General features: G+C 72.9%; 50 protein-coding genes and 4 pseudogenes (1 of these 54 cut by a window edge). 31 read left to right on the top strand and 23 right to left on the bottom strand.

What is annotated here, in order from left to right; translation table 11 throughout:
* Together AB0F11_RS23845 and AB0F11_RS23840 are read right to left on the bottom strand one after the other, a co-directional pair.
* On the bottom strand, window positions 1-26 hold the beginning of the coding sequence (locus AB0F11_RS23845; RefSeq protein WP_362177193.1) for an AAA family ATPase. 1963 nt of this gene lie to the left of the window's left edge; the window shows 26 of its 1989 coding nt (coding positions 1-26); it begins with the start codon at window positions 24-26; its stop codon lies off the left edge, out of view.
* 384 nt (window positions 27-410) lie between these two features.
* On the bottom strand, window positions 411-1046 hold the full coding sequence (locus AB0F11_RS23840) for a hypothetical protein (protein ID WP_362177190.1): 636 nt from the start codon (window positions 1044-1046) through the stop codon (window positions 411-413).
* A 224-nt stretch (window positions 1047-1270) separates the two neighbouring features.
* Between AB0F11_RS23840 and AB0F11_RS23835 the strand changes: the two genes are divergently transcribed.
* The 7 genes from AB0F11_RS23835 to AB0F11_RS23805 all read left to right on the top strand — a co-directional run bounded on the left by AB0F11_RS23835 (window position 1271) and on the right by AB0F11_RS23805 (window position 8989).
* The gene (locus tag AB0F11_RS23835; protein ID WP_362177187.1) at window positions 1271-2797 is read left to right on the top strand and encodes a peptidase C39 family protein; all 1527 of its coding nucleotides are present in this window, start codon (window positions 1271-1273) and stop codon (window positions 2795-2797) included.
* Between the two features lie 98 nt (window positions 2798-2895).
* Window positions 2896-3321, top strand: a complete 426-nt coding sequence (locus tag AB0F11_RS23830; RefSeq protein ID WP_362177184.1) for an SPW repeat protein — start codon at window positions 2896-2898, stop codon at window positions 3319-3321.
* 189 nt (window positions 3322-3510) lie between these two features.
* Entirely contained in the window at window positions 3511-3666 is a 156-nt protein-coding gene (locus AB0F11_RS23825; RefSeq protein ID WP_361913723.1) for an SCO1431 family membrane protein, read from the top strand.
* 348 nt (window positions 3667-4014) lie between these two features.
* A complete protein-coding gene (locus AB0F11_RS23820; RefSeq protein ID WP_362177182.1) occupies window positions 4015-5187 on the top strand; it encodes an acyl-CoA dehydrogenase family protein in 1173 nt (390 codons plus the stop codon).
* A complete protein-coding gene (locus AB0F11_RS23815) occupies window positions 5187-5588 on the top strand; it encodes a GNAT family N-acetyltransferase (protein ID WP_362177179.1) in 402 nt (133 codons plus the stop codon). Before AB0F11_RS23820 ends, AB0F11_RS23815 begins: the two co-directional genes overlap by 1 nt.
* A gap of 138 nt (window positions 5589-5726) precedes the next feature.
* Entirely contained in the window at window positions 5727-6425 is a 699-nt protein-coding gene (locus tag AB0F11_RS23810) for a hypothetical protein (RefSeq protein WP_362177177.1), read from the top strand.
* 77 nt (window positions 6426-6502) lie between these two features.
* Window positions 6503-8989 carry a DUF6185 family protein gene (locus AB0F11_RS23805; RefSeq protein WP_362177174.1) on the top strand — a complete coding sequence of 829 codons (2487 nt, stop codon included), beginning with the start codon at window positions 6503-6505 and terminating at the stop codon, window positions 8987-8989.
* Between the two features lie 5 nt (window positions 8990-8994).
* Here AB0F11_RS23805 and AB0F11_RS23800 read toward each other — a convergent pair whose 3' ends face one another.
* Window positions 8995-9903 carry an MBL fold metallo-hydrolase gene (locus AB0F11_RS23800; protein WP_362177171.1) on the bottom strand — a complete coding sequence of 303 codons (909 nt, stop codon included), beginning with the start codon at window positions 9901-9903 and terminating at the stop codon, window positions 8995-8997.
* A 144-nt stretch (window positions 9904-10047) separates the two neighbouring features.
* On the opposite strand from AB0F11_RS23800, the gene AB0F11_RS23795 reads away from it, so the two are divergent.
* Window positions 10048-10476 carry a MarR family transcriptional regulator gene (locus tag AB0F11_RS23795; protein ID WP_362177168.1) on the top strand — a complete coding sequence of 143 codons (429 nt, stop codon included), beginning with the start codon at window positions 10048-10050 and terminating at the stop codon, window positions 10474-10476.
* 24 nt (window positions 10477-10500) lie between these two features.
* On the opposite strand, the gene AB0F11_RS23790 is transcribed toward AB0F11_RS23795, so the two are convergent.
* Window positions 10501-10752 (bottom strand): hypothetical protein, encoded by a 252-nt coding sequence (locus tag AB0F11_RS23790; RefSeq protein WP_362177165.1) that lies wholly within the window; start codon window positions 10750-10752, stop codon window positions 10501-10503.
* Between the two features lie 262 nt (window positions 10753-11014).
* Between AB0F11_RS23790 and AB0F11_RS23785 the strand changes: the two genes are divergently transcribed.
* Both AB0F11_RS23785 and AB0F11_RS23780 read left to right on the top strand, forming a co-directional pair.
* On the top strand, window positions 11015-12148 hold the full coding sequence (locus AB0F11_RS23785; protein ID WP_362177162.1) for a hypothetical protein: 1134 nt from the start codon (window positions 11015-11017) through the stop codon (window positions 12146-12148).
* Window positions 12149-12203: 55 nt separating this feature from the next.
* Window positions 12204-13298 (top strand): phosphotransferase family protein, encoded by a 1095-nt coding sequence (locus AB0F11_RS23780; protein WP_362177159.1) that lies wholly within the window; start codon window positions 12204-12206, stop codon window positions 13296-13298.
* 47 nt (window positions 13299-13345) lie between these two features.
* Here the strand turns inward: AB0F11_RS23780 and AB0F11_RS23775 are convergent, their stop codons facing one another.
* Entirely contained in the window at window positions 13346-13789 is a 444-nt protein-coding gene (locus AB0F11_RS23775) for a hypothetical protein (RefSeq protein ID WP_362177156.1), read from the bottom strand.
* Window positions 13790-14007: 218 nt separating this feature from the next.
* Between AB0F11_RS23775 and AB0F11_RS23770 the strand changes: the two genes are divergently transcribed.
* The 4 genes from AB0F11_RS23770 (at window position 14008) to fxsA (ending at window position 17975) form a co-directional block, all read left to right on the top strand.
* The gene (locus tag AB0F11_RS23770) at window positions 14008-14448 is read left to right on the top strand and encodes an Lrp/AsnC family transcriptional regulator (RefSeq protein WP_361913816.1); all 441 of its coding nucleotides are present in this window, start codon (window positions 14008-14010) and stop codon (window positions 14446-14448) included.
* Window positions 14449-14550: 102 nt separating this feature from the next.
* Window positions 14551-16197, top strand: coding sequence for an amidohydrolase (locus AB0F11_RS23765; RefSeq protein WP_362177153.1), 1647 nt, complete (start codon window positions 14551-14553; stop codon window positions 16195-16197).
* Window positions 16198-16493: 296 nt separating this feature from the next.
* Complete coding sequence (locus AB0F11_RS23760) at window positions 16494-17303, top strand: polyprenol monophosphomannose synthase (protein ID WP_362177151.1); 810 nt, start codon at window positions 16494-16496, stop codon at window positions 17301-17303.
* Between the two features lie 87 nt (window positions 17304-17390).
* Window positions 17391-17975 (top strand): FxsA family membrane protein, encoded by a 585-nt coding sequence (gene fxsA / locus AB0F11_RS23755; RefSeq protein WP_362177148.1) that lies wholly within the window; start codon window positions 17391-17393, stop codon window positions 17973-17975.
* Between the two features lie 106 nt (window positions 17976-18081).
* On the opposite strand, the gene AB0F11_RS23750 is transcribed toward fxsA, so the two are convergent.
* From AB0F11_RS23750 to AB0F11_RS23740, 3 genes are all read right to left on the bottom strand, one after another.
* Window positions 18082-18456 carry an RNA polymerase-binding protein RbpA gene (locus AB0F11_RS23750; protein WP_007262928.1) on the bottom strand — a complete coding sequence of 125 codons (375 nt, stop codon included), beginning with the start codon at window positions 18454-18456 and terminating at the stop codon, window positions 18082-18084.
* A gap of 350 nt (window positions 18457-18806) precedes the next feature.
* Window positions 18807-20189, bottom strand: coding sequence for an MFS transporter (locus tag AB0F11_RS23745; protein WP_362177146.1), 1383 nt, complete (start codon window positions 20187-20189; stop codon window positions 18807-18809).
* A gap of 67 nt (window positions 20190-20256) precedes the next feature.
* Entirely contained in the window at window positions 20257-21033 is a 777-nt protein-coding gene (locus AB0F11_RS23740) for a glycerophosphodiester phosphodiesterase (RefSeq protein ID WP_362177143.1), read from the bottom strand.
* Between the two features lie 312 nt (window positions 21034-21345).
* On the opposite strand from AB0F11_RS23740, the gene AB0F11_RS23735 reads away from it, so the two are divergent.
* Window positions 21346-22848 carry a PLP-dependent aminotransferase family protein gene (locus tag AB0F11_RS23735; protein ID WP_362177140.1) on the top strand — a complete coding sequence of 501 codons (1503 nt, stop codon included), beginning with the start codon at window positions 21346-21348 and terminating at the stop codon, window positions 22846-22848.
* A gap of 14 nt (window positions 22849-22862) precedes the next feature.
* On the opposite strand, the gene AB0F11_RS23730 is transcribed toward AB0F11_RS23735, so the two are convergent.
* Both AB0F11_RS23730 and AB0F11_RS23725 read right to left on the bottom strand, forming a co-directional pair.
* Window positions 22863-24494, bottom strand: a complete 1632-nt coding sequence (locus tag AB0F11_RS23730) for a hypothetical protein (protein ID WP_362177137.1) — start codon at window positions 24492-24494, stop codon at window positions 22863-22865.
* 42 nt (window positions 24495-24536) lie between these two features.
* Window positions 24537-24731, bottom strand: a complete 195-nt coding sequence (locus AB0F11_RS23725) for a hypothetical protein (protein ID WP_030162614.1) — start codon at window positions 24729-24731, stop codon at window positions 24537-24539.
* A gap of 346 nt (window positions 24732-25077) precedes the next feature.
* Between AB0F11_RS23725 and AB0F11_RS23720 the strand changes: the two genes are divergently transcribed.
* Window positions 25078-25554, top strand: coding sequence for an ankyrin repeat domain-containing protein (locus AB0F11_RS23720; protein ID WP_362177134.1), 477 nt, complete (start codon window positions 25078-25080; stop codon window positions 25552-25554).
* A gap of 364 nt (window positions 25555-25918) precedes the next feature.
* A complete protein-coding gene (locus AB0F11_RS23715) occupies window positions 25919-27316 on the top strand; it encodes a HEAT repeat domain-containing protein (RefSeq protein WP_362177131.1) in 1398 nt (465 codons plus the stop codon).
* Between the two features lie 88 nt (window positions 27317-27404).
* On the opposite strand, the gene AB0F11_RS23710 is transcribed toward AB0F11_RS23715, so the two are convergent.
* From AB0F11_RS23710 to AB0F11_RS23690, 5 genes are all read right to left on the bottom strand, one after another.
* Window positions 27405-28142 (bottom strand): hypothetical protein, encoded by a 738-nt coding sequence (locus AB0F11_RS23710; protein WP_362177128.1) that lies wholly within the window; start codon window positions 28140-28142, stop codon window positions 27405-27407.
* Complete coding sequence (locus tag AB0F11_RS23705; RefSeq protein WP_362177125.1) at window positions 28139-28720, bottom strand: RNA polymerase sigma factor; 582 nt, start codon at window positions 28718-28720, stop codon at window positions 28139-28141. Before AB0F11_RS23705 ends, AB0F11_RS23710 begins: the two co-directional genes overlap by 4 nt.
* A gap of 144 nt (window positions 28721-28864) precedes the next feature.
* A complete protein-coding gene (locus AB0F11_RS23700) occupies window positions 28865-29764 on the bottom strand; it encodes a biotin-dependent carboxyltransferase family protein (RefSeq protein WP_362177122.1) in 900 nt (299 codons plus the stop codon).
* Complete coding sequence (locus AB0F11_RS23695; RefSeq protein WP_362177235.1) at window positions 29761-30402, bottom strand: allophanate hydrolase subunit 1; 642 nt, start codon at window positions 30400-30402, stop codon at window positions 29761-29763. Before AB0F11_RS23695 ends, AB0F11_RS23700 begins: the two co-directional genes overlap by 4 nt.
* 5 nt (window positions 30403-30407) lie before the next feature.
* Window positions 30408-31172, bottom strand: coding sequence for a 5-oxoprolinase subunit PxpA (locus AB0F11_RS23690; RefSeq protein ID WP_362177232.1), 765 nt, complete (start codon window positions 31170-31172; stop codon window positions 30408-30410).
* Window positions 31173-31321: 149 nt separating this feature from the next.
* On the opposite strand from AB0F11_RS23690, the gene AB0F11_RS23685 reads away from it, so the two are divergent.
* From AB0F11_RS23685 to AB0F11_RS23675, 3 genes are all read left to right on the top strand, one after another.
* Entirely contained in the window at window positions 31322-32827 is a 1506-nt protein-coding gene (locus tag AB0F11_RS23685; RefSeq protein ID WP_362177119.1) for a hypothetical protein, read from the top strand.
* Window positions 32828-32972: 145 nt separating this feature from the next.
* On the top strand, window positions 32973-33869 hold the full coding sequence (locus AB0F11_RS23680) for a hypothetical protein (RefSeq protein WP_362177116.1): 897 nt from the start codon (window positions 32973-32975) through the stop codon (window positions 33867-33869).
* Window positions 33870-33976: 107 nt separating this feature from the next.
* The gene (locus AB0F11_RS23675) at window positions 33977-38680 is read left to right on the top strand and encodes a hypothetical protein (RefSeq protein WP_362177113.1); all 4704 of its coding nucleotides are present in this window, start codon (window positions 33977-33979) and stop codon (window positions 38678-38680) included.
* A 98-nt stretch (window positions 38681-38778) separates the two neighbouring features.
* Here AB0F11_RS23675 and AB0F11_RS23670 read toward each other — a convergent pair whose 3' ends face one another.
* Window positions 38779-39381, bottom strand: coding sequence for a hypothetical protein (locus AB0F11_RS23670; RefSeq protein WP_362177110.1), 603 nt, complete (start codon window positions 39379-39381; stop codon window positions 38779-38781).
* A 418-nt stretch (window positions 39382-39799) separates the two neighbouring features.
* Between AB0F11_RS23670 and AB0F11_RS23665 the strand changes: the two genes are divergently transcribed.
* The 4 genes from AB0F11_RS23665 to AB0F11_RS23650 are packed head-to-tail and all read left to right on the top strand — an operon-like array spanning window position 39800 to window position 44183.
* Window positions 39800-42661, top strand: a complete 2862-nt coding sequence (locus tag AB0F11_RS23665) for a nitrate- and nitrite sensing domain-containing protein (RefSeq protein WP_362177108.1) — start codon at window positions 39800-39802, stop codon at window positions 42659-42661.
* Window positions 42658-43092, top strand: a complete 435-nt coding sequence (locus AB0F11_RS23660) for a roadblock/LC7 domain-containing protein (RefSeq protein WP_362177105.1) — start codon at window positions 42658-42660, stop codon at window positions 43090-43092. The genes AB0F11_RS23665 and AB0F11_RS23660 overlap by 4 nt, the downstream gene beginning before the upstream one ends.
* Before the next feature lie 10 nt (window positions 43093-43102).
* On the top strand, window positions 43103-43576 hold the full coding sequence (locus AB0F11_RS23655) for a DUF742 domain-containing protein (protein WP_362177102.1): 474 nt from the start codon (window positions 43103-43105) through the stop codon (window positions 43574-43576).
* Entirely contained in the window at window positions 43557-44183 is a 627-nt protein-coding gene (locus AB0F11_RS23650; RefSeq protein WP_362177099.1) for an ATP/GTP-binding protein, read from the top strand. Before AB0F11_RS23655 ends, AB0F11_RS23650 begins: the two co-directional genes overlap by 20 nt.
* A gap of 259 nt (window positions 44184-44442) precedes the next feature.
* On the opposite strand, the gene AB0F11_RS23645 is transcribed toward AB0F11_RS23650, so the two are convergent.
* From AB0F11_RS23645 to AB0F11_RS23635, 3 genes are all read right to left on the bottom strand, one after another.
* Window positions 44443-45666, bottom strand: coding sequence for a lipid-transfer protein (locus AB0F11_RS23645; RefSeq protein ID WP_362177096.1), 1224 nt, complete (start codon window positions 45664-45666; stop codon window positions 44443-44445).
* Window positions 45663-46208, bottom strand: a complete 546-nt coding sequence (locus AB0F11_RS23640) for a zinc ribbon domain-containing protein (protein ID WP_362177093.1) — start codon at window positions 46206-46208, stop codon at window positions 45663-45665. The genes AB0F11_RS23645 and AB0F11_RS23640 overlap by 4 nt, the downstream gene beginning before the upstream one ends.
* Before the next feature lie 67 nt (window positions 46209-46275).
* Window positions 46276-46947 carry a M15 family metallopeptidase gene (locus AB0F11_RS23635; protein WP_362177090.1) on the bottom strand — a complete coding sequence of 224 codons (672 nt, stop codon included), beginning with the start codon at window positions 46945-46947 and terminating at the stop codon, window positions 46276-46278.
* 29 nt (window positions 46948-46976) lie between these two features.
* On the opposite strand from AB0F11_RS23635, the gene AB0F11_RS23630 reads away from it, so the two are divergent.
* On the top strand, window positions 46977-47486 hold the full coding sequence (locus tag AB0F11_RS23630; protein ID WP_362177087.1) for an NUDIX domain-containing protein: 510 nt from the start codon (window positions 46977-46979) through the stop codon (window positions 47484-47486).
* A gap of 271 nt (window positions 47487-47757) precedes the next feature.
* On the opposite strand, the pseudogene AB0F11_RS23625 reads toward AB0F11_RS23630, so the two are convergent.
* The 3 pseudogenes from AB0F11_RS23625 to AB0F11_RS23615 all read right to left on the bottom strand — a co-directional run.
* Window positions 47758-48310: pseudogene (locus AB0F11_RS23625) on the bottom strand (transposase family protein).
* Window positions 48311-48442: 132 nt separating this feature from the next.
* Window positions 48443-48556 (bottom strand): annotated as a pseudogene (locus AB0F11_RS23620) (IclR family transcriptional regulator); the annotation flags it as partial.
* A 123-nt stretch (window positions 48557-48679) separates the two neighbouring features.
* Window positions 48680-48937, bottom strand: a pseudogene (locus AB0F11_RS23615) (transposase); the annotation flags it as partial.
* Between the two features lie 549 nt (window positions 48938-49486).
* On the opposite strand from AB0F11_RS23615, the gene AB0F11_RS23610 reads away from it, so the two are divergent.
* The 4 genes from AB0F11_RS23610 (at window position 49487) to AB0F11_RS23595 (ending at window position 53397) form a co-directional block, all read left to right on the top strand.
* Complete coding sequence (locus AB0F11_RS23610; protein WP_362177084.1) at window positions 49487-50239, top strand: ATP-binding cassette domain-containing protein; 753 nt, start codon at window positions 49487-49489, stop codon at window positions 50237-50239.
* Between the two features lie 3 nt (window positions 50240-50242).
* Window positions 50243-51502 (top strand): hypothetical protein, encoded by a 1260-nt coding sequence (locus AB0F11_RS23605; RefSeq protein ID WP_362177081.1) that lies wholly within the window; start codon window positions 50243-50245, stop codon window positions 51500-51502.
* Window positions 51499-52089: a hypothetical protein gene (locus AB0F11_RS23600; RefSeq protein WP_362177078.1), complete on the top strand. Its 591-nt coding sequence runs from the start codon at window positions 51499-51501 to the stop codon at window positions 52087-52089. Before AB0F11_RS23605 ends, AB0F11_RS23600 begins: the two co-directional genes overlap by 4 nt.
* A gap of 819 nt (window positions 52090-52908) precedes the next feature.
* Window positions 52909-53397: an isochorismatase family protein gene (locus tag AB0F11_RS23595; protein ID WP_362177076.1), complete on the top strand. Its 489-nt coding sequence runs from the start codon at window positions 52909-52911 to the stop codon at window positions 53395-53397.
* Between the two features lie 8 nt (window positions 53398-53405).
* On the opposite strand, the gene AB0F11_RS23590 is transcribed toward AB0F11_RS23595, so the two are convergent.
* Complete coding sequence (locus AB0F11_RS23590) at window positions 53406-54383, bottom strand: DUF5937 family protein (protein ID WP_362177073.1); 978 nt, start codon at window positions 54381-54383, stop codon at window positions 53406-53408.
* A gap of 62 nt (window positions 54384-54445) precedes the next feature.
* On the opposite strand from AB0F11_RS23590, the gene AB0F11_RS23585 reads away from it, so the two are divergent.
* Together AB0F11_RS23585 and AB0F11_RS23580 are read left to right on the top strand one after the other, a co-directional pair.
* Window positions 54446-55717 carry an MFS transporter gene (locus tag AB0F11_RS23585; protein ID WP_362177070.1) on the top strand — a complete coding sequence of 424 codons (1272 nt, stop codon included), beginning with the start codon at window positions 54446-54448 and terminating at the stop codon, window positions 55715-55717.
* Window positions 55707-56167: pseudogene (locus AB0F11_RS23580) on the top strand (DUF6624 domain-containing protein); the annotation flags it as partial. The gene AB0F11_RS23585 and the pseudogene AB0F11_RS23580, both read left to right, overlap by 11 nt.
* Window positions 56168-56578 lie beyond the last annotated feature (411 nt).

Here is a 56578-nt window from a genome sequence, read left to right as displayed (position 1 = left end):
GCACTGCCCGGCGTGCCGAAATCCATCACGTCCCCCACAAGCCTGCCCCCGTGGTACGCAGCAACGGCAACCCTCGCGTCATGCCCGCGAGTTGCCTACTGCGCCGATGAAATCAGGGGTGCATCGTACCTGCGGTTACGCACCTTACGTAGGGTGCGGCGGGCGCGGGTCGGTGGCGCGTCGGCGGCACTCAAGGTGACTCAGGGTGAAGATCCGGTGGGCGTCCGACCGTCACGGAGGGGCTGGGGAAGCGGCTCCGGGCAGAACGAAGCCCCCGATCACGGGGGAACAATCGGGGGCTTCGCGTCCGCTGCGGCCTGGAAAGACCGCGCATTCAGAACGTAAGGCCGGTTCGGGGCCCAGGTCAAGCGGGTCGGTGAAGGCCTGCGCAAGCGGTTTTCCGGAGGGGCTCAGGCCTGGGGGAGTCCGTCACCTTCGGTGACGGAACCGGCCCGTCCAGGGGTCGCTCCCGCCCCGGAAGACCACTCGTATCCCGTACCCCTCTGGCGTACCAGAGTGTCCGCGAAGGGGCGCGAAGGGTCATCCGAGAAGTGCGCGAGCTCCGCGCGCTCCCATCCGTCCCAGAAATCGGAAAGTCCACGCCCGTCCCGATTTCGTCCGCACCCCCAGGACTGTGCGCGCGGCGTCTCCATCCACAGCAGCCGCGCCAGGTGCGGGCGCAGCGCCCGACGCCCGGCCCCGACGCCCTCGACGAGCAGCAGCGGCACCGGCTCCAGCACGCGCGCGGCGCCGAAGCGGCGCTCGACCCAGTCGTACGGGGCCCAGTGGGCCGGTCGCCCGGCGGCGAGCGGCTCCAGCACCTGGGTGCGCAGCCGCTCCGGCCAGGCGAAGAGCTCCTCGTGGGTGGCGACGTCGTCCAGGTGCAGAACCGGAACCCCGCCCAAGGCCTCGGAGAGCCGCCCGGCGAAGGTGCTCTTGCCGGACCCGGCGTGCCCGTCGATGCCGATCAGGCGTACGGGGCCGAGGGACGGGGGCAGGGCGGCGATCTCGAGGGCGAGTGGTGCGAGGGACCGGTGTGACTCCACCCGGCCAGCCTACGACCGGACCGCGGATCACCCCCGACACGGCCCGTGGAGTCGCCGTCCGGCCCCGGGGAACTGGAAGGGTGGGGGCGAGAAGCCGACCCGCATCCGCATCCGCATCCGCGCCCGCACCCGCACCCGCGCACCGTACTGAGCGCTCGCACCGCGCACCGTGCAGAGCGCATCGCACGGCGCGCAAGCGCACACCGACGTCTGGGGGAGTAGCCATGACCGCACCCACGCCCCGCAGGGCCCTGCTCGCCGTCGCCCTCGCGGCCGCCGCCGCGGCCACCGTGCCCGGCGGCCGCCGTGCCTGGGCAGCCGGACACCCGGGCGCAGGGCAGCCGGGCCCCGGAGAGCCGGGCCGGCCTCGCTCCGGCGCCCCGGCGGGTGAGGCCGACGCGTACGCGGGCGCTGTCACGGGCGAGGCGCGGGCCGCCGCCGGCGACGCGGCGGCCGCCCTCGCGGCCGCGGCCCGCCCGACGGTCGACAACCGGTTCTGGTACTCCGCCGCCCACTGGGGCGCCGGCACCCACCGGGGCACCGCCGTCCTCGCCGGCCCCCGCCCCGGACTGCACATCGCGACCCCGGCCGGCCGCTCCGAGTACGCCGATCCGCACACCGGGCGCAAGGCCACCTGGGAATACGCCGTCTGGACCTCCCCGGTGCACCGCTCCACCGTCCCCGGGACCGAGGTCATCGCCTCCTGGAACGCCCACACCCCGGCCGGCACCTGGATCCAGGCCGAGCTGCGGGCCACGTACGGCGACGGCGGCGTCTCCCCCTGGTACGTGATGGGCCGCTGGGCCTCCGGCGACGCCGACATCCGCCGCACCTCGGTGAACGGGCAGACCGACGGCCGCTCCACCGTGTGGACCGACACCCTCGCCGTCGACGCCCCCGCGCGGGCGGGCGGCCTGCGGATCAGGGACTGGCAGCTGCGGCTGACCCTGTACCGCAAGCCCGGCTCCGGCTCCGGCTCCGGTACCGGCACCGGCACCACCGCCGGCCACGGCCCGACCGTGTGGCTGGCCGGGGCCATGGCCTCCGACGTCCCCGACCGCTTCGAGGTCCCCGCCTCCGCCCCCTCCGGCCAGGCGCACGAGCTGCGGGTGCCCCGCTACTCCCAGGAGGTCCACGCCGGCCAGTACCCCGAGTACGACAACGGCGGCGAGGCCTGGTGCAGCCCCACCTCCTCCCAGATGATCATCGAGTACTGGGGCCGCAAGCCCGACCCGAAGGACCTGGCCTGGGTCAAGCCCGGCTACGCCGACCCGCAGGTCTGCCACGCCGCCCGCTCCACCTACGACAGCGCCTACAAGGGCTGCGGCAACTGGCCCTTCAACGCCGCCTACGCCGCGACGTACGAGGGGCTCGCCGGCGTCGTCACCCGCCTCGGCTCCCTCGGCCAGCTGGAGACCCTCGTCCGGGCCGGCATCCCCGTGATCACCTCCCAGTCCTTCCGCGCCGAGGAGCTCACCGGCGCGGGCTACGGGACCTCCGGCCACCTGATGACCGTCATCGGCTTCACCGCCTCCGGCGACGTGATCGCCAACGACCCGAACTCCCGGGACAACCCGTCCGTCCGCCGGGTCTACAAGCGCCGCGAATGGGAGAACGTGTGGCTGCGCACCAAGCGCCACAACGCCTCGGGCAAGGTCGTCTCCGGCTCCGGCGGCGTCTGCTACCTCTACGCCCCGGCCCGGCCGAGCCTCACCCAGATCGTCGCCCTCAAGACGGTGGGCGTGCTCTGAGGGGAGGCGGCGAAAACACCCGTTGACCGGCGAAAAGGATAAGCGCAACATAAAGCCATAAAGGGCACATAAATGTCTTCAGCAGGAGGCGGCCCACCATGACCACTCACAGCATCGAACACCACCCCGACCTCGCCGAGATGCGCTCGCGGTTCGAGCGGGTCACCAGCACGCCGGCCGCGCAGGCCGTGGAGGCAGCGGCCCTGATCACGGGCCTGTACCTGGCGGCGTCGCCGTGGATCGCCGGATTCAGCGGCCTCACCTCGCTGGCGGTCAACAACCTGATCGCCGGTCTCGCGTACTGCTTGTGCATGAGCGGACTCGGCTCCGCCTATGAGCGCACCCACGCCATGGCGTGGACGGCGGTGGTCATCGGAGCCTGGACGATCCTGGCCCCCTGGCTCATCGCCGGGAACGTGGACACCACCCGCACCATCGTCAGCAACGTCATCGCGGGCGCCGTCGCCCTGCTGTGCGCCCTGGCCATGGCGGGCATGGCGGGCCGCAACCGCCTGACCGCCTGACTGCCTGACCGCCTGACTGCCTGACCGTCTGGCATCCGGCACGCCGGGCCCCGACCGCAAGCCGGCCGGGGCCCGGTCACGTGGGCGGCGACGGGCTCCGGCCCCGCGAGCTGACACGCCACCGACGTGATACGCGCCACCCATGCCCTCTCTACCGCGAAAGCCGCAAACGCTGGCACATTGGACGGCATGACCGCACACAGTGCAGCCCTCATCGCCCGCGCCCGCAACAAGGCCCGTACCGGCGGCCCCCAGGACGATTCCCCTTCCTGGCTGGAGCACGTCCTCGGATGGACGCTGGTGGTCGTCGTCGCCATGTTCGTCACGCAGCTCGGCCTGGTCTGACCCTCCCGTATTCCTCAACTCCCCGCCTCCGGTTGGCGAGTTGCGAGCCGCGCCCCCCTGCCGGAGCCCCGCCGGTGCTCCCGCCCGGGCCGGCGCCGCCACCTCCCGGGGAGTTCGTCCCGGAGTGTCCCCACCCGCCCGTTCTCGCAGCTCAAGCCGCGAAATCCTGGTGATCTTGCCCCGGTGACGGGAAGCCCCTGATCGGGCATACTCAAGCCGCCGCAGCCGCTGAACAGCCCCTTCCGCAACCCGGGAGGGCAGTATCGGCTGTGAGAGCACCGATCCCCGGCGGCGCGTCCCACACCTCACGCGTCGCCGCCGTGCCCGACCAGGGAGGAGAGCGCCGCCATGAACGACCGCGCCCCGCAGCCGGTGGACCGACAGCTGCCCACCGAGGAGTCCCGGGACCTGCTGGCGCTCGTACGAGACATCGCCCAGCGCGAGATCCGCCCCCAGGCGGCCGAGCAGGAGGACGCCGGGCGCTTCCCCCGCGAGGTCTTCACCCTGCTCTCCGAGGCCGGCCTGCTGGGACTCCCGTACGACAGCGAGTTCGGCGGCGGTGACCAGCCGTACGAGGTCTACCTCCAGGTCCTGGAAGAGCTCGCCGCGGCCCGCCTGACCGTCGGCCTCGGCGTCAGCGTGCACTCCCTCTCCTGCCACGGCCTGGCCGGCTACGGCACCAAGCAGCAGCAGGCGGCCCACCTCCCCGAGATGCTCGGCGGCGGCCTGCTGGGCGCCTACTGCCTCTCCGAGCCGGCCTCCGGCTCCGACGCCGCCTCGCTGACCACCAAGGCCGTCCGCGACGGCGACGACTGGATCATCAACGGCACCAAGGCCTGGATCACCCACGGCGGCGTCGCCGACTTCTACACCGTCCTCGCCCGCACCGGCGGCGAGGGCCCCAAGGGCATCACCGCCTTCCTCGTCCCCGGCGACGCGGAGGGCCTCTCGGCCGCCGCCCCGGAGAAGAAGATGGGCATGAAGGGCTCGCCCACGGCCCAGCTGCACTTCGACGGCGTCCGCGTCCCCGACACGCGCCGCATCGGCGAGGAGGGCCAGGGCTTCACCATCGCCCTGGCCGCCCTCGACGCCGGCCGCCTCGGGATCGCCGCCTGCGCCATCGGCGTCGCCCAGGCCGCCCTGGACGAGGCCCTCTCGTACGCCCTCGGCCGCAAGCAGTTCGGGCACCCCATCGCCGACTTCCAGGGGCTGCGCTTCATGCTCGCCGACATGGCGACCAAGATCGAGGCGGGCCGGTCCCTGTACCTGGCGGCGGCCCGGCTGCGCGACGCGGGCAAGCCGTTCTCCCGGCAGGCCGCCATGGCCAAGCTGTTCTGCACGGACGCGGCCATGGCCGTCACCACGGACGCGGTCCAGGTCCTCGGCGGCTACGGCTACACCGCGGACTTCCCGGTCGAGCGCCTGATGCGCGAGGCCAAGGTGCTCCAGATCGTGGAGGGCACCAACCAGATCCAGCGCATGGTCATCGCCCGCCACCTGGCGGGACCCGAGTCGCGCTGATGCCGCCGCTGGTCCTCGCGGTGCGGCCGGCCCTGACCGACGCCGAGCTGAACGAGCTGTTCGCCGCCGCCTGGCCGGGGCACCGGACGGCCCGGTTCGGACCGGTCCTGGCCCGCAGCACCGCGTGGATCACCGCCCGGCGGGCCGGCCGCCTGGTCGGCTACGTCAACGTCGCGGGCGACGGCGGCGCCCACGCCTTCATCCTGGACACCACCGTCCACCCGGACGAACGCCGCCGCGGCCTCGGAGTCCGCCTGGTCCGCGCCGCCGCCGAGGAGGCGCGGACCGCCGGGGCCCACTGGCTCCACGTCGACTACGAGCCCCACCTGCGCCCCTTCTACACCCGCTGCGGCTTCCACCCGACAACGGCGGGCCTGCTCCGGCTCCAGCCCGATCCCTGAGGACGATATGACTGTTGCCCCCTCAGGACGATATGACTGTTGCCCCCTGGGGGTGATCAGGCGTGCGCAGCGGCAGGTCCATGATCGGTACGTCGCTATAAAGGGCCCGTCCAGTTGATCAACTGATGGGTCTTCACCGTGCTGAACGCAGCTCTGCGCGTCCTCGCCGTCACCACGCTCGCCGCAGCCTCCGTGACCTTGACCGTTCCCGCCGACGCGACCGACCACCGGGCCGCAGCGCCGAAGGCGCCGGCCCCGGACACCGGCCCCTGCGGACCGGTCGGCCGACTCCACGCGATCGACTGGTGGCGCACCACCACCTCCCCCGCCATCGCCCCGGCCGTGTGGCAGGCCGCAGCCGAGGAGAACTGGCAGTGGCGCGACGACACCAACACCCTGTGGCGCGGTGACACGCGGGAGACTGTGGAGCAGCTCTTCCAGGACGGCTTCACGTCGCGCGGGGAGACGCTGACCCCGCTCGCCGAGTACATCGTCAAGGGCGGCGGCCAGAACACCGCGCACGTCAGCACGAGTTGCGAGAAGTGGGTGGCGCAGAAGTTCGCCACGTACGGCACGGCGAAGACGGGGTGGGTGTACGAGATCGAGGCGCCAGGCGGCATCGACGTCAACGCCACCGCCCGCCTCAACGACTACCAGTCGCCCTACCTCTGGAACAAGGAGATCGACTTCCCGGGCGGCATCAGCGGCGACCACATCAAGAGCGCCTGCAAGTACAAGCTCGTGAGCACCGACCCGGCGACCAAGGTCAACAGCTACGAGAACCTGGGCTGCCTGACCAACGCCCACTTCAAGCCCACCCTGACCACCGCCCACTGACCCGGCAGGGTGGACCTGGCGGGCGGAGGCCGCGCCGCACGGCCCGGCCGCCGCCCGCCTGTGATCACCCTGGACCGGTGATCCCTCTCAGGCGCCCCGGGCTGCTCTTGCTGCACGCGCTGCTGCTCGGCCTCCTCTTCGTCATGCTGCCGGGCGCGGGGGAGGCCCGCGCGGCCGAGAACTGCCGCGCCGACCAGCTGCGCGGAGCGACGGTCAAGGCCTCGGCGAAGTTCGACCACCGCGGCCGCGACACCAGCATGCTTACGAGCGTCATGGACATCCGGATCCCGGCAGGCTGGGAGCCTGCGCCAGCCCTTCTTCTGGACGCCCACTCGCACGACTATCGCTTCGCATTGAGATGCCTGCTCGGAAAAGTAACGGAGAAATCATTTTTCGATCAAGATGAGTGGCGGCTAAAGCCGCTTACCGTGGCAGCTGATGGAAAAACGGTCACCGTTCACTATGAGGCTGTCGTATGGGTTCAGGGGCTCGACGAGTACCGGGTTGGCCCCTGGGTGCTGGCTGCTGGAAAGACAGAGTGGACGATTTGGTTGAAACCCTCCAGAAACTTGTCCGGAGCGTGGTGGGAAAACGTACGTGTCCATCTCGGTGGCCCGGGGGCAATGTCGGCCACTCCTCCAGCGACCTTCGGCGAAAAAGGGACGATGTTGAGGTGGCGAAACGGGAGGATAATTGAGCTCCATTCCATCGTTTTCCGACCTCCCTCGCCGCAGCAATGGAACGCCATTGCCTTGTCGAGTAGTCAACTCTGGGAAGTGCTGGGTGGCTACAGTGCGTCAGGTGCGTTCTGGTGCGTCGCAGCTGGTGTTCTCCTGCTCGTTTGCGCCAGGAGGATTCGCCGAAGCCTTGGAGGAGGTATTGAGGCGACAGAAAAAAAGGCCATCAGGGCGCTGGTTCTGTGGGCATTCCTGCAGACGTTTCTTGTTCTTGTCGGCTACCTGGGTGACAACATCTACCGTCTGCTTGAGCAGCAATTTTCGTGGAAGAATGGCTATGGGGCGACGGTAGAACTGTTTTCCTTGATTGTCTTCGGTGTGGCCCTGTGCTTTTTCGGGAGGGTGGAGAAGGGCCTCCTTGTTCTGGTGTGCACTCTCAGCCTCTGTGTTGCGGCCTTGGCTTTGACGTCCGAGCTGGCCGAGCTCCCTTTGATGCCGACCAGTGACATTGCGATTACCTTCCCTGGCACATGGGTGGTGGTGATCGTTTACCTGGCGCTGTCCTTCGTGTGCTGCATGGGGCTGATTTCGGCCGGGCAGCGTCTCCTATTCATGGGAGACAGGATGTTGCCCACGTGGGTTACGGTATCTCTTTCCATTGTGGCATCTGTCATGACTATCCTGTGGGCCCATTTCGCTCTGGAGCGTGACTGGCAACGCACGAGTTGGCTCGCCGACCCTGAATGGAGCAGTTATAGGGAGAATTGGCAGGCGGAAATCAACTGGTTTTGGTCATGGTTTCCCGAAGACATGCTGGACACGCTGCTTGCGTTGCTTTCGGTCCTCACCTCAGTGGCCCTGGTCGGGGTGCTCCGGGTCTGCAGGGTTGAGCGACACGAGGAGGACGCATTCACTCCAAACCGTGCCGAGAGGTTCCTCTTCGTGGTCTTCTTTGCGGTGGCAGTCGTGCCCGGGGACGCTTACTACTTCGGTTTCTCCGGTCAGATCCTAACCTTTACTCTCGCTCTCTTTTCGGCGTGGGGCATTCTTGTGCTAGGCGCCTCCAGATCCGTGCTGGAGCAGCCTTCCGCGAACAACACCCCTTTGGGCAAGGTCATCTCGCGAACATCTCCGTCGGACGTGTTGCGTCTGGCGCGCCGTTTTCGTGAACTTCAGTCCCATCTGCAGCGCCTCAGCGCGGCAAGCCAGTCGGATCGTTCCGTGGTGCAAGAATCGATCGAGCATGAAATTGATCGACTGGATCAGTGCCTACCGGAGGGTGTCAGGCCCATTGATCTGCCCTTCGCCTACGGCCCCATGCACTTGTGGTGGGACAACGCCTGTAGGTGTGCGCTCATCGCCTGCTTCATCGGCTTGCCCGCGACTGGGCTGATGTACTGGACCGCCATGGTCCAGAACGAGACCTGGGCCACCACCACAGAGATTCCCAGCGGATTCCTCTGGATTGTCCTCCAGATCGCGTTCTGGCACACCACGTGGGTGGCGGGAGGCTTCTTCCTGGGCGCGCTGTGGCGTGATCTCCCCGGTCGTCACGGGCCGACGAAGGCGTTCTGCGTCGCGGTCGCCTTCGCCGTCCCGGTTGCGGCCCACGAGATCATCACCCAGACCATCGGCCAAGCCACACCGAGCGCGGTCCGTTCCATCGCCGCCTTCGCGTCGGTGCTGACGTTCACTGGTCTGGCCATGGACATCCAGACGTTCCAGAGCGAGCGGCGCTACTGGCCGACCAACATGAGCCTGGTCGCCTACGTCTATCAAATGCGCATCGCATCGGTGGCGTTCTTCCTGGCTCAGATCCTCGCCCTCGCCACCATCTGGAAGACCATCCGGGAGGGCGGGCCGACTGCTCCCCCGCCCACTCGGTAGACAGCTCAGGCGTCCACGGGCCGCCAGGCAGGGCCCTCGGTGTTGCGGTCGACGCGGCCGAACACCACGTCGGCGAAGTGGACGCCGAAGCCGATCGTGTTCGGCTCCGACAGTTCGGCGACGAGGCTCGGGCGGTGGTCGGCGGTCGCGGTCTGGTCGTGGTCGAAGCCCGACGACCATTCGGGGTGGTCGGCCTGGATGGGGGAGTGCATGGCGTCGCCGAAGGCGATCAGGCGCCTGCCGCCCCCGGTGATGACGTACTCGGCATGTCCGACGGTGTGGCCCGGCGTGATCCGGACCTGGACGCCCGGGAAGATCTCCTGGCCGTCCGTGATCGTGCGGACGCGGGCCGCCAGGGCCGCGACCTGGTCGGCCATGCCCTGCTCCTCCAGGTGGTTCCGGCCCTCCCATTCCTGCTCGGAGATCAGGTACTCCGCGTGGGCGAGCAGCGGTCGGTCGGCGCCCGGGGCGGGGTGGCAGGCCCAGCCGAGGTGGTCGGCGTGGAGGTGGGTGAAGGCCACCGCCTCGATGTCCTCCGGGCGGCGGCCGAGCTCCGCCAGGCCGGCCGGCAGCGCGCCGCCCTGGATCGCGCCGAGCGGGCCCTCCGGGAGCTCCAGCGTCTGGGGGCCGAAGCCTGCGTCGATCAGCAGCGCACGGTCGCCGTGCTCCACCAGCAGGGAGCCGACGCTGCCCACGAGGTGGCCGGTGGCGTCCAGGTACTCCGGGTGCTCGGTCCATACCGCGTCGGTGGTGTCCGGGAGCAGCTGGAGCGGCCGGAGCCGGACGTTGCCGTCCGGCACGTACGAGACCTTGACGTCGCCCAGCCGTATCGAGCGGATCCCCGACGGCCGGCGCAGTCGTGCGTCCTGGTCCTGGTCCTGGTCCTGGTTCAGGGGCAGGGTCAAGTCGGGCATGGGTGCTCCCTCGTGAGGTGTCGTCAGGTGCCTGAGTGCCGCGATCTTCGCCGCGACGGCGCCCACCATAAGCAGCAAGTGCATCAAGTTCAAATCATTCAAGTTGTAAATGTTTTGGCTTGACGGAGTTGTTAGGGTGGCGGCATGACGACTTCACCGGAGCCGCAGGTCCTCGCCGAGCGGCAGCTGTGCGGCCTGGTGAACGGGCTGGCGCAGCGCATCGCCGAGCACGTGCGCGAGCGCGCCGCCGCCCTGGGCCTCACCGCGTCCCAGGCGACCGCACTGCGGGAGATGACCGGGCCGATGACCATGCGGGAGCTCTCCGAGCGCATGTGCTGCGAGCCCTCCAACACGACCTTCGTCGTCGACAAGCTGGAGAAGCAGGGCCTGATCGGGCGGCACCCGCACCCCACCGACCGCCGCGCCAAGCACCTCGTGCTCACCCCCGAGGGGGCCGCCCTGCGTGAACGGCTCCTCGGGCTCCTCGCCGCGGGCTCCCCGCTGTCCGGCCTCGATCTGCAGGAGCAGGGCGTTCTCCGCGGCCTGCTGGAGCGAGCCCTCACCGGCCCGTAAGCCGGCTCTGGGCCGGCCCCGGCGTCAGCCGCCGAACAGCGGGCCGCTCGGCCAGATCGGGGAGGTCGCGACCTGCGACCATTCCGGGTCGCCATGGCCCGGCAGGGTGCGGCCGGCCGCGGCCCAGCGGGCCAGCAGCGCGCGGTAGATCGGCGGGTCCGGCTGCCTGGGCTGAGCCGGTTGCCGAATCGAATGCCGAATCGATTCTTCGTAGTCGTACGGCGTCGGGCGCCGCCGTCGGCCCGTCCGTGGCGCGGGGGTGTCGAGTGCGGTCATACCGCCCCAACGCGCCGCTCGACCCGGGGGTAATCCCACGGGCCGCCCGGGGATCCGTTCGAGATGTCCCCGTCCTCCGCCGCGCCCGCCGCCGGATCGATGGCCAGGCGTGCCGGGCTGTCAGGAAGTGACAGAACTCTGGCCGGGGAGAGACTTTCTGACGTACCGTCATATCCGCTGCGACGACGGCGCCGACGTCGACTTCGGCGTCGACGCACCTCGTACTCCCGCGCTCACGCACCGCGTCCCCAGGAGATTCGCCATGCCCGCGGACCGCCCCGTACCCCTGGACGAGTACCCCGTCCACCAGGCCCCGCTGTCGATGAAGCACACCGTCAGCGGCGACCGGAACGCCTACGACCGCTGCATCTTCCACGTCTTCGACCACGCCGGCCGCGCCGTCCTCATCCTCGGCCTCGGCGTCTACCCCAACACCGGTGTCATCGACGCCTACGCCACCCTCCGCATCGGCGACGAACTCCTCGCCGTCCGCGCCTCCGACGCCCTCACCGACGACCGCATGAACCTCGCCGTCGGCCCCCTGCGCATCACCGTCGACGAACCGCTCCGCCGCATCTCCCTGCACTGCGACCCCGACCCCGCCGACCCCGACGGCCTCTCGTACGACATCACCTGGACCGCCGAGTTCCCCGCCGTCTGGGAACCCCACCACACCCAGCGCCGCGGCGACCGCCTCATCCTGGAGGGCCGCCGCTTCGTCCAGGCCGGCCACGTCACCGGCACCCTGCGCGCCAAGGGCGAGGAGTTCACCCTCACCCCCGGCGACTGGACCGGCACCCGCGACCGCAGCTGGGGAGTGCGCCCCATCGCCGGCGAGGACGGCGGCCGCGCCGCCGAGGAGCACCGGCCCGAGGGCTTCCACTGGCTCTGGATCCCGGTCCGCTTCCCCGACCGGTTCGTCATGGTCATCGCCCAGGAGGACGCCGACGGCCACCGCACCCTCAACGAGGCCGTCCAGGTCTTCCCCGAGGACAGCGGCCGCCGCGACGTCCAGCTCGGCTGGCCGCACACCGACATCAGCTACCGCCCCGGCACCCGCCACCCCGTCAGCGCCGTCGTCCACCTCACCGACCCCGCCCGCAAACCGCTCGAACTCGGCGTGGAGATCCTCGCCTCCTCCCCGCTCGCCGTCGGCGCCGGCTACCCGCCCGCCACCGACTGGCAGCACGGCACCTGGCAGGGCCGCGGCTGGACCGACCGCCGCACCTACGACCTGTCCGATCCCGCCGCCCACCCCATGGCCGCCTTCGGCGTCACCGACCACGCCGCCCGCTTCACCCTCGACGGGCAGACCGGCCACGGCATCTTCGAGCACGGCACCTTCGGCCGCCACGACCCCAGCGGCTTCACCGACTACGGCTCGGTCGCCCCATAAACACCACCGGCACCAGCGTCGGCGACAGCGCCGACAGACCAGGAAAGGGGCAGGCATGGCAGCACCGGCACCACGTCCCCGCACCTCCACCCGCTCACCCGAGGAACTCGCCCGGCGCCTGACCGCCTGGCTCGACGGGCGCCTCCCCGGCGCCCGCGTCACCGGCGTCTCGGTACCCGCCTCCAACGGCATGTCCAGCGAAACCCTGCTCTTCGACATCGACCACCCCGACGCCCCGGTCCGCGCCTGCGCCCTGCGCCTCGCCGCCGACCCGGCCGCCTACACCGTCTTCCCCACCTACGACATGCCCCGCCAGCACCGCGTCATGAGCCTGGTCGCCGCCCGCACCGACCTGCCCGTCCCGCGCGTGCTGTGGCTGGAGGAGGACCCCGGACCCCTCGGAGCCCCGTTCTTCGTCATGGCCCGCGCCGAAGGCCGCGTCCCGCCTGACGTCATGCCCTACACCTACGAGGGCAACTGGCTGCACGACGCCACCGACGCCGAACGCGCCGCCCTCCAGGAGGCGAGCATCTCCCTCCTCGCCCGCCTGCACGACCAATTCCCCGCCAAAGAAGCCGAGTTCCTGCTCCCCGACGGCCCCGGAAGCCCCCTGCGCCGGCACGTCGACGCCCAACGCGCCTACTACGCCTGGGTCGTCGACGGCCTCGCCCCGTCACCGCTCCTGGAACGGGCCTTCGACCGGCTGGAGGAGCTGTGGCCCGCCGACGAGGGGCCCGCCGTGCTCAACTGGGGCGACGCCCGCATCGGCAACATCGTCTACGACGGCTTCGAACCGGCCGCCGTCCTGGACTGGGAGATGGCCGCCTGCGCCCCGCGCGAGGTCGACCTCGGCTGGACCGTCTACCTCCACCGCTTCTTCCAGGACCTCACCACCGGCTTCGGCCAGCCCGGCCTGCCCGGCTTCCTGCGCCGCGAAGACCTCGAGCGGCGCTACGCCGAACTCACCGGGCACACCCCGCGCGACATGGAGTTCCACACCCTGTACGCGGCCCTGCGCCACGGCATCGTGATGCTGCGCATCGCCTACCGGCAGGCGTACTTCGGGGAGGTCGAGGTCCCGGCCGACCCGGACGGCCTGATCCTGCACCACGCCACGATCGACGCGATGGTGCGCGGCACGTACTGGTAACCGGGTGGGCGGGGGTGCGGTCCGGGCCCGAGCGGCCCGGACCGGTGTCAGGCGGCCTGCGCGTGCCCGCTGCGCTGCGGCGGCACGGTCGGCGACAGGAGCCGTACGGGACGCGAGCCGGGACCGCCCACGTGCGAGAACGGCTGCGTACGCCAGTCCAGACCCTGGGGCAGCGTCAGCAGCACGACCTCCAGGTCCTGGGACTCCTCCGAACCCGCGCCCGCGGCCGGCAGGGCCTCCACGGCCGGACGGCCGGTGCCCGCACACACGGTGAGCCCGAACGGGTTCCACGGCGTCAGGCAGAGCGCGTGCTCCGGCAGGTACTCCTCGTCCGCGACGAGGGCGATCGACTGGCCGCAGTCGGGGCAGACCGCGTGGTGCATCTCGAAGCCCTCGCCGTCCTCGAAGCCGTCGGCTTCGTCCGCGAAGCCGGACGCGCTCGGATCGAGGGGCTCCGGTTCGGTGCGACCGGCGCGCTTGGTGTTCTGCATGGATGTACTCCCCCTTGGGTGGGCCGGGCGTGGCATGTCCTTGGGCCTCGGCCACAGCAAGCACTTCCCGTCGCGCGGCACGAGTAACCACAACAACCCGGCACAGGAGGGCATACCCTTGTGGCTTTGGTCACATGCCCGGCGCAGGTGCCACTTGTGGGCGGACAGCACTGGGCCTGGGGCGCCCTCGGGCCGTAGGTTGAGCGGCTATGAGCGCTATGGAGGAGCTGGACCGCCAGATCGTGGATCTGCTGGTGCGGGACGGGCGGATGAGCTACACGGACCTGGGCAAGGCCACGGGACTGTCCACGTCGGCGGTGCACCAGCGGGTACGCCGCCTGGAGCAGCGGGGCGTGATCCGCGGCTACGCGGCCGTCGTCGACCCCGAGGCCGTCGGCCTGCCCCTGACGGCCTTCATCTCCGTGAAGCCCTTCGACCCCAGCGCCCCCGACGACATCGCCGACCGGCTCGCCGGCGTACCGGAGATCGAGGCCTGCCACAGCGTCGCCGGCGACGAGAACTACATCCTCAAGGTCCGCGTCGCGACCCCGCTCGAACTGGAGGACCTGCTGAGCCGCCTGCGGGCCCTGGCCCACGTCTCGACGCGGACCACGGTGGTCCTCTCCACCCCGTACGAGGCCCGCCCGCCCCGCATCTGACCCCGCGACCGGACCGCGACCGGACCGCGACCGGACCGCCCCGCCCCGGGGGCCAGGGGGGCGCGGTCGAACCGGCCCCGGCGAACCGGGAGACTGGTGCGCATGACTGACCGCACCGCCCATTCCGCCGACGCCGCCGGAGCCCCCTCGCCCGCACCGGCCCCCGACCGGACCGTCCTCCTGCGCGGCGGCGAGGTACACAGCCCCGCCGACCCCTTCGCCACCGCGATGGTCGTCGAGCGGGGCCACATCGCCTGGGTCGGCTCCGAGGGCGCCGCCGACGCCTTCGCGCAGGGCGTGGACGAGGTCGTCGACCTCGGCGGTGCGCTCGTCACCCCCGCCTTCACCGACGCGCACGTCCACACCACCTCCGCGGGCCTCGCCCTCACCGGGCTCGACCTCACCGGCGCCGCCTCGCTCGCCGAGGCCCTGGGCCTCGTCCGCGAGTACGCCCGCCGCCGGCCCGCCGACCGCGTCCTGCTCGGCCACGGCTGGGACGCCGCCCGCTGGCCCGAACGCCGGGCGCCCCGCCGCGCCGAGCTCGACGAGGCCGCCGACGGCCGCCCGCTCTACCTCAGCCGCGTCGACGTCCACTCCGCCGTGGTCACCACCGCCCTGCTGGACCTCGTACCCGCCGTCGTCGTCCGCGGCGACGAACCCCTGACCCGCGACGACCACCACGCCGTCCGCAAGGCCGCGCTCGCCGCAGTCACCCCCGCCCAGCGCGCCGAGGCCCAGCGGGCCGCCCTCGACCACGCCGCCTCCCTCGGCATCGGCTCCGTCCACGAGTGCGGCGGCCCCGACATCTCCTCCGCCGAGGACTTCGCCGACCTGCTCAACCTCGCGCGCGAGCGGCCCGGCCCGCGCGTCTTCGGCTACTGGGCCGACCGCGACCTGGAACAGGCCAAGGCCCTCGGCGCCATCGGAGCCGCCGGCGACCTCTTCGCGGACGGCGCCCTCGGCTCCCACACCGCCTGCCTGCACGCCCCGTACACCGACGCCGCGCACACCGGCACCGGCTACCTCGGCGCCGCCGAGATCGCCGAGCACGTCGCCGCCTGCACCGAGGCGGGCCTCCAGGCCGGCTTCCACGCCATCGGCGACGCCGCGCTCACCGCCGTCGTCGAGGGCTTCCGCGCCGCCGCCGACCGGGTCGGCCTCGACCGCGTCCGCGCCGCCCGGCACCGCATCGAGCACGCCGAGATGATGACCGCCGAGACCATCGCGGCCTTCGCGGACCTGGGCCTGACCGCCTCCGTCCAGCCCGCCTTCGACGCTGCCTGGGGCGGCGAGGACGGCATGTACGCCGACCGGCTCGGCGCCGAGCGCGCCCGCACCCTCAACCCCTTCGCCGCCCTGCTCAAGGCCGGCGTGCCGCTCGCCTTCGGCTCCGACGCCCCCGTGACGCCCTTCGACCCCTGGGGGACCGTCCGCGCGGCCGCCTTCCACCGCACCCCCGAGCACCGCATCTCCGTACGGGCCGCCTTCACCGCGCACACGCGCGGCGGCTGGCGGGCCCTCGGCCGCGACGGGGCGGGCGTGCTGGTGCCCGGCGCCCCCGCCGACTACGCGCTGTGGCAGACCGGCGAACTGGTCGTCCAAGCCCCCGACGACCGGGTCGCCCGCTGGTCCACCGACCCCCGCTCCGGCACCCCCGGGCTTCCCGACCTGACCCCCGGCCGCGAACTGCCGGTGTGCCTGGCCACCGTCGTCGGAGGCCGGGAGGTTTTCGTACGGCCACAGGAGTGATCCCGCAGTTCCCGGGCTGGGTGGCGGGGGCCGGGCCCGGATAGGTTCGGCCGCGGCCACCACCGGGCGCCCGCAGTGGGCGGAGCCGTCCGCCCGGCGCGCCCGGGCCCCGGGTACGGGGAAGGTTTCGCCCGGCGGCGGGTGGCCCGGTGCCGGGGACCCGCGGTCCAGTAGACAACGGTCACGGCCGCCCGCCACAGGCGGGAGCGCGACCGGCCCGAAGGACCGCGGGCCCCGACCACTGTTCTAGAGTCATCCTCTGTGACAGGACGTACAAGAACGCGAAGGCGGACCCAGTGAGCGACGGCGGACAGCGGGGCCTCGGACCGCTCGGCACGACCTTGGTGATCATTCCGACCTTCAACGAGGCGGAGAACATCGGGCCGATCGTCGCCCGCGTGCGCGAGGCGGTCCCCGAGGCGCACATCCTGGTCGCGGACGACAACAGCCCCGACGGCACCGGCAAGCTCGCCGACGAGCTGGCGGCCGGCGACGACCACGTGCACGTCCTGCACCGCAAGGGCAAGGAAGGGCTGGGCGCCGCCTACCTGGCGGGCTTCGCCTGGGGCCTGGAGCGCGACTACGGCGTCCTCGTGGAGATGGACGCCGACGGCTCCCACCAGCCCGAGGAACTCCCGCGGCTGCTCACCGCCCTGGCCGGCGCCGACCTGGTCCTCGGCTCGCGCTGGGTGCCCGGCGGCCGGGTGGTCAACTGGCCCAAGAGCCGCGAGTTCCTCTCGCGCGGCGGCTCCACGTACTCCCGGCTGATGCTCGACGTCCCGATCCGCGACGTCACCGGCGGCTACCGCGCCTTCCGCCGCGAGACCCTGGAGGGGCTCGGCCTGGCCGAGGTGGCCTCCGCCGGGTACTGCTTCCAGGTGGACCTGGCGCGCCGGGCCGTGAAGGCCGGATTCCGCGTCGTGGAGGTGCCGATCACCTTCGTCGAGCGGGAATTCGGCGACAGCAAGATGAGCCGCGACATCGTGGTGGAGGCCCTGTGGCGGGTCACCCAGTGGGGCCTGCAGGCCCACGCGGCCAAGCTGACGGGGCACGACAAGGGGCACGACAAGGGCCACGGCAAGAGCCAGGACCAGCGCGGGAAGTAGGGCCGGGAGCAGCCGGAAAGCCTCCGGGGGACCACCGGTGCCTCCGGCTGAGGCCGCTTTTACGCCGTCCCGGGCACACTGGATGCCATGACGACCGGCGTTCCCACCTCGACGGCCCCCCGGCGGCGCTCGCCCGCCCGTACGTTCCTGCCCCTGGCGGTCGCCGCCTGGCTGGTCCTGGAGATCTGGCTGCTCGGCCTCGTCGCCGACGCGGGCGGCGCCCTCGCCGTCGCCGCGGTGCTCGCGGCCGGGCTGGTGCTGGGCGTGGTCGTCATCAAGCGGGCCGGGCGCCGGGCGTTTCGGAACCTGACGGACACCTTCCAGCAGGCGCAGCAGGGCCGCCCGCCGACGGGACGGCAGCCGGGCACGGGCACCTCCGGCAACGGCATGACCATGCTGGCCGGCCTGCTGCTGATCGTGCCGGGCCTGCTCTCCGACCTCGCCGCCCTGCTGCTGCTCGTCCCGCCCGTGCGGGCGTGGATCGGCCGCCGTACGGCGCGCACCCTGGAGCGCAGGATGGCCGCGGCCCCCTCCGGGAGCTTCGCCGACGCCTTCCAGCAGGCGCGCATCCACTACCCGGACGGCAAGGTCGTCCAGGGCGAGGTCATCCGCGAGGACCACCCGCAACGCCCCGAGCCCGATGCCGGACACCGGCCGCCGCTGGCGCCCTGACCGGCGTACGGCGAACGAAGCAATCCGAGGGCGAAACAAGAACAAGCCGAGGGCCCCGCCACCAGCTGGTGGCGGGGCCCTCGGCTCTGTTCTCTTCGTCCGGCCGTCAGGCGGACTTGCGGCTGTCCCGCGGATGCACGGCGATGTTCATGGCGCCGGAACGAAGGACCGCCAGCCTTTCGGCCAGGACCTCCTCCAGCTCCTCGCGGGTACGCCGCTCCATGAGCATGTCCCAGTGCGTTCGCGCGGGCTTGCCCTTCTTCTCCTCGGGCCCGTCCCCGTCCACCAGGAGTGCCATGGCGCCGCACGCCTTGCACTCCCACTCCGGCGGAATCTCTGCCTCAACCGAGAACGGCATCTCGAATCGATGTCCGTTCTGGCATGCGTACTCCACCGCCTGGCGCGGGGCCAGATCGATGCCGCGGTCCGTCTCGTAGCTGGTAACCACGAGCCGCGTACCGCGGAGAGCTCGCTCACTCATGAATCGTGCCTCCCGGGCTTGTCGCCCACAGGACAGGTGTCGCTGTCGTCGTCATCCGGTCAACGTCCGGTCGGCGGTATAGATTCCCGCTCCGGGTGATGCGTCGCCCGTCGTGCCGCCCCTTGTTGTACCCACCAATGCCCGTTTTGTCACATCTGGCAGCAGATGTCACCCAACGTCTTCACTTCTTCAGCGCGCAGTAACGCTCCGCCTGGCAGGCCAAAGGCGTACACTACCGGCCCTTTGCTTCAACGTCGAAATCCGTTCGGAATTCGTATGAAGATCCGGCCCCGGAGCCCGTGCCGGAGGGGCGCGGGCCGTGTCCTGAAACGTGATCGGCGCGGACGCGCTCAGATGCGCTCGGGAACAGGATTGCCCGCCGCGGCCACCGCGCGCCGCACCGGCACCCGCGCCAGCAGCACGAAACCCAGTGCGAAGAAGACCACCAGCGAGATGATCGCGTCCCGGTAGCTGCCCGTGACCTGGTACGTCAGGCCGAACACCAGCGGCCCGACCCAGCTCAGCCCGCGGTCGCTCATCTCGTACGCGGAGAAGTACTCCGCCTCCTTGCCCGCCGGGACCAGGTGCGAGAACAGCGAACGCGACAGCGCCTGGCTGCCGCCCAGCACCAGCCCGATCATCGAGGCGAGGGCGAAGAACCACACCGGGGTCCGGGCCGGCAGGAAGTACCCGACCCCCAGCGTCAGCGCCCACGCCGCCAGCGAGCCGAGGATCGTCCGCTTCGCCCCGTAGGTCCGGGCCAGCCGGCCCATCGCGAGGGCCCCGCCCACCGCCAGGACCTGCACCAGCAGCACCGCCCCGATCAGCGTGGACTGCTCCAGCTGCAGCTCCTCCGAGCCGTACACCGAAGCCTGGGAGATCACGGTCTGCACACCGTCGTTGTAGATCAGGTACGCCAGCAGGAACGACAGCGTCAGCGGATAGCGGCGCATGTCCTTCAGTGTCGCCACCAGCTGCTTCCAGCCGCTCACCGCCGGCTCCGCACCCGGCTCCCGGACGACCGCCCGGTCGCGCAGCCGGCGCAGCGGGATCACCGCGAAGGCCCCCCACCACAGGCCCGCCGAGGCCAGGCAGATCCGCACCGCCGCACCCTCCGACAGGCCGAACCCGTCGTGGCCCAGGTACAGGGCGAGGTTCGCCACCAGCATCAGCGAGCCCGCGGTGTAGCCGAAGGCCCAGCCCCGCGAGGAGACCGTGTCGCGCTCGTCGGGCGTGGAGATCTGCGGCAGGTAGGCGTTGTAGAGCACCATCGACACCGACAGCGCGGCATTGGCGACGATCAGCAGCAGCCCGCCCAGCAGGTAGCGCTCGCCGCCCAGGAAGAACATTCCGGTCGTCGCCGCGGCGCCCGTGTACGCGGCCACCGCCAGCAGCGGCTTCTTGCGGCCCGTCCGGTCCGCGAGCGCCCCCGCCAGCGGCATGATCAGCACCGCGAGGATCACCGACGCCGACACCGAGTACGCGAAGTAGGACCCGGCCCGCACCGGGATCCCCAGCGGGTGCACATAGCCCTCGGCGTCCGCCGCGGCCTTCGCCACGGAGGTCAGGTACGGCCCGAGGAATACCGTGAGCACGCTCGCCGAGTACACCGACACCGCGAAGTCGTAGAAGTACCAGCCCCGCTGCTCCCGCTTGCGCTCGGCAGCCGCCTCCGCGGCCGGTCTGCCGTCCTCGGAACCGGGTTCCGCTTCGTCCGTCGTCTGCGCACTCATCAGTGCCCCCTCGCTGGTCCCCGTACCGCACGGCCCGCGGGCCCCCGCGCGCAGGCCCGCAGCCCTGTCAGGCCCAGGCCCCGCGCCGGTCCAGCACCGTGCGCAAGATGTCGATCCGGTCGGTCATGATGCCATCGACTCCCAGGTCGAGGAGAGCCTCCATGCGTTCCGGTTCGTTCACGGTCCACACGTGCACCTGCAGACCCCGCTCGTGCGCGGCCCGCACGAACCTCCGGTCGACCACCGGGATCCCGCCCTGCCGCTCCGGCACCTGCGCCGCCACCGCCCCGGCGCGCAGCGCCGCCGGGATCGCCCAGGACCGCAGCCGCAGCCCCATCACGCCGCGCACCCCGTACGAGGTCGCCAGCCGCGGCCCGGCGAGCCGGTGCGCGCGGGCCACCCGGCTCTCCGAGAACGAACCCACGCACACCCGGTCCCACAGCCGCGCCCGGGCGATCAGGTTGACCAGCGGGAGCAGCGCCGACTCGGCCTTCACGTCGATGTTCCAGCGGGCGTCGGGGAACTCCTCCACCAGCTCCTCGAACAGCGGCAGCGGCTCACCGCCCCCCACCCGGACCCCGCGCAGCTCCTTCCACGCCAGCTCCGCGATCCGGCCCCGCCCGTCGGTGACCCGGTCCAGGGTCGCGTCGTGGAAGGCCACCAGCTTCCCGTCGGCCGTGGCGTGCACGTCGGTCTCGAAGTACCGGTACCCGGCGTCGGCGGCCCGCCGGAAGGCGGCGGCGGTGTTCTCCAGCCCGTCCGCGGCACCTCCGCGGTGCGCGAACGGGATGGGGGCCGGGTGGTCCAGATAGGGATGGCGAAGGGGTGCGGGTGCGTGCGTCACGGCGGCAGTATGCCTCCTCCAGGCCTGCGCGCCGCGGCCGCCCGGTGGCGGGACGGTGTCCGCGCGGTGGACCCGCGGTGAACCCGCCCGGCCGGTCCCTCGGTGGGCCGCCCGTGGGCCGCCAACCGACCGCCGACCGACCGACCGCCGACCGGCCGCCGACCGACCGCCGACCGGCCGCCGCCCGGTCCCGCCCGCCCCGCCCCTGGCCTCGCGGCCCCTCGCGTGGCACCCTGAGGCCGCACGGCCAATCCAATCCCAGGCGCAACCCGCGCCACCAGGGGCCAATTCGACGAAGGTGGACCGGACGGCATGGCGGAGTGGACCTCGGCGGTGGGCGCCGCACAGCTCGCACGGCTCATCACCTCCCAGCAGGAACGGCCTGGCCTCCCCGGCGCGCGCAAGCTCCCCGCGTACCGGTCGCTGGCCGACGGCATCCGCCTGCTCGTCCTCGAAGGCCGCGTCCCCGTGGCCGCCCGGCTCCCCGCCGAGCGCGAGCTCGCCGTCGCCCTCTCCGTCTCCCGCACCACCGTCGCCGCCGCCTACGAGGCCCTGCGCAGCGAGGGCTTCCTCGAATCCCGCCGCGGCGCCGGCAGCTGGACCTCCGTCCCCGCCGGCAACCCGCTGCCCGCCCGGGGCCTGGAGCCCCTGCCGCCCGAATCCCTCGGCTCGATGATCGACCTCGGCTGCGCCGCCCTCCCGGCCCCCGAGCCCTGGCTCACCAAGGCCGTGCAGGGCGCCCTGGAGGAACTCCCGCCGTACGCGCACACCCACGGCGACTACCCGGCCGGGCTGCCCGCCCTGCGCCGCATGCTCGCCGACCGCTACACCGAGCGCGGCATCGCCACCATGCCCGAGCAGATCATGGTCACCACCGGGGCCATGGGCGCCATGGACGCCATCTGCAGCCTCTTCGCGGGCCGCGGCGAGCGCATCGCCGTCGAATCCCCCTCCTACGCCAACATCCTCCAGCTGATGCGCGCCGCCGGCCTGCGGCTCGTCCCCGTCGCCATGGCCGACGGGCTCGCCGGCTGGGACCTGGGCACCTGGCGCCAGGTGCTGCGCGACGCCGCCCCCCGCCTCGCCTACGTCGTCGCCGACTTCCACAACCCCACCGGCGCCCTCGCCTCCGCCGAGCAGCGCCGGGCCATGGTCGAGGCGGCCCGCTCCGCCGGCACGGTGCTCGTCGTCGACGAGACCATGGCCGAGCTGCGGCTCGACCCCGGCCTGGAGATGCCGCGGCCCGTCTGCTCCTTCGACCCGGCCGGCTCCACCGTGATCACCGTCGGCTCCGCCAGCAAGGCCTTCTGGGCCGGCATGCGGATCGGCTGGGTCCGTGCGGCGCCCGACGTCATCCGCAGCCTGGTCGCGGCCCGCGCGTACGCCGACCTCGGCACGCCGGTGCTGGAGCAGCTCGCCGTGAACTGGCTCATGCGGACCGGCGGCTGGGAGGAGGCCGTGGAAATCCGCCGCGGCCAGGCCCGCGAGAACCGCGACGCGCTGGTCGCCGCCGTCCGCCGGGAGCTGCCCGACTGGGAGTTCGAGGTCCCGAAGGGCGGCCTCACCCTGTGGGCCCGGGCCGGCGGGCTCTCCGGGTCGCGGCTGGCCGAGGTCGGGGAGCGGGTCGGCGTACGGGTCCCCTCGGGCCCGCGGTTCGGCGTGGACGGGGCCTTCGAGGGCTACGTCCGCCTCCCGTTCACCGTCGGCGGCCCGGTCGCCGAGGAGGCCGCGACCCGCCTCGCGGCGGCCGCCCGCCTGGTCGGCACCGGAGCGGGCAGCAGCGGTGCAGAACCCCCGCGCACCTTCGTGGCCTGACCGCCGGACAGGCCCTACGGGGCCTCGGCCGGGATCTCCGGCAGCGGAGCGGCGTCCGCCGGGGGCCCCTGGGCCGGGGGCTGGGCCTGGAGCGGCTTGCCCAGGGCGACCCGCTCCGGGCCGCCGGCCGCGGCCCCCGACGGACGCCCGGGCAGCAGCTCCAGCACCGCCTGGCGGTGCGCCGGGGGCGCGGCTTCGTCGTACGGGTCCGGGGCCGCGGGCACCTGCAGCCGGTGCACCGGACCTGTCCCGAGCCGCACGTACCCGCGGCCCGGCGGCACGTGCGCCGTCGGCGTGGTGTGCGGCGGCAGCCCCAGCACCTCCGTGAGCTGCCGGACCGAGGCCGCGCCCAGCGCCACGCGGGCCCGCGTGTGCTGCCGTACCGCATCGTCCAGCAGCTCCATGTGGTCGAACTGCTCGGCCACCGCCACCGTGATGTGCGCGGCGCGCCCGTGCCGCAGCGGCACCTGCAGCCGTGCCAGCGGGTCGGGGGCCCCCTCGGCGGCCGCGAGGTGCGCGAGCACGCTGGGCCGGTCCAGCAGGATCCACAGCGGCCGCCGGGTGTCGTCCGGCGCCGGACGGCCCGCCTCCCGCGCCCGGTGGGCCGCGATCAGCCGCCGCTCGGTCTCGTGCGCAGCCCACTCCAGCATGGCCAGCGCCCCGGCCGGCCCGCTCTCCACGGCGAGCACGCCGCTGCGGCCCGACAGGCAGGCGAACTCCCCGCGGCCCCCGCCCTCCACCACCAGTACGTCGCCCCCGTGCGCCAGCGCCTGCAGCGCGATCGAGCGCAGCAGCGTCGAGGCCCCGCTGCCCGGCTGGCCCACGGCCAGCAGGTGCGGCTCCGTGGAGCGCGGCCCGGTGCGCCAGATCACCGGCGGCACGTCCCGCGGCTCGCCGTCCTCCAGGACGGGCAGCGTGCGCTGCACGTCGTCCCCGTCGGTGAAGCCGAGCACCGTCTCCCCGGGCGAGGTGACGAACGGCTGCGCGGCGATCCCCGTCGGGAGGGCGTCCAGCACCCTCAGGACGAGCTCGTTGCCCTCCTCGTCCCAGTCGAAGAGGTACTCCCGGCCGCGCCCGGACTTCGCGCGCAGCAGGGCCTCGATCCGGGCCCGCGAGGCCGCCTCGCCGTCGGTGAAGTAGGCGGGGTAGCGGATGCTCAGCCGCGTGAGGCGGCCCGCGCCGTCGAACGCGTACCCGCTGAAGACCCGGGCCCAGTCCCCGCCGTGGGCGAACAGCGGACTGGGATCCTCCGGGATGGAGAAGTACGGCACGAGCGCCTCGTACAGCGCGCCCAGCCGCTGGGTCTCGGCGGGAGTGGGCTCCGCCTTGACCGGGGTGCGCTCGCGGCCGTGCCAGGCGGCCGCCGCCATCAGGGTGACGAGGGTGAGCAGCGGCCCGTACGGGACGAGCGCGACCACGAGGACGCAGGCGGCGCCGAAGAACAGCGCGGGACCGCGCCTGTCCTTGGGGGTCCCGGCCCACCGGCGCCGCCCCGCCGCGGCCAGGACGCGCAGGCCGCGCCCGATGACCAGCAGCGGATGGAGGACGTCCGTGGCGTGGTCGGCTGCCGCGCGGGCAAGCTCGCGCCCCCGGGCCGGCGACGGGATGCCGCTGAAGGTGATGCGGGGGAGTGGGCGCCGGGCCACGGGCGTCTCCTGGAGTCGTGGTGGGGCGGGAGGGGCGGGCGGCTAGAGCTTGATCCCGCCGAGCAGGCTCGCGAGGCTGGCCGTGCTCGCCGTGATGCTGGGGGCGATGGCGGAACCCGCGAGGAAGAAGCCGAACAGCGCGCAGACGAAGGCGTGGGACAGCTTCATCCCGTCCTTCTTGAAGAACAGGAAGGCGATGATGCCGAGCAGGACGACGCCCGAGATGGACAGGATCATGAGTTCTCCTGGTGAGTGGGGACAGTCACCATCAGTTGTCCCAGGCTCACAGGAAGTATCAATGCGATAAAAGGTGCGTACGGGTGAATTCCGCTCCGTTTCACTTGACCGGCCCATGCCGGCTGGCGGAGCCGCCGCACACCGGCATCGCCCCCGGCCCCGGCCGGCCGGCGGACCGGCTGCAGACCCACCGCGTCCCACCTGGGCCGATCGGGGGCCAACCGGCATCCTTGCCTCGACCTGCACCCCGTATGTGCAGGTCCGGGCGCTACTCTGGCGATTCACCCGTACGGACGCAGCCCGTGCACACCCCTGCCCTCCTGTCCTGTGAAAGGCGGCACGAACGATGAGCGAGCACCAGCCCACCGAAAACGGCTCCCACGAGGCTCCCGAGGCCCCCGTGGCCCCCGAGACCTCCGGGGCTGCCGATGCCCCCGAGGCTCCCGACGAGGACGTCATCGAGCTCGCCACCAAGATCTTCGACCTCGCCCGCCAGGGCGAGACCGCGACGCTCGCCGCGTACCTCGACCACGGAGTCCCGGCCAACCTCACCAACGACCGCGGCGACACCCTCGTCATGCTGGCCGCCTACCACGGCCACGCCGACACCGTCACCGCCCTGCTCCAGCGGGGCGCCGAGGCCGACCGCGCCAACGACCGCGGCCAGACCCCGCTGGCCGGAGCCGTATTCAAGGGCGAGGAAGCCGTCATCCGGGCCCTGCTCGCCGCGGGCGCCGACCCGCACGCCGGCACCCCGTCCGCCGTGGACACGGCCCGCATGTTCGCCAAGGCCGAACTGCTGGAGCTGTTCGGGGCCAACTAGCGCAAGTAGTCGGAGCCCAACAGTCCGCTTTTGGCCGTGACCTGGCATGCTCCGATCGGCCACCGACCTCACGGGTTGGTCACGGCGGCCGTAAATGTGGTCGCGGCGCACAAACCGGCTGGGTCATCATGGCGTCGGATTCGATTCGCGAGCACGGCGGACGGGCAGGAGGGGGCAGGACACGACGGGTGTCCGAGCCACCTGCTGGCGAACCGGCCGCCTTGGTCGCGAAGCACCGACGAGAGTGAGAAGGCAATGGTCTACATCGAGCGGAACACGACGGCGAACGTCCTCACATGCTGTTACGCGGCCCTGTGAACCCTGATTCCCGGTTGCGTCCCCAGCTTGATTTGAGGCCATTCCCATGTTCGAACCAGTCATAGCGCCAAGCGGCACCCTGCTCGGGCTCCTCCAGCGGGGCCGCGGCGACGGCACCCTGCACGCCCTGGCGGCCCCCCGGCCCGAGGCCCTCGCGGCCCTCAACCAATGCGTGCTCCGTGACCCGCGCCAGGACTGGCAGGTAGAGAACCGCTCCCTGTACTACGCACGCCTGTACCTGGACCTCGACGGACCGCTGGGCGAGATCGAGAGCCACCTCTTCAGCGCCGAGGACCTCGTCGACGACTGCGAACACCGCACCGGCCTCGCCCTGTCCGTCCTGGGCCACCTCGCCTCGTACGGCCGCGACGACGCGCTCATCCTGCTGCGCAGGTACGCCGCCGCCGGAGCCAACTGGGCCTGGGCCCTCGACGAGCTCGCCCTGCGCGACGACGACGAGGGACTGCTGTCCCTCGCCGCACCCGTCCTCGCCCGCTTCCCCGCCACCGCCGAGGGCGAGGCGCGGCTGGCCGCCGCCGTCCGCGACGCCTACGAGCCCCGGCCCTGGTGCCTGTGGGAGGAGACCGCCGAGTACGGCGAGCGCCTCGCCGCGGCCCGCCGCCAGGGCTCCTTCGACCGCTGGCAGCGCCAGCTCACCCCCAACGGGCCCCGGCCCGGCTGGGGCGTCCAGGCCGTCTTCGACTGGGCCGCCGACGGCCTGCGCCGCGGCACCCCGCTGCACGTGCCCGCCGCGCGCTGTCTGGCCGCCGTCGCCTCCCCCGAGGACCGCGGCACCATCCTCGCCGCGGCCGCCGGAGCCCACGGGGACGCCGCCCGCGCCACCGCCCTGCACCACCTGGTCCTCGCCGAACCCGAGAACCCGGCCGTCCTGGACCTCATCGAAGCCGCCGCGGACGAAGCCGCCGTCGCCGCCTACGAGCGCATGTGCGGCCCCGCCGCCCTCGACCGCGCCCGCAGCTGGGCCCACCGGCCCGACGCCCTCGGCGAAGCCGCCGCCGCGCTCCTCGCCGCCCACGGCGGGGCCGAGGACACCGAGCTCGTCCTGGGCGCCCTGCGCTCCACCGTCCGCGGCTGCGGCCCGGACTCCCCGCGCCTGTTCGCCCTCGTCGACGGCGCCGGCCGGCTCTCCATCGGCTGCGCGGCACCGGTGCTGCGGCACATCTACCGCGAGACGGCCTCGTCCCACCTGCGCGGCCGCGCGGCCCGCGCCCTGGCGGGCACGGACCCGACGTTCGCGGCGGGCTTCGCGGTGGAGTGCCTCTGGGACTGCGAGGAGACCACCCGCGAGGTCGCGGCCCGCCACGCCGAAACCGCCGACGCCCGCGTGGCCCCGCGCCTGCGCCGCCTGGCCACGGACCCGGCGGAGGAGGAAGACGTCCAGTCGGCGGTCCGCAGCCGCATCGCCCCCGAATCGGCCGTCTAGGACCCGCTTCCCGACCGCCCGCACGCACGCAACGCCGTGGGCCGGCCCCTCGAAGGGCCGGCCCACGGCGCGTGCGCGTCCGTGCCCGCTACTGCGGCGGCGCGCCGGTCGGGAACAGGGGGTCCGGTCCCCTGGAGTTGTCGATCTCGCACGGTGTCAGCTTCGAGGTCTCCTTCACCCCGAAGCTGATCGACTCCTCACTGGTCGGCGGCCGGTCGGGCCACCCGAACACGAGGGTGTGGCCCGGGGGGACGGTCTTGGAGTTGATCCTCAGCACCATCCTGTTGCCGTCGTGCTGGAGGACCTCGCTGTCCGGATCGCGGGTCGTGGTCCCCGGAAGGAACTGCGGCCCCCGGTAGCCCCCGCTCGGATGCGGGCACTGCGAGCTGGGCTTCTTGGGCATCAGTGCGACGGTGACCCCCAGGGCCCGCAGCTGCTCCACCAGTCCCGGTATCTGGTCGTGCCGGGGCCTGTCGACCGTGATGCTTCCACTGCTGTCCCTGGTGGGCGCGGGCGAAACCCCCGTCGCGGCCGAGCCCGTCGGCACGGGCGGGGGCACAAGCGCGGTCGCCGCGGAGCCCGTCGGAGGGGGAGACACCATCGGCGCGGGCGTCGAGGACACCTGCGCCGGCAGCGAGCCTTCCCGGCCGGAGCCCGGCAGGGCCACCACCAGCCCTGCCGCCACGGCCGTCGCAACGGCCACGCCCAGCGGGATCCCGTACCGCCTGGCGAACGAGCGGGCGGGGGCGGGAGCCGGCGGCTCCGGCATCCTCGCAAGCAGCGCCGCCTTCAGCTGCTCCTCGAACGCGCGCGGCCTGCTGCTCATCGGGCTGCCTCCAGCCGGGATTCGGGAACGTCGGGAACGGGGATCGCCGAGCGCAGGGCGCGCCGGGCGCGGTGCAGGCGGACCCGGACCGTCGCCTGGGTGACGCCGAGGGCCTGCGCGGCCTCGGCGGGGGTGAGCTCGTCGACGACCACCAGGTCCAGCGCCGCGCGCAGCGGCTCCGAGAGCGCCGCATGGCGCTCGGCCAGGGCCCGGAAGGCCCGTTCGGCATCGATCCGCTCCTCCAGCGCGGCGACGTCCTCCTCGTCGAGCAGGCGGCGCCCGCTCAGACGCGCCAGCGCGCCGCTCTCGCGGGCCAGCCCCCGGGCGTGGCCCGCCAGGACGTTGCGGGCTATGCCGAACAGCCAGGCGATCGGTGCGCCCCGGCGGGGCCGGTAGGCGCCGGCCGACCCCATGGCGGCGAGGAAGATGTCGGCTGTCAGGTCCGCCGCCAGGTGGGGGTCGCTGACCCGGCGGGTCACGAAGCCGAGGACGGCGTCGATGTGCTGCTCGTAGAACGCCCCGAACCCGTCGTGCGTCGTGAGATCCGGTGGGCCGGTCTCCTGTCGTGGGCTGCGCACCCGGCAACCTCCCCTGTTCTACGGAACCCGATCGGCCCCTCTCACCCTGTACTTGGCCGAACCCTCCCTGAACGTTTCACCGGGAACGTTTCACCGCCCGTCGCGCGGGCGGCATTCGGCGGCCGCTCCACCGGCACGGGGGCCTCAGCGGCACCTCACGAAGCGCACCGGAACCCCCGGCCGGGACTGGGCCGCTGCGTTCAAGGCCGGGCCCGGGGGGACCACGCCGACCACCGGGTAGCCGCCCGTGACCGGGTGGTCCGCCAGGAAGACCACCGGCATGCCGTCCGGCGGGACCTGGACCGCGCCCAGGACCATCCCCTCGCTCGGGAGCTCCCCGGAGCGGGCGCGGGCCAGTGGCGGTCCGGCCTCCGTGCGCAGGCCGATCCGGTTCGACGCCGGGGACACCCGGTACACCGAACGCCACAGCGCGGCGAGCGAAGCCGGCTCGAACCAGTCCGCCCGCGGCCCCGGCCCCAGCGGGAGCACCAGCTCGGCCGGAGCCCCCGGCGCCCGCAGCGTGTCCGCCCCGCGGACCGGGTCCGGGCCGGCCGGGCCGACCGGGAGCACCGTCCCCGCCACCGGTACGGCCGGGCCCAGCCCGGACAGCAGGTCCGTGGAGCGACTGCCCAGCACCGGCGGCACGCCCAGGCCTCCCCGCACGGCGACGTAGCTGCGCACCCCCGACTCCGCCCGGCCGACCTCCAGCACCGCCCCCGCCGGGACCCGGACCGGCGCTCCCCAGGCCGCCGGGCGCCCGGAGATCCGTACCGCACACGGCGCACCGGTGACGGCCGCGGTCACCGCGCTCCCGGCCGGGCCCACCACCCGCAGCCCGACCCCGTCCACGGTGGTCTCCAGCGCGGCCGCGCCCGGGGGGTTGCCCAGGAGCCGGTTGGCCAGGGCGTACGCTCCGGCGTCCAGTGCGCCGGACCGCGGCACGCCCAGGTGGGCGTATCCGGGCCGGCCCCGGTCCTGGACCGTGGTCAGCGCCCCCGGACGGACCACTTCCAGCACCGCCGCAGCCACAGAGCCCCCGCTCACCCCGCCACCTCCTCGAACCGCACCCGTACCCCCGGCGCGAACAGCGCCGCCGGCTCTCGCTGCGGGTCCCACAGCACGGCGTCCGCGGTCCCGATCAGCTGCCAGCCGCCGGGGGAGGAACGCGGGTACACCCCGGCGTACTCGCCCGCCAGCGCCAGCGAGCCGGCCGGGACGGCCGTCCGCGGTGTGGCCCGGCGCGGCAGGTGGAAGCGCTCCGGCAGCCCGGTCAGGTACCCGAACCCGGGAGCGAACCCGCAGAACGCCACCCGGAACACCACCGAGCCGACGACCTCCGCCACCTCCCGCTCCGCCGTGCCCCACAGCCGGGCCACCTCCGCGAGGTCCGGCCCGTCGTACCGCACGGGGACGGTGACCAGCGGCCCCTGCGTCTCCCGGAGCGGCGGCACCTCCCAGCGCACGATCCGCTCGGCCAGCGCCGCAGGGTCGCGTACGCCGTCCAGCAGCACCGTCCGCGCGGCCGGCACCACATCGCGTACGCCGCCGGCCGCCGCGCCGCGCAGCTCGCCCGCACCCCCCAGCTCGCCCGCCGCGCGTCGGCGCAGCACCTCCGCGTGGAGGGCGGCCACCTCGGCCGCCGAGTCCAGCTCGACGAGCACCGCCTCGCCGCCCACCACCATCGCCCTCACGCGAAGGCCTCCACGCGCACGCCCGCCTGCGCCAGCGCCTCGCGCACCCGCAGCGCGAGCCCCGCCGCACCCGGGGTGTCCCCGTGCAGGCACAGCGACCGGGCCGCCACCGCCACCCGCGAGCCGTCCGCGGCGGTCACGGTGCCCTCGGCCGCCATCGCCACCGCCCGCGCGACCACCGCGTCCGGGTCGTGCACCACCGCCCCCGGCTCGCCGCGCGGCACCAGCGTCCCGGCCGCGGTGTACGCCCGGTCCGCGAAGGCCTCCGGCACGGGGGTCAGCCCGGCCGCCTCGGCAGCGGCCAGCAGCAGCGACCCGGGCAGGCCCAGCACCGGCAGGTCACCGCCCCCGGCCGCGGCCGCCATGCGGATCCCGGCCACCACCGCGCCCGCCTGGTCGGCGTCGTACACGGTGCGGTTGTACAGCGCACCGTGCGGCTTCACGTACGACACCCGGGAGCCGGCCGCACGGGCGAAGACCTCCAGCGCCCCGATCTGGTACGCCACCTCGTCCGCGAGCTCGCCCGCCGGCACGTCCATCGCGCGCCGCCCGAAGCCCGCCAGATCGCGGTACGACACCTGCGCGCCGATCCGCACACCCCGCTGCGCAGCCAGCTCGCAGACCCGCCGCATGATGGAGGGGTCACCGGCGTGGAAGCCGCAGGCGACGTTGGCGCTCGTGACGACGGACAGCAGGGCCTCGTCATCGGTGAGCGTCCAGCGCCCGAAACCCTCACCCAGGTCGGCGTTGAGATCGATCAGAGGTGTGATCATGGAAGCCATGGCGTGAGCGTAGAACGTGGAACAACGCTGCGGCCACGGAGGCCCCGACCCGCCCCTACCCGCCCGGACCGATCCGGCCGAACCATGCCGTTTGGGATGTTGTCCGTGTCAGCGCCTAATCTTTGTCCGTGACTCTCCCTGCCCCGGCGAAGCCCATCCCCTCCCCGGCGCCGGGCCCGGCCGCCGACGAGGGCCTGGCCCGGCGGCTGCGCGCGCTCGCCTGCACCGCCCCGCTCCACGACCTCGACGTCCGCAAGGCCAACCTCGCCGGCGAGTACGGGATCTACGCGATGGCGGAGGTCGCGCTCGCCGCGATCGACCTGGTCACGCTGAACATGGACTTCGACACCGGCGCCGACCACGAGCAGATAGTGGCCCGACTGCTGCCGCGCGTCGCCGCCCAGGCCCCGCAGCGGCCCGCCGCCGAGCACGAGCGGGTGGCCCGCTGGGTGCTGGAGAACCTGATCAACGTCGGCAGCGTCGACCGCGGCTTCCGTGCGATCTACGGCACCTTCGGCCCCGACGGCGTCTACGTCCGCCGCGACTACGACTTCAAGCTGATCGAGGAGGTCCCCGGCTACGGCGGCGCGGTCTACCTCCGCACGACGGACGAGGCCGTCAACGTCCTGGTCGGCGCCCTCGACACCGACGTCACCAGCGCGCAGATCGCCGCCGAGGTCAAGCTGGAGGTCCTCGTCAGCCGGGGCCGCCTCGCGGACGCCCAGCTCGCCGCCGAGCAGGCCCGCTACCGCACCGTCCAGTACGCCGAGACCCTCCGCCGCACCCTCGACGCGACCCGGCGCAACGTGCGCGCCGTGGACTGGCTCCAGTCCGTGCCCGACATGATCGAAGAGGCCCTCGACCACGTCGCCGACCGCTACCGGCACGAGAACGCGATCCTCACCAACATCCGCAAGGCCCGCGACGAGGCGGAGGAGCCGGAGAACAAGCGGCGCGCCGCCGAGCTCGTCGACATCGTCAAGGACTGCATCCGCCGCCACACCCAGCTGCAGTCCCGGCTGCTCGACGCCGGACCGCTGTTCCGCGCCGAGCAGGACCGCCAGGCCTTCGCCGCGCCCGCGCCGCGCTCGGGCATCGACCTGTACGGGCAGCTGGTCGCCCCCGTCCTGCCGCTGCCCGTCGCCGACGCCACGCGGGTCACCGACGCCTTCTTCGCCCGCGGCACCGGCCTGCGCACGCCCGTCTCCGTTCGGGTCGCGGACCTCGTGGAGATACTGCTGACCCCGCCGGTGGAGCGCGAGCACCTCGGCGCCGAGATGCCCGAGCCCGACCTCATCGCCACTCCCGACGACAGCCGCTTCAGCGAGGAGCAGCTGGCCGCCGCGATGCAGCTGCTGGACCTGCCGCACGACGCCCCGCGCCGCCTGTCGGGGCTGCTCGCCGAGGCCCGGCGCAGCGACCCGGACCTGCCGTACCTGGTGGCCCTGCTGGCCGTCCACGCGGCCAGCCCGGCCGTCGGCACGGCCTACCGGCAGGGCGAGGAGCGGCTGCTGTTCGCCGTGGACGACGGTACGCAGCTGGACGACCCCGAGTTCGGCGGAGCCGACCTGATCGTGGGCACCGCCCTGCTGGACGCGGTTGCCATGACCGCGGACCGCACGGAGGCGGCATGACACCCCCGCCGCCCCTGCAGCGTCCCGCGCCGGCCCGGCACCGCCCCCGGTCGGTCCCCCGACCGGAACCTGCCGCCGCCCCGCACCACCCCGTCCCCGTGAGCTCGTCCGTCCCGGCAGCCGCACCGTACGAGAGGCAGTACCCGTGAGCGACCACCACGCCGAGCACCCCGCGTGGAGCGAGCCCGACGCGCCGTCGGCTCCGGCCCCGGCCGGCTCACACGTGACCCCCGCCGACGCCGCGGACGCGGCCCGGCTCGTCGCGTTCGGACTGCAGCCCAAGCTGCTGCCCGCCCGCGACGCCGAATACGCCGAACTGCTGCGCCGCTACCGCGAGGACCCCGCCTTCGGCCGTCTCGCCGACGCCGTGGCCACCGGCCTGGGCCTGGTCGTCCTGGAGGTCTCGCCGCGCGCCGGCATGGCCGTCGCCGCCGGCGAGGACTCCGTCTTCGCCGTCCGCATGGGCGACTACGCCCGCCGCACCACCGCCGACTCCGGCGACCGGTTCCTGCACGGCCTGGCCCACCTCGCCGTCGCCGCCCTCGCCTTCCCGCGGCCCGAGGACCTCGCCGACGACGGCTACATCGGCCGCGTCACCGTCAACGGCGTCGACGCCTTCGTCCGCCAGGCCTGCCGCCGTCTGGAGGAGCGGGCCGAGGAGCTCGGCGAGAACACCGACCCGGCCAGCGACGCCCCCGGCCTCGAAGCCGCCTGGCGCGTCTACGCCCGCCGCAGCGCGACCGGTGCCACCAAGGACGCCCGCCGCCTCGCCGGCTCCACCACCGGCATCGTCGGCAAGGCCACCGCCTTCCTCACCGACTCCGGCTTCCTCCAGCGCACCGGGGACGACGCCGGCGGCACCTACCGCACCACCCCCCGCTACCAGCTCCAGGTCCGCGACATGGCGGGCAGCGCGGCCATGGCCGAGCTCCTGGAGCTGGGCGTGGTCCCCGTCAGCGACGGCAGCGCCAGTCTCCTTCCGCCGCCCGAGGGCGACGACCTGGAGCTCGCGCCCGACGCCGGCCTGCCCTTCCACGCCTGAGCCCCACGGGCCCGTCCCCGGCGCGCCCGAGCCCCACGCGCCCGACCCCCCGGCGCCCGATCCCCACCTCCCGTACCACCCACCAGACACCACGAGAGCGCGCCGCCATGTACGAGCTGTCCCGGATCCGCCTCTACTCCATCGGGCCCGCCGGCGCACGCTACGCCGACACCGTGCTCGACCTGCGCGGAGTCGGAGAGCCGGTGCCCCACCCGGCGCCCGCGCAGGCGGAGTTCTTCGAGGACGAGCCCACCGGCCCGCCGCGCCGCCCCGCGCCCGCCGGCGTCCTCTTCCTGGAGAACGGCGGCGGAAAGTCCGTCCTGCTCAAGCTGATCTTCTCGGTGATGCTCCCCGGCCACCGCAACACCCTCGGCGGGGCCAGCTCGGGCGTCCTGCGCAAGTTCCTGCTCGCCGACGACTGCGGCCACGTCGCCCTGGAGTGGCAGCACACCCAGACCGGCGAGTGCGTCGTCGTCGGCAAGGTCAGCGAATGGCGCGGCCGCCAGGTCTCCAACGACCCGCGCAAGTTCGCCGAGGCCTGGTACTCCTTCCGCCCGGGCCCCGGCCTGAGCCTCGACAACCTCCCCGTGGCCGAGGCGACCGCCGTGCGCCCGCCCGTCGAGGGCGCCTCCGGCGCGCAGGGCCGCCGCCGCACCATGAAGGGCTTCCGCGACGCCCTCACCGAGGCCGGCAAGGCCTACCCGCACCTCGAGGTGTACTTCGAGGAGATCCACGACCGCTGGAACGAGCACCTGACCGAGCTCGGCCTCGACCCCGAGCTCTTCCGCTACCAGCGTGAGATGAACGCCGACGAGGGCGAGGCCGCCGGCCTCTTCGCGGTCAAGAAGGACTCCGACTTCACCGACCTGCTGCTGCGCGCCGTCACCGACACCCGCGACACCGACGGCCTCGCCGACCTCGTCCACGGCTTCGGCAACAAGCTCGGCCGTCGCGCCGAGCTCATGGCCGAACGCGACTTCACCGCCGGCTCGGTGGACCTCCTGAACCGGATCGTCGAGGCCGCCTCGACCCGCTCCCGGCTCCGCGACGTCCACGCCGGGGCCGAGCGCCGCACCCGCACCCTCGTCCGCCGGCTCTCCGCCCGCGCCGCCGAGGAGCGCGGCCGGGCCGCCGAGCTCGCCCAGCGCGTCACCGGCGCCGCCCACGCCGTCACCGCCGCCGAATCCGCCCGCGAGCGCAGCGCCGCCGTCTCCGCCGAACTCGCCTACCGGCACGCCTCGCTGGCCCTGACCGTCGCCGACAAGGCCGCCGCCGCCCAGCGCCGCGAACTCCTCGAAGCCCGCACCCTGCACGCCGCCTGGCAGGCCGCCGAGATCGTGCTGCGCCACCGGGCCGCCGCCGACCGCTCCGCCCGGGTCGCCGCCGCCATCCTGGAGGCCGAGCGGGACGCCGCGCCGGCCCTCGCCGCCCGCGCCACGGCCGCCGCCGCCCTCGTACGCGCCCTGCACACCGCCGCCGAGAACGGCGAGAACCTGGCCAACGAGGAGGAGGAACGCTCCGCCGCCCTCCAGGCCGCCGGCGAGGCCGCCCACCGCGACGCCACCGCCGCCGCCACCGCCGCCCAGCGCGCCCGCAGCGAGGCCGAGCACCTGCGCGCCCGGCTCGCCGAGGTCGAGCAGGAGACCGCCGAGGCCGTCCGCGCCGGCTGGCTCGACGACTCCGCGCCCGACGCGGACCCCGCGCGCGCCGCCCTCGCCGCCAGCGACGCCGAGACCGCCGCCGTGGCCGCCTGGGACGAGGCCCGCGAGGCCGCCCGCGCCGCCACCGACACCGCCCGGGAGGCCGCCGCCGCGGAATCCCGGGCCGAACTCACCGCCGCCCGCGCCGCGGACGCGGCCGACGCCGCCGAAGCCGCCCACGCCGCGGAGCAGCAGGCCGCCGCCTCGCTGGCCGCATCCCCCCGCCTGGCCGCCCTCCTGGGCCTCCCGTCGGCCCCGGACCCGGCCGCTTCCCCGGCCGCCGACCCGGCCCGCGTCCCGCACCCGCGCGCCGAGGGCGACACGGCCCCCGGCGCCCCCGCCGGCCCCGCCCCCGAGGCCCCTGCCGGCGCACTGACCGCCGAGGACCTCGACCGCGGCGCCGACGAGCTGCGCACGCTGCTCACCGACGCGGTCGCCTCCGCCGAACGCCAGCTCTTCGACCTGCGCACCGCCGCCGCCGACGACGCCCGCATCCTCGGCGCCCTGGGCGACGGCGGGCTCCTGCCGCCCGGCCCCGACGTCCTCGCCACCGTCGAGTACCTCGGCGAGCACGGCATCCCGGCCCTGCCCGGCTGGCGCTACCTCGCCCAGTCCGTCGACCCCGCCGACCACGCCGCCGTCCTCGCGGCCCGCCCCGAACTCGTCGACGGCGTCGTCATCACCGACCCCGACACCCACTCCCGCGCCCGCGAGGTCCTCAGCGGCGCCGCCCTGCTGCCCCGCTCCACCGTCGCCGTCGGCACCGCCGCCGCCCTCCTCGCCCCCGTGCCCCCCGCCGACGGCCCGGCCGACCCTGGCGCCTCCGGCATCTTCATCGTCCCGCCGAACCCGGCCATGCACGACGAGCACGCCGCCGACGAGGAGCGCCAGGCGCTGCGCACCCGCGCCACCGCCCGCGACACCGAAATCCGCGAGCTGGCCGCCCGCCTCGCCGGGGACCGCGAACTCGCCGCCCGCCTCGCCTCCTGGCGCACCGGCTGCCCGCCCGGCCGCCTCGCCGAACTGGCCCGGCACGCCGAGGTCGCCCGCGCCTTCGCCGAGGAGTCCGACGCCGAGCTCGCCGAGGCCCGCACCGCCCGCGCCGAGGCGGACGAAGCCGCCGCCGACGCCACCCGCGTCCGCGACGAACGCCAGGACGCCGCCCAGCGCGCCCGCCGCGCCGCCGACGCCCTCGCCGGCCTCGCCTTCCGCCTGCGCGAGCGTGCCGGCTGGCAGGCCAGGGTCCGCGAACTCGCCGACGAGGCCGCCGAGTCCGAGGCCCGCGCCGAGATCTGCCTGGACCGCGCCCGCGCCGCCGACGAGGACCGCCGCGCCGCCCAGCGCGCCGCCGACGACGCCCGCCGCACCGCCCGCGCCCTGCGCGCCGAGCGCGCCGAGATCGCCGGCGCCCCCGAGGCCCTCCCCGAGGACGAGGCCGCCGCAGCCGGCCACCGCCCGCTGCCCGACCTCCGCGAGGCCTACCGGGCTGCCTCCCAGCTCTACGAGAAGGTCGGCGTCGGCGCCGACCTGCGCGCCGACCAGGCCCGCGCCGAAGGCGAGGAGAGCGCCGCCCTCGCCGAGCTCGACCGCCTCACCAACAAGGTCCGCACCCGTGCCGCCCAGCTCCTGGAAGGCACCGACGGCGCCGACGGCCCCTCCCGCCAGGCCGCCGCCGCCCGCGCCGAGGCCCTCGTACAGATGCTGGAAACCCGCGCTTCCGCCGCCAGCGAGCAGCTCGGCCGGCTGCGCGGCGAGGCCGAACGCCACGCCCCCGCCGAGGGCGAGGCCCACACCGACCTGCCCGAGGAGCTCGTCCCCGAGGACGTCGACCACGCGCAGGGCCTCCTGCGCACCGCCACCGCCCAGCTCGCCGCCCACACCGCGGCCGTCGAGACCGCCCGGGCCGCCCACGCCGACCTGCTGCGCGCCCACCGCACCGCCGAGGACGGCGCCGGCGGCTTCGACGAGACCGCCGCCCTGCTGCGGGACCTCCTGCGCGACCACGCCCCGCAGGACGAGGAGCAGGAGCCGGCCCCCTACCCGGGCACCCTGGAGGAGGCCCGGCAGTCCGCCGCCGAGACCCGCCGCTCCCTGCGCGGCTGCGCCGCCGACCTCTCCGGTGCCGAGGCCGCCGTCCGCGAGGCGAGCGACATCCTGGTCCGCCACGCCAACGCCACCCGCTACGAGCAGGTACGCACCCCCGCGCGCCAGCAGATCCGCGAACTGCCCGCCTCCGCGCTGCCCGAGCACGCCGCGGCCTGGGCGGCGGCCTTCGCGCCCCGCCTGCGCGTCCTCACCGACGAGCTCGCCCAGCTGGAACGCAACCGCGACAGCATCGTCGACCGGCTGCGCGGACTGGTCGAATCCGCCCTGGCCACCCTGCGCTCCGCCCAGCGCCTCTCCCGCCTGCCGGAGGGCCTCGGCGAATGGTCGGGCCAGGAGTTCCTGCGCATCCGCTTCGAGGAGCCCGACCAGGCCACCCTCACCGAACGCCTCGGCGAGGTCATCGACGACGCCACCCGCACCGCCGTGAAGAAGAACGGCGGCTCCTCCTTCGGCGAGGGCCGGCGCGACGGCATGTCCCTGCTGCTGCGCGGCGTCCAGGCGGCCCTGGAGCCCAAGGGCGTCTCGGTGGAGATCCTCAAGCCCGACGCCGTGCTGCGCGCCGAGCGCGTCCCCGTCGGCCAGATGGGCGACGTGTTCTCCGGCGGGCAGCTGCTGACCGCCGCGATCGCCCTCTACTGCACGATGGCGGCCCTGCGCAGCAACGACCGCGGCCGCGACAAGCACCGCCACGCGGGCACGCTCTTCCTCGACAACCCCATCGGGCGCGCCAACGCCACGTACCTGCTGGAGCTCCAGCGGGCCGTCTCGGACGCCCTCGGCGTCCAGCTCCTGTACACCACGGGCCTGTTCGACACCACGGCACTGGCCGAGTTCCCGCTGGTGATCCGGCTGCGCAACGACGCCGACCTGCGGGCGGGCCTGAAGTACATCAGCGTCGAGGAGCACCTGCGCCCCGGCCTGCCCCAGCAGACCGCAGAGGGCGAGACGATCCACGGCGAGATCACGGCCACCCGCATGTTCCGCCGCTCCACCACGACCGCCTGATCCGCCCCGAGCCGGCCCGTACCCGCGCGGCCCGTACCCGCGCGGCCCGTACCCGCGCGGCCCGCTTCCGGGCCGCGCGGGCGGGCCGCGCGGGCGGGTCAGCCGCGGCCCGAGCTCGCCCGGTAGCGCCCCTCCGCGCCCGCCGGGGCCGCAGGCCACACGGACGGCCGGCCGCCGGCGCCGCTCGCACCGCCCCGCGGTATTCGGCCCGCCCGGCCGTCCGCCGCCGTCCGGGCCTCCCGGCGGGCCCGGCGGGTCTCGCGGCGCAGGCTGCGCGCGGTGCTGCTCGGCTCCGAGACCACCCCGTTGCGCTGGTTCCACATCTGCCGGGTGATCAGCACGTCCAGCACGGCCCAGGTGGCCACCACGGTTCCCGCTATGGCGCCGAGCCCCATCGGGAAGGCGAGCCAGGAGCCGGTGAGCATCAGGAAGAAGGTGATCGTCGCCTCCGTGAGCGTGACGGCGACGATCAGCACCGCCCGCACCGCCGACTCCCGCACCGGGTCCGGCAGTCGGCGCCGCCGGGCCGGCTCCTCCTGCCACAGCGACCGCCGTACACCCCCGGCCCCCGCACCCGGCTGAACGCCCCCAAGCGGGCCCGCACCCGCGCCCGTGCCCGCCTCCGCTTCCACTTCCGCTTCCACTTCCGCTTCCGCTTCCGCTTCCGCGCCGGCGTCCCCGTACATCCCCGTCACACCCACGGCTCGCTCCCTCCCCTCCGCACTGCCGGACATGTCTACCCGTCTACCCGGCCGCACCCGGCCGAACGACTCCGCCCGACGAATCCCCTCGAACAGGTAGACGTGCGACGGCGCCGAGAGATTCCCACGAGATTCCCGCAATGCGGACTCCTCCCGCCCCCCGCCCATCGCGGAACGAAGAATTCCAGCCATCCGTCCCATTGCGGGGACCGAGGCCCCACGCAGTGTCATCTGCCACATAACGGGCCGCACTTGACCGGATGTATCGGACAACTCGTGATCTTCGCCAGTGCCTCAGGCCGAAAACGTCCGGACACGCCTTCGAAGCCGCTCCGTGGCAGTAGTAGGCTCACGCCGTTTAAATGACGGAACACCAACCCCGGGCAAAGGGGTTGAGCTGGGGGAGGCTGGGGAGGCCATGCGCTTTCGCGGGAAGTCCATCCGCCGGAAGATCGTGGCGCTGCTGCTCGTGCCGCTCGTCTCCCTCACCGCCCTGTGGGGCTTCGCCACCGTCATCACCGGCCGCGAAGCCGTCCAACTCCTCGACGTCGCCTACGTCATCGACAAGGTCGGCTACCCCATCGAGGACGTCGTCCGCGTCATCCAGAAGGAACGCCGCCAGACCCTCGTCGTGCTCGGCGACCCCCGCGCCTCCACCGCCACCACCGAACTCACCAAGCGCCGCACCGCCACCGACGAGCTCGTGGACAAGATCAGCAAGAGTGCCAAGGACCCCGAGGTCGTCGAGGAGCTCAGCCCCGCCGCCGCCCAGCGCCTGAACTCCATCCTCGACGCCTTCCACGGCATCGGCGCCCTGCGCCGCTCCGTCGACCAGAACACCCTGGACCCCAACCAGGCGCTCGAGCTCTACAGCCGGCTCGTCGACCCCTGCTACGAGTTCCTCCTGAACCTCCACGCCCTCGAGAACGTGGAGATGGACAAGCAGGGCCGCGCCCTCGTCGGCATCACCCGCGCCCGCGAAACCCTCTCCCGCGAGGACGCCGTCATCGCCGCGGCCCTCGCCGCCCGCAACGTGAGCGCCACCGACATCCGGCACGTCTCCGACTTCGCCGCCAACCGCACCCTGCTCTACGAGTTCAACCTCGCCATCCTTCCCGGCGCCGACCGCGACCTCTTCGAGCAGTACTGGAACGGCCCCGACACCAAGCCCCTGCGCGACGCGGAGGAACGCTTCCTCACCGCCGGCCCCGGCAAGAACCCCCGCACCCTCACCGCCGCCCAGTGGGACGAGGCCGCGAACAAGGTCCTCGACGAGCTCGCCACCATGGGCACCGCCGCCGGCGACCGCTACCAGAAGCGCGTCGAACCCGTCGCCATGGACGTCCTCCTCCAGGCCGCCGTCGCCGGCATCCTCGGCTTCATCGCGCTCGCCGTCTCCCTCGTGATGTCCGTCCGCATCGGCCGCGACCTCGTCCGGGACCTCTCACGCCTGCGCAAGGAGGCCCACGAGGTCTCCGGCGTCCGCCTGCCCGCCGTCATGCGACGCCTCGCCGCCGGCGAACACGTCGACGTCGAGACCGAAGCCCCCCGCCTGGAGTACGAGAAGGACGAGGTCGGCCAGGTCGGCCAGGCCCTCAACACCCTCCAGCGCGCCGCCGTCGAAGCCGCCGTCAAGCAGGCCGAACTCCGCAAGGGCGTCTCCGAGGTCTTCGTCAACCTCGCCCGCCGCAACCAGGTCCTGCTGCACCGCCAGCTCACCCTGCTCGACACCATGGAGCGCCGCACCGAGGACGCCGAGGAGCTCGCCGACCTCTTCCGCCTCGACCACATGACCACCCGCATGCGCCGCCACGCCGAAGGCCTGGTGATCCTCTCCGGCGCAGCCCCCTCCCGGCAGTGGCGCAGGCCCGTCCAGCTGATGGACGTCGTCCGCGCCGCCGTCGCCGAGGTCGAGGACTACGAGCGCATCGAGGTGCGCCGACTGCCCCGCCTCGGCATCACCGGCCCCGCCGTCGCCGACGTCACCCACCTCGTCGCCGAACTCCTCGAGAACGCCACCGTCTTCTCGCCCCCGCACACCGCCGTCCAGGTCCACGGCGAGCGCGTCGCCAACGGATTCACCCTCGAAATCCACGACCGCGGACTCGGCATGAACCCCGAGGCCCTCCTCGACGCGAACCTCCGCCTCGCCGAGACGCCCGAGTTCGAGCTCTCCGACACCGACCGCCTCGGACTCTTCGTCGTCAGCCGCCTCGCCCAGCGCCACGGCATCAAGGTCGTCCTCCAGCCCAGCCCGTACGGAGGCACCACCGCCGTGGTGTTCCTGCCGGCCGCCCTGCTCACCGAGGCCCCCGAAACCCACGGCGCCGGCGCCCGCGCCGCCGACGGCGGCAAGCACGGCAGAAACGTCACCGCCGGCCGGCGCCCCGCCCACACCGCCTCCGCCGCCGTGCACCGCAGCCCCGCCGGCAAGTCCCTGCCCGCCGGCGGCGGCCTGCGCGGCCCGGTCGAACTCGAGGCACCGCTCGGCCCCCTCGGCTCCCTGGGCCTCGACGGCCTGGACGAACCCACCACCCTGGACGAGCTCGGCACCGGCATCGCAGGCCTCACCGGCGTCGGCGGCCGCCCCGCCATGGCCACGCTCGACGACGAGACCCCGCCCCACGGCACCCCGCGCAGCGCCTTGCTGGGGCTGCGCCCCGCCGACCTGTCGCACCCCGAGCGCAAGGGCACCCGGGACCGCGACCGGGAGCCGCTGGCCCCGACCGGCCCCATCCGCCTGGAGAGCCACCGCGCCGACGCGGCGGTCCGCGGCTCCCGCCCCGAGGCCGCCCGCGGCTCCGGGCCCGTCCCGCTGCCGCGCCGCCGGCCCACCCCGACGCTGGTCGCCGAGCACGGCCGCCGGGTGGAGCCCCGCCCCGTCTCGGTGGTCCCGCAGCCGGCGCCCGAGCCCGCGGCGGACCCCCGGCCGGTCGCCACCGGCCCCGGGGGGCTGCCCAAGCGCGTCCGCCAGGCCAGCCTGGCGCCCCAGCTGAAGGCCACCCCGGCCAAGGCGCAGGCCGAAGCCGCCCCGGACCCGGTGACCGAGCGCGACGCCGAGGACGTACGGCTGCGCATGTCCGCGCTCCAGCGGGGCTGGACGGCGGGCCGCAAGCAGCAGGACCGGCAGGACCGGCAGGAGCAGCAGCAGGCAGACCAGGCTCAGCAGCCCGACCAGGCGCAGAAGCCACAGCACGCACAGCAGTCCGAGCCCGCGGCGGGCACCAGCGCCGCCCCGGGTCCCGCGAGCGGGAACGAGAACGAGGGGGACGGTCGATGACCGCACCGCAGACCGGCAACGACACCCGGAGCCGCGGCTCCGGCCAGCTCAACTGGCTCCTCGACGAGCTCGTCGACCGGGTCGGCAGCATCCGCAAGGCGGTGGTCCTCTCCGGCGACGGCCTGCCCACCGGCAGCTCCAAGGACCTCACCCGCGAGGACAGCGAGCACCTGGCCGCCGTGGCCTCCGGCTTCCACAGCCTGGCCAAGGGCGTCGGCCGCCACTTCGACTCCGGCAGCGTCCGCCAGACCGTGGTCGAGCTCGACGAGGCCTTTCTCTTCGTGATGGCCGCCGGCGACGGCAGCTGCCTGGCCGTGCTGTCCGACGCCGATTCCGACGTCGGCCAGGTCGCGTACGAGATGACCTTGATGGTCAAGCGGGTGGGCGACCACCTGTCGACCGCGCCGCGCTCCGGGCCAGCCGGAGGGTGAGTCGTACCGCATGAGCGAATCAGGCCAGGAGCTCCAGGACACCCAGGACAGCCAAGACGGCCAGGACGGCCAGGACGGCCAGGCGGGCCAGCACGAGCCGCAGCCCGCGCACCCGCACTGGTTCGACGACGAGGCGGGTCCCGTCGTACGCCCGTACGCCATGACCCGCGGCCGGACCAGCCACGCCGGCCGGCACCGGCTCGACCTGATCGCACTCGTCGTCGCCGAGCCGGCGGCCGACGACCCGGTCTGGGACATGACCCTGTCCCCGGAACACGCCCACATCCTCGACCTGTGCCGCCGGCGGGCGCAGTCGGTCGCCGAGCTGGCGGCCGAACTCGACCTCGCGGTCGGGGTCGTACGGGTCCTGATCGGGGACCTGGCGGATGAGGAACTGGTCCATGTGACCCGGCCGGTGCCGCCGGCCGAACTGCCCGATGAATCCATTCTGCGTGAGGTGATCGATGGCCTTCGGGCGCTCTAGCCGCACCGGTGCCATGCACGCCGTGTCGCCGGTCGAGCCGCTTACCCTGAAGATCCTCGTCGCGGGAGGCTTCGGGGTGGGCAAGACCACCCTGGTCGGCGCAGTGAGCGAGATCAGACCGCTGCGGACCGAGGAATCGCTCTCCGAGCCCGGCATCGGCATCGACGACACCGGGGGAGTCGAGGGCAAGAGCACCACCACCGTGGCCATGGACTTCGGGCGCATCACCCTGCGCGAGGACCTGGTGCTGTACCTCTTCGGCACCCCGGGGCAGGACCGCTTCTGGTTCCTCTGGGACGAGCTGGCGCAGGGCGCCCTCGGCGCCGTGGTCCTCGCCGACACCCGCCGGCTGGCCGACTGCTTCGCCGCCGTCGACTACTTCGAGCGCCGCGAGATCCCCTTCGTGGTCGCCGTGAACTGCTTCGACGGGGCCGAACGCCACCCCGTGGTGACCGTACGGGAGGCACTCGACCTCGACGCCGAGGTGCCGGTGCTGCTGTGCGACGCGCGCGACCGGGAATCGGTCAAGGACGTCCTGGTGGGGGTCGTCGAGCACGCGATGTCCCTGGCCCGCGCCCGCCGGCAGACCCTGACGGCGGGGACGTGAACCGGGCGTGACGGGAGGCGGCCCGTACCCCCGCCGACTGGGGTACGGGCCGCGGCTCTCATGGGGGGATCCAGGGCCTCGGTCGCGGCGTCGGGCGCGGCGCGAGACTGTGGAGCGAGTGTGAACCTGCGGCCGGGGGCCGTCAAGCGTTCGCACAACAGCACTTGTTCAGGGCCGGCTGCCCGTCGGCTTCGGTTGCGGAAGCGTCACCGTTGGCGCCTGTTGCCGCAGTTGCCGCAGTTGCCGCAGCTGGCGCTGCTCACCGCACGGCGACCACCGCCGAGCCGTGTCCGAACAGCCCCTGGTTCGCGGTGATCCCGGCCCGCGCCCCCGGTACCTGCCGCGCTCCGGCCGTACCCCGCAACTGCCAGGCCAGCTCGCACACCTGCGCGATCGCCTGGGCCGGTACCGCCTCCCCGAAGGAGGCCAGCCCGCCGCTGGTGTTCACCGGGATCCGCCCGCCGAGCGCGGTCGCCCCGTCCCGTACGAGCTTGGCCCCCTCGCCGGCGCCGCACAGGCCGATGTCCTCGTACCACTCCAGCTCCAGCGCGGTCGACAGGTCGTACACCTCGGCCAGCGAGAGGTCCTCCGGGCCGAGGCCGGCCTCCTCGTACGCGGCCCGGGCGATGGAGGCCCGGAAGGAGGCTGCCTGGAGCGGGCCTGGCGGCCGGGCCGGTCCGGGCTCCGCCGTGACGCCCGTCAGCGAGTCGGTGGCGATGTCCGGGAGGTCGAGCACCGTACGCGGATACGTCGGCGTCACCGTCGACACCGCCCGGATCCGCACCGGGTCCGCCACCCCGCGCGAGCGCGCGAAATCCATGCTGCTCAGCACCAGCGCAGCCCCTCCGTCCGAGGTGGCGCAGATGTCGAGCAGACGCAGCGGATCCGCCACCACCGCCGACGCCGCGACGTCCTCCGCGGTCACCGCCGACCGGTAGCGGGCCAGCGGGTTCAGCGCGCCGGCCGCCGCGTTCTTCACCTTGACCAGCGCGAAGTCCTCCGGTGTGTCCCCGTGCACGGCCATCCGCCGACGCGCGTACAGCGCGAAGTACGCCGGGTTCGTCGCCCCCAGCACCCGGAACCGCAGCCAGTCCGGATCGTCCGGCCGGTCCCCGCCCGCCGGGGCGAAGAACCCCTTGGGCGCGGCGTCCGCACCGACCACCAGCACGACGTCGGCCAGCCCCGCCAGGATCTGCGCGCGGGCCGCCCCGATCGCCTGGGCTCCGGAGGCGCAGGCCGCGTACACGCTGGTCACCCGCGCGCCCTGCCAGCCGAGGGCCTGGGCGAAGGTCGCGCCGGCTACGTAGCCCGGGTACCCCGAGCGCACGGTGTCCGCGCCGACCACGGACTGTACGTCGGTCCAGTCCAGCCCGGCGTCGGCGAGCGCGGCCTTGGCGGCCGCCCGCCCGTACGCGACGAAACTGCGGCCCCACTTGCCCCAGGGGTGCATGCCGGCTCCCAGGACGGCGATGTCGGTGCTCATGACCGGCCTCCGGTGGGGGTGGGGGATTCTGCAACATCCGCATCCGCAGGTCCTACCGGGCGGAAGTGCCATGTGGTCCATGTGGTGTCGGCCGTCTCGTTGAGTACCCCGCCCACCACCTCGACCTCCATCCCGACGGCGAGATCGGCCACGGTGATCCCGGGCGCCGCCTGCCCGAGCACCACCATCCCCTCCGCCGGGAGCTCCACCGCGACCAGGGTGTACGGCTCCCACGGTGCGTCCGGATCCGACACGTACGGCGCGGGCGGCCGGTACCGCCCGTCGGTGTACGACCACACCCGGCCGCGGGGGGACAGTGGAACCTCCTCCAGGAGGCCGTCGCCGGGGCAGTGGGGGTTGCGGCAGTACGCGTCCTCGCGGGGGAAGAACACCGCGGCGCAGGCGGAGCAACGGGTGCCGAGGAGGCGGAAGCCGCCCTCGGCGCTGCCTGCGGCTGCGGTCGCGCCTGCGCCTGCGGCTGTGCCTTCGGTTTCGGTTTCGGTGAACCACCCGCTCACGACGGGTGTACGTGTGCGTTCCAAGGCCCCTCCCGAGTGCTTCTGACGATCCGTCAGAAGTTTGCCTTGCGGGAGGGGCCGTGGGTAGGGCTCAGGGGCGGGTGGATCCCACAGCCACCGGGAAGTCGAAGTACGTGTCGGGGAACGCCTCCGGCTTGTACGTGAAGTGCCACCACTCCTCGGGCAGGTTCACGAACCCCTCCGCCCCCAGCACCCGCACCAGCAACTGCCGATTCGCCCGCGCCGCACCCGTGATCCGCGGATCGTCCGTGTGCGAGAGCGGATCGAACCGGTCGAAGGCCGTCCCCATGTCGACGGAACGCCGAAACGGCGGCCGCACCAGCGTCACGTCCACCGTGCTGCCGCGGCTGTGACCGGACTTCTCCGCGATGTACCCCTCCGGAATCAGCCGTGCCTTGTCGACGTCCGGATAGAACTCCGCCTTCGTCCGCTGGTCGTTCTCGTCCGCAGCCCACCGCACGAACCGGTCCACGGCACGCTGCGGCCGGTAGCAGTCGTACACCAGCAGCGAATACCCGCGCCGCAGCAGCACCCGCTGCGCCCGCCGCAACGCCTCGGCCGCGGGCCGGGCCAGCAGGCAGACGGGCTCCTCGTACCCGTCCACGACCCCGCCCGTGAAGTTGTGCTCGCCTGCGTACCGGATGTCCTGCCCGATGCTCGGATCCACATCTGCCAGAGCCGTGAACCCGGGCGCCGCCGACCCGCCCAGCAGCAGCGCCGCACACCCTGCAACCACCGTCATCCGCATGCCCCTCGGCATACCATCGCGGCATGCCGGCACACGTGAGGGACTCGCACTGCTCCACCTGCGGAGCACTGTTCGACACCACCGACTGGCCCCGTACGTGCGGCTCCTGCGGCGCGGTCACCTACCGCAACCCGCTCCCGGTCGCCGTCACCCTGCTCCCCGTCGAGGACGGGGCCGGCACCGGACTCGTGGTGATCACCCGCACCATCGAACCGGCCCTGGGGGGAATCGCCCTGCCGGGCGGCTTCATGGACTTCGGTGAGGACTGGCGGGAGGCGGTCGTACGGGAGCTGCGCGAGGAGACGGGCATCCACGCCCCGGCGGCCGAGGTCACCCTGGCCGACGCGATGAGCTCCCCCGCGGGCCACCTGCTCCTCTTCGGCCTCCTGCCGACGCGCCCGCTGGCCGCCCTTCCCCCGTCGGCCGCCACGGACGAAACCACGGGCTGGCACGTCCTGCACGGCCCGGCAGAACTCGCCTTCCCCCTGCACACGAGGGCTGTGGCGGGGTGGTTCGCGGGGTTGTACGGGTGAGCGGCGGGGGCGGTTTGCTGGGCGGTGCCTCGTAGGGGCGGGGTCACGGTGGGGCGGGGTCGGAGGGTGTCCGGGGGCTTCCCGGCCGCCCATTGTCCTTTCGGTTCGCGCCGGCTCGTCAAGGGCGCTCCCTACGGTCCCGTCGCTACGCGATGGCCTTCGGCCACCCTTGACGAGCCGACACGAACCGAAATGCCAAAGAGCTGCCGGGAAGCCCCCGAAGGATGGCCAGGGGGTCAAGTCCAGCCTCCACTCCCGTCAGAGAACGTTTTCAGCGTTGCCGCTCCAGGGTGAGGACGGCTTTGGTGATGACGGTCATGCGGTGGGGGCTGATGCGGGATCTGCGGAAGATCTGCCAGGACTTCAGTCGTGCCATGCCGCGTTCGACCGGTGCCCTCGCCGCGGCCAGGGCCCGCTTGACGGTGCGGCCCGGCAGCGCGGGCGAGATCCACGGCACCTCACCGGCGGGATCGGTGACGACCTGGACGTTCACGCCGTGCCGGCGGTGCTTGGCCGAGTAGTCGGCCCGGCTGTCGCCGACGCGATCGCACTCGGCGAGGGTCCCGTCCAGCAGGACGAACTCCGGATCATGCTCGCGTAGAGCCTTGAGCAGGCCAGGAGCCCGTTCGGCCAGCAGGCCGGTCACGGCGGTGACATACGCGTGGGCGGTGCCGACCGATATCCCGAAGCCGGCTTCCGCGATCGAGCGCCCGCTGGTGCGGCGGGAGGCTGCACCCGCGGTCACCCTCACGGGTGACGATGAGCATCGTGACCCACTCGACCAGGGCATGCGGGAGGTCGAGTGCGGCAGGATAGGGAACCAACTGGGATCTTGCGCCGAAGGGTTGAGACTTCGAACACCTCCCCAACAGCACGGGAGCCTTGTACGTTGCGGTCCACACCTCGGTCTCGCCGGCCTCACCCGATCAGTGGCCTGGTTGAAAACGTTCACTGATGGGCCGGTAGCGGGCGAGGTGGTCCAGGCGGCCTGTGAAGTCGAGCTGGCCGAGGAGGCTTTTGCCGTTGGCGCTGGCGTGCGCGGAGTCCCGGAACGCGACCCATTCGTGGACGGCGAACGCCTCGGCGCTGGCTGCGCCATCGAGTCCAGGGCCTCGTCGGTAATGGTGGACACCGTCTGCTTGGACGTCTCCATCCCGTAGACCTCGGCGAGGTGGGCCGACGACCTCCCCGGAGGTGAGGCCCTTCGCGGTCAGCGGCAGGACCATCTCCTCCAGGCCGCCGGTCCTGCGTGTCTTCGGCAGCAGCGCAGGCCGGAAGGTGCCCAGACCGTCCCGGGGCACCTGCACCGTCATGGTCCTGACCTCCGGCGTCACCTTCTTCGGCCGGCAGCCGTTGCGGGCCTTTCCCCCTGACCGGGAGCCACGGTCTCCCGTGCGGCCGGCCGCCCCGGACAGATGCAGGTCCATCCCAGCCTCCAGCGCGGCCTGCATCAGGTGTCCCTTCAGAGCGGGTGTCCACCTGATTCATGGCACTTCCGGCGATGAGTCTCGGCCAAAGCTGCGGCGGGTTGGGTGGGCTGGATGGAGTGGTGGTTTATGGATGTGGCTTGTCCCGTGCGGGGCGTAGGTGTGGGTGTGTATTTGAGCCATGGTCGAACACCTTTGCAGAATGAGATGTTCCGGGGTTAGCGTTCGATTCGCCTCGGGGGGAGGCCTCGCACAACGTCTCCTCCCTCCGTCATGCCCTCACGCAGGGCCAACGAGCAGGGGAAGGGGGAAACCGATGCGGACGGAGGTGACGGGTTCAACTACGCCAAGCTGGAGCTGTGGAAGGCCATCTCTTCCGCTCCAAGGGGACCCGGACGAACTACTGCGGGTGGGTTGACTACGGCGATCCGAACGACGCGGGTAACTACTACTTCGCGCTGACGGACGTGTCCAGCGGCACGTTCATCTCTGACGAATACGTGTCCACCGGGACCCTCTCCTGTCCACTGTCCCAGAACCAAAGCCATCCCACTGGCGGTGGGATGGCGGATTGTGCGTTCCTCCATGCCTCTTGTTTTTGATCGCGTTTCGTTTCGGTACGGCCGGAAGACATCCGTTTTTGATGATCTCAGTCTCCGGATTGATGCGCGGGCAACGGTCCTCCTCGGCCCGAACGGAGCTGGCAAGTCCACACTGATGGCCATCGCCGCCTCCCACCTGCGCCCCTCCTCCGGGTCGGTCACCTTCGGCGGAGGCACCGCAAAGGGCCGCCACTTGGTCGCCTACCGCAAACGCGTGGCCTGGATCCCCCAGCAGATCACCCCCATGCCCGGGCTGACCGTACGCGAACAGGTCGCCTACGCCGGATGGCTCAAGGGCATGCCGAAAGATTTGGCGTGGAAAGCGTCCGAGGACGCGCTGCGCCGTGTCGACCTCACCCGCCTCGCGGAGCGCAAAAGCCACCAGGTGTCCGGCGGGCAGCTCCGCCGCATGGGAATCGCGGGGGCACTGACCCACCGCAGTGAACTGATCTTGATGGACGAGCCAACCGCCGGCCTCGACCCCACGCAGCGCCTGGTGTTCCGTGAGCTCGTTGACGACCTCGCCGACAGCGTGCAGGTGATCGTCTCCACGCACCAAACCGAAGATCTCGCCGACCTGTATACGCACGTGGCCGTCCTCGCCCACGGCAAGATCTGCTTCCAGGGCAGCCCAGCCGACTTCCACGCCCTGGCCCCGGCCGCCACACGCGGACGCGAGCAGGCCGAAGCCGCCTACATGATGCTCGTCGGACGGGAGATCTGACCGATGCGTATCGCCACTCTCCTGCGGTCCTCCTCCGCCGGACTCATGCTCGTCTTCCTCGCCGGCTACGTCCTGCTGCTCCTGTCGGAGCCGATCACCACGGGCACCGTCCCCGGTTACGGGCCGTCCGTCCTGGGCAACGCCTCCTACGCGATCCCCTTCGCCGCGGCCGCGTGCGCGGCGAGCGGAGCGTGGGAAAGCGCACGCCTGCGCCGGGGCAACGTCTTCGGGCAGACTCCTTCTCGCAGCCGGCTCGCCATCGCGCTGCCGCTGCTGGTCCCAGTCTGGGGGATGGGCGTCGCCGGCATGCTCATCGCGGTCGGTGTCGCGGTCTCCGGTGTGGGGACCCTTCCTTCCTTCTCACACCTGGGCATGTTCGTGGTGTACGCGCTGCTGATGGCGGCCGTCACGCTGGCCGGATACCTCCTGGGTGGCCGTCTTCCGCACCTTGCTGCCGCACCGGTGGCGATGGTCGCCGGGTTCTGCCTGACCGCGTTCCCCGGATCCTGGGACACCCCGTGGCCCCGCCACCTGGTCGCCGGCGCCTACGACAGCTGCTGCTCGGTCGGATCGGTCATCGACCCTGTGGCCATATGGGCGCCGATCCTGTTCACCAGCGGGATCATCACCGCATGCCTCCTCGCGATTGCCCAGGCCAGCCGGTGGAAGCCTCTGGCCGCCCTGATCGCCGCGTCCGTGGCCTCGGTGTCCCTGGTCGTGCATATGGGCTATGCCCCGGTCACCGACCGGAACCCCGACGCTCTTGTCTGCGACACCGCCGGCGTCCCGGAGGTGTGCCTGTGGCCCGAGACCCCGGGACGTACCCGGATCACGGCGACCACCCGCACCTACAGCGGCCGCCTGAAGGACGCCGGGCTTCCCGTGCTCGCCTCCCTCACCCAAAACCGCGACCTCGAGCCCGGACAAGCTCGCTTCGGAGGCAAAGGCCAGCTCCGCGAGCAGGACGTCGCCGCCAACCTCACCAACACCCTCCTGCCCCCCGTTCCCGAATGCGCCCGAAACAGCCACAAGTACCCGGCGTTCCCCGCCCGGGGACCGCTCACGGCATGGCTGACCGCCATTGCCACCCAAGCTCCCCCGGCGCCGGTCCAGGGCAGCGTCTCCCACGACGACGCGAAAATCGCCCAGAGGGTCCTCACACTGCCCTCCGACCGTCAGCACGCCTGGTACGAAACGAACCGGGCCGCACTCACCGGCTGCGACCAGAAGCCGGCCCTGAGCCCTGAAGGAGCAGGCCAGTGAACTGGTGGGCCGCATCCCGCAACGTCCCCACCCTCGCCGCAATCACCGCTGGGACGGCCGGCGCAGGCCTGGCATTCGGACAGAGCCGCCTTCCCGTACCGGCGATGGTCGGCGGGGCCGGACACTTCCTTCTCGCCGCGCTGATCACCGTCATCCCCGCCGTGACATGGCTCGCCTTCACCGGCCGCGCCCGGGACGCCACTGAAACAGTCGCCGTGCGGGCCGTCCACCGCTTCGATACCTCCCTCGCCGCCGCCTGCGCAATCCTCGCCCTGAGCATGGCCGTCCTCGGACACTTCGCGGGCGCCGACGCCGTGGCCTTGGCCATCGGCCGGAATACCGCCTTCTACCTGGGCCTAGCGCTCATCCTCAACCCCCTTACCGGCGCCCGGATCGCAGCCCCAATCCTTACCGCTGTACCCCTGGTCCTCGCCGTCGGAGGATGGAAGAGCGGCGGCCGCGGAGCGCAGCCGTGGGCTGTCGCCCTGCACGCCGCAACCAGCACGCCCGCCTTCTTGGCGGGCGTCGCGGTCCTGGTTGCCGGGGCAACGTTCAGCAGTCTCAAGCCGCCGCACGGCGCCCTTTAAGAGACCGACCTACTGACCACACAACCAACAAGATGGGCCGCCCCACTCAACCTGGGGCGGCCCGTCCGCACTCTACGGACCTCGCAGGCGGTTGGCGATCGGGCTATTCCCACGGCCACCGCACCCCTGCCGCGGCCCTGCAGGCCCCGCAGCCCCGCGGCTTCAGCGGCTACCCCCTCACCCTCGATGAGCAGCGCGTCATCTACCGCCGCTGCACCGGCGCTGGCGTTCTGCCGCACGAGGCGTTCATCGGTCTGGCGGCCCTCCTCCATGCGGTTCGTTGTCGTGCGTGTAGGCGTGTGAGGAGGCGGCCCGGATACGGAAGGCCGGCCGCTCGGAGGCGGCCAGCCGGGCGGCAGTTCCGCAGCGTCCCCGGAGCCGATGGGCCCAACCCGCACCAGACGTCGACGAAATGGCTGGTGGGAGCGGGGAGACGCCCCAGATCGCTACGCGCTCCTCTTTTCTCGGCGGCCCACGACCGTCCGGGGCTGGTAGCGCGACGGATCGCTACGTGGTCCCTCACGTCTCGGCGTCCGGCGGCCGTCTGGGGCTGAGACGTGGAGAGACCTAGGATCGGCGGCATGGGGGACGTGTTCGAGTCCGGTGAAGAACTCGCCGGGGCCGGTATCGGATCGACGGGCTGCTCGGTAGCGGCGGGATGGTCCAGGTGTACCGGGCGTACGACCGCAGTCTGTCGCGGCGTCGGGACGGTGCTGAGGGGCACGCCCATTTTGGAAGCCCGCAGTTGGCTGGAGGGTCCAGGACTGATCCAAGTCCGGACAGGTCGAAGGCCACACCTACACGGAGGACAGCTAAGCCATGACGCGTGCCCTGGTACTGATCGATCTGATGCCCCGTATCGTCGCGTTGCCGCTTGCCCCGTACTCGGGGGAGGAGGTGCTGGAGCGCAGTCGCGGATTGGCGAAGGCGTTCCGCGCCGCAGGTGAGCTGGTGGTCGTGGTCCGGGTGGAGCGCCCGGACGTCGAAGAGCAGCCTCCGGGCAGCGGCTTCTCCCCGGGCCTGGTCGAGGACGGCGACGTCCAGGTGGTCAAGCGCGCCATCGGCGCCTTCCACGGGACCGGGCTCGACGACCGGCTGCGCGAGCGCGGTGTGGGCACGGTGGTCGTGGCCGGCCTGGTGACCACCATGGGCGTCGAGTCGACGGCCCGGGCCGCGAGTGACCACGGCTACGCGGTCGAGTTTGTCTCCGACGCAATGTCAGGTTTCGCCGCGGATGAGCACCAGTTCGCGGTGGACCGGGTCTTCCCCCGCTTCGGCAAGGTGCGGTCGACCGCGGACTATCGCTGAACGCCTGCTCACCCGTACAGGGCTTCGCCCTTGGCGGTTCTGGCGTAGAGCACGATGCGCCCTGTGCGGTGAGCCGCGACGAGACCGGCTCGGGCGAGTTTGTGCAGCTGCGTCGACACGCCACCAGGGGCAAGCCCCGTGCGGTTGGCGAGCTCCTGGGTACTGGCCGGGGTCTTCAGGAGACCGAGGAGCAAGGCGCGCGTGGCGCCGAGCGCGGGGGCCAGGTCGGCGGTGTCGGAGGGTGACTCCCACAGGGCGCCGACTCCGCGCACGGGGTAGCGGATGACGGGCACCCACGGCTCCGACGTCTTGACGTAGAGCCGTGGCCACGCGAACGCCGACGGCACCAGCACCAGACCGCGTCCGTCCAGCGAGCGCCGGGAGGGGCTCGCCGTCCGGTTGGAGATCACGAGGGTTCCGGCGTCCTGGTCGAAGGCCAGGTCGGGGTGGATGTCGGCGAACATCGCGGCTGGTCCGCGCTCGGTCAGGGAGCGCGCGCGGTAGTGGATGTCGGACTCCAGCAGGGAGCGGATCCGCGGCCAGGCCGGGGCCAGGGCCCGGTGCCAGTAGCCGCGCAGCTCGGCGACGACCGCTTCCATTTCACGCCGGGGCGCACGCAGCATCGGCGCCAGGCCGTCGGGCAGCCGGTCACCGAACACAGCCGCCAAGTCACGGCGGATGACGGTGGCAGGGGTGCGTCGTACCTCGTCGAGCTCGTCGTCGAGGTCGGTCAGCGGCGAGAGCGGGGTCGGCGCCAGGAATCCGGGAAGGTGGTGCCGAGGTCCGGCGGTGAGGTCACGCGCCGCAGCCGAGCCAGGGCGGGTCAGGAGTGGATCACGGCGGTGTTCCGACAGCCACGGCATGTGGATCACATGACCGGCCGGCTGGGTCAGCGACCGGAGGGACGCCAGCAGCTCCCAGGACGGCGAGATGGCCCAGCGGAGCTGGCCGAGGTCAGCGGTGCCCAGGGAGAGGGTGAGCGTCACGAGGATTCACTCTAGCGGGAATCGATTGAGGGGCGTGGCCCGGTTCCCGCACGCTGCCTGCCATGACTGAGAGCACGATTGAGACTGAGATCGCGACGCGGCCAGCAGGCGCTCGCAGGGACCGCATCCGGTATCTCACCGCCTCCGGCGTGGCGTTGTGGGGCGCCCAGATCGGCCAGGTCGCCGTGCCGTTGACGGCCGTCACCGTGCTGCATGCGGGTGCGGCCGGGACGTCGCTGCTGAAGACCGCGTTGACGTTGCCCTTCGTGGTACTCGGGCTGCCCGTCGGGGCATGGCTGGACCGGGTGCGACGCCGCCCGGTCATGATCGGTGCGGATCTGGTACGGGCAGGTGCACTGATCACCGTCCCTGTCGCCGCGTGGTTCGGGCACTTGACGATGGCTCACCTGGTGGCCGTGGTCCTGGTTCAGGGGGTGGCGACCGTCTTCTTCGACCTGGCCACCCAGAGCTTCGTGAAGGATCTGGTACCCGGCCCCCTGCTCCCGCGCACCAATGCGCGTCTTGCGACCATCGGCCAGGCGGCGCTGATCGCGGGACCACCGTTGGCGGGATGGCTGGCAGGCCTGCTGACGGCGCCCGCGGTACTGCTGGCCATGGCCGGAGGATACCTGTGGTCCGCGGTGTGGCTGTCCGCACTCACCGCTCGCGAGGGTACGAGGGATGACGCGCCTCGGCAGCGCCTTCTTCGCGAGATCGGCGAGGGCGTCGCGTTCGTCGCCCGTCAGCCCGTGCTGCGCACGGTGGTGCTCGCCGGATCCGTCGTCAACATCGGCATCGCGGGCATCATGACCTTGCTCCCGGTGCTGGCCCTGACAGAGCTCGGATGGAGCCAAGGGCACCTCGGGATGTTCCTCGGCGCCGGCGGTGTCGGCGGCCTCCTCGGCGCCGTGTCAGCCGTCAGGCTGGCCGACAGGCTCGGTGCGGGCCGAGCGGTCCTGCTCGTCGGTGTCGCGGTCGCGCCGCTGGCCGTCGCGCTGCCTCTGCTCGACCGACCCGTGCCCACCCCCCTTGCCGCCGCCGGGTGGGCGCTGGTCATGCTCAAGGTCGGCTTCGACTCCGTCGTGATGCTGACGTTCCGCCAGCAGGTCACGCCCGCGGCCCTCATGGCCAGGGTCAACGGCACGATGCGCGTCCTCTTCACCGGCGCCGTGGCACTCGGCGCCGCGTCAGCCGGCGCCCTGGCCGAGATGGTCGGCCTCCGCTGGGCCCTGGGCGTCTCGGCCGCCTGCCTGGCCTGTGTCTGGATCCCGATCGCGCTGTCGCCGGTTCGACGCCTGACTGCCCTGGGCGACGGACCAGTCGATCTCTTGTAGATCCATTACCGCCGCTCGTGGCGCCGCCCGTCACCGCTTCCACGCGAACAGCGATGACCCCGCCGAGCAACGGGCCTGGCGCCGACTGACGGCACGCCACGGAGACCGGCTCAGCGAAATCATGGCCTCGCACGGTGGCCCACGCCAGAACTGGTCGGCGAGGACGCTGCCCGCGCCGCCTGGCTGATCGCCCAGCACGCCGACCAACAGCTCGACGTCCAGCGGCGTGAACTCCGACTGATGGAGCAGTCGGCCAGCCCCCGCGAGGCGGCCTTCCTGCGCGACCGCACATTCGTCAACGAGGGCCGCAAGCAGATCTACGGCACCCAGATCGCGGGCATGAAGGACGGGGCACCGATTCCGTGGCCCTGCGAAGAGCCGGAGCGCATGGACGAACCCCGCGCCGAGGTAGGCGTCCCACCCTTCAACGAGTACGTTGCCAAGTTCTCCCCCCCAGACACCCGAAGGACGCCGATAAACCCGCAGTTACGTATAGCCGTAGGGCGCCTACCAGCCCCAGACGGCCGCCGGACGCTGAGACGTGAGCGACCACGTAGCGATTTGCCGCGCCTACCAGCCCTGGACGGCGGCCGGACGCCGAGAAATGAGGAGCGCGTAGCGATTTGGGGCGCTCCCCGCTCCTGGCAGCCATCTCGCTGATGTCTGGTGCAGGTTGGAGCCCTTCGGCTGCGGAGAGGGCCATTTTGAGCCCTGGAAGGAAGGATTCTGCACCTGGGGCGGGAGAGCCGCGTCTCTGACGGGGGATGAGGCTGGACTTGACCCCCTGGCCATCCTTCGGGGGCTTCCCGGCAGCTCTTTGGCATTTCGGTTCGTGTCGGCTTGTCAAGGGTCGCCGAAGGC

Source organism: Streptomyces sp. NPDC032472, from assembly GCF_040636955.1.
GTDB lineage: Bacteria > Actinomycetota > Actinomycetes > Streptomycetales > Streptomycetaceae > Streptomyces.
This window is presented reverse-complemented; position numbering and strand designations above follow the sequence as displayed.

Excerpts from the sequence above, each read along its gene's own strand:
- AB0F11_RS23835 (WP_362177187.1), top strand. The coding sequence starts at position 1,271 with ATGACCGCACCCACGCCCCGCAGGGCCCTGCTCGCCGTCGCCCTCGCG.
- AB0F11_RS23830 (WP_362177184.1), top strand. The coding sequence starts at position 2,896 with ATGACCACTCACAGCATCGAACACCACCCCGACCTCGCCGAGATGCGC.
- AB0F11_RS23825 (WP_361913723.1), top strand. The coding sequence starts at position 3,511 with ATGACCGCACACAGTGCAGCCCTCATCGCCCGCGCCCGCAACAAGGCC.
- AB0F11_RS23820 (WP_362177182.1), top strand. The coding sequence starts at position 4,015 with ATGAACGACCGCGCCCCGCAGCCGGTGGACCGACAGCTGCCCACCGAG.
- AB0F11_RS23815 (WP_362177179.1), top strand. The coding sequence starts at position 5,187 with ATGCCGCCGCTGGTCCTCGCGGTGCGGCCGGCCCTGACCGACGCCGAG.
- AB0F11_RS23800 (WP_362177171.1), bottom strand. The coding sequence starts at position 9,903 with ATGCCCGACTTGACCCTGCCCCTGAACCAGGACCAGGACCAGGACCAG.
- AB0F11_RS23795 (WP_362177168.1), top strand. The coding sequence starts at position 10,048 with ATGACGACTTCACCGGAGCCGCAGGTCCTCGCCGAGCGGCAGCTGTGC.
- AB0F11_RS23790 (WP_362177165.1), bottom strand. The coding sequence starts at position 10,752 with ATGACCGCACTCGACACCCCCGCGCCACGGACGGGCCGACGGCGGCGC.
- AB0F11_RS23785 (WP_362177162.1), top strand. The coding sequence starts at position 11,015 with ATGCCCGCGGACCGCCCCGTACCCCTGGACGAGTACCCCGTCCACCAG.
- AB0F11_RS23780 (WP_362177159.1), top strand. The coding sequence starts at position 12,204 with ATGGCAGCACCGGCACCACGTCCCCGCACCTCCACCCGCTCACCCGAG.
- AB0F11_RS23775 (WP_362177156.1), bottom strand. The coding sequence starts at position 13,789 with ATGCAGAACACCAAGCGCGCCGGTCGCACCGAACCGGAGCCCCTCGAT.
- AB0F11_RS23770 (WP_361913816.1), top strand. The coding sequence starts at position 14,008 with ATGGAGGAGCTGGACCGCCAGATCGTGGATCTGCTGGTGCGGGACGGG.
- AB0F11_RS23765 (WP_362177153.1), top strand. The coding sequence starts at position 14,551 with ATGACTGACCGCACCGCCCATTCCGCCGACGCCGCCGGAGCCCCCTCG.
- fxsA (WP_362177148.1), top strand. The coding sequence starts at position 17,391 with ATGACGACCGGCGTTCCCACCTCGACGGCCCCCCGGCGGCGCTCGCCC.
- AB0F11_RS23750 (WP_007262928.1), bottom strand. The coding sequence starts at position 18,456 with ATGAGTGAGCGAGCTCTCCGCGGTACGCGGCTCGTGGTTACCAGCTAC.
- AB0F11_RS23745 (WP_362177146.1), bottom strand. The coding sequence starts at position 20,189 with ATGAGTGCGCAGACGACGGACGAAGCGGAACCCGGTTCCGAGGACGGC.
- AB0F11_RS23735 (WP_362177140.1), top strand. The coding sequence starts at position 21,346 with ATGGCGGAGTGGACCTCGGCGGTGGGCGCCGCACAGCTCGCACGGCTC.
- AB0F11_RS23725 (WP_030162614.1), bottom strand. The coding sequence starts at position 24,731 with ATGATCCTGTCCATCTCGGGCGTCGTCCTGCTCGGCATCATCGCCTTC.
- AB0F11_RS23720 (WP_362177134.1), top strand. The coding sequence starts at position 25,078 with ATGAGCGAGCACCAGCCCACCGAAAACGGCTCCCACGAGGCTCCCGAG.
- AB0F11_RS23715 (WP_362177131.1), top strand. The coding sequence starts at position 25,919 with ATGTTCGAACCAGTCATAGCGCCAAGCGGCACCCTGCTCGGGCTCCTC.
- AB0F11_RS23710 (WP_362177128.1), bottom strand. The coding sequence starts at position 28,142 with ATGAGCAGCAGGCCGCGCGCGTTCGAGGAGCAGCTGAAGGCGGCGCTG.
- AB0F11_RS23695 (WP_362177235.1), bottom strand. The coding sequence starts at position 30,402 with ATGGTGGTGGGCGGCGAGGCGGTGCTCGTCGAGCTGGACTCGGCGGCC.
- AB0F11_RS23675 (WP_362177113.1), top strand. The coding sequence starts at position 33,977 with ATGTACGAGCTGTCCCGGATCCGCCTCTACTCCATCGGGCCCGCCGGC.
- AB0F11_RS23665 (WP_362177108.1), top strand. The coding sequence starts at position 39,800 with ATGCGCTTTCGCGGGAAGTCCATCCGCCGGAAGATCGTGGCGCTGCTG.
- AB0F11_RS23660 (WP_362177105.1), top strand. The coding sequence starts at position 42,658 with ATGACCGCACCGCAGACCGGCAACGACACCCGGAGCCGCGGCTCCGGC.
- AB0F11_RS23655 (WP_362177102.1), top strand. The coding sequence starts at position 43,103 with ATGAGCGAATCAGGCCAGGAGCTCCAGGACACCCAGGACAGCCAAGAC.
- AB0F11_RS23650 (WP_362177099.1), top strand. The coding sequence starts at position 43,557 with ATGGCCTTCGGGCGCTCTAGCCGCACCGGTGCCATGCACGCCGTGTCG.
- AB0F11_RS23645 (WP_362177096.1), bottom strand. The coding sequence starts at position 45,666 with ATGAGCACCGACATCGCCGTCCTGGGAGCCGGCATGCACCCCTGGGGC.
- AB0F11_RS23635 (WP_362177090.1), bottom strand. The coding sequence starts at position 46,947 with ATGACGGTGGTTGCAGGGTGTGCGGCGCTGCTGCTGGGCGGGTCGGCG.
- AB0F11_RS23630 (WP_362177087.1), top strand. The coding sequence starts at position 46,977 with ATGCCGGCACACGTGAGGGACTCGCACTGCTCCACCTGCGGAGCACTG.
- AB0F11_RS23605 (WP_362177081.1), top strand. The coding sequence starts at position 50,243 with ATGCGTATCGCCACTCTCCTGCGGTCCTCCTCCGCCGGACTCATGCTC.
- AB0F11_RS23595 (WP_362177076.1), top strand. The coding sequence starts at position 52,909 with ATGACGCGTGCCCTGGTACTGATCGATCTGATGCCCCGTATCGTCGCG.
- AB0F11_RS23585 (WP_362177070.1), top strand. The coding sequence starts at position 54,446 with ATGACTGAGAGCACGATTGAGACTGAGATCGCGACGCGGCCAGCAGGC.